This is a genomic window from Micromonospora acroterricola, from assembly GCF_003172955.1.
In the GTDB taxonomy this organism is placed as follows: domain Bacteria; phylum Actinomycetota; class Actinomycetes; order Mycobacteriales; family Micromonosporaceae; genus Micromonospora; species Micromonospora acroterricola.
This window is the reverse complement of the sequence record NZ_QGKR01000178.1, coordinates 1-57,671: the sequence shown is the minus strand read 5'-3', so window position 1 is coordinate 57,671 and position 57,671 is coordinate 1. Positions and strand designations below refer to the sequence as shown.

The following is a 57,671-nucleotide window of genomic DNA, read 5'->3' as shown; positions in this document are numbered from 1 at the left end:
CACCTCGGCGGCCGGCCCCGCGGCCGGGTCGCCGGCGGCCGGAGCCCGGGTGGTGACCGCCTCGGTGTTCGCCGCGTAGTTGCAGGCGGTGCAGCCGACGAAGGTGTCCTCGCCGACCGGAGTCGCGGCCAGGAACTCCTCCGACGCCGAGCCGCCCATCGCCCCGGACATCGCGTGCACCACCGCGTAGTCCAGACCCAGCCGGTCGAAGATCCGCCGGTACGCCGCCCGGTGCCGTCCGTACGCGTCGCGCAGCCCCGCGTCGTCCAGGTCGAAGGAGTACGCGTCCTTCATCAGGAACTCCCGGCCGCGCAGCAACCCCGCCCGGGGCCGGGCCTCGTCGCGGAACTTCGTCTGCACCTGGAACAGCGTCACGGGGAAGTCCCGGTACGAGCTGAACAGGTCCTTCACCAGCAGCGCCGCCAGCTCCTCGTGGGTGGGCGCCAACAGGTGCTCGGCGCCGCGCCGGTCGGCGAGGGTGAAGATGTCGTCGCCGTACTCCGTCCACCGGCCGCTGGTCCGGTAGGGCTCCGCCGGCAGCAGCGCCGGGAAGTGCACCTCCTGGTCGCCGATCGCGATCAGCTCGCCACGCACCACCTCGGTGATCCGGTCCAGCACCAGCTTGCCCAGCGGCAGCCAGGTGTAGCCGCCCGGTGCGGCGCGACGGATGTAGCCGGCGCGCAGCAGGAGCCGGTGGCTCGGCACCTCGGCGTCGGCCGGGTCCTCGCGCAGGGTCCGCAGCAACAGGGTCGACATGCGTAGCAGCATTCGCGCAGCCTATGACCCGTGCGATGGATGAGCGACCCAATTCGGACGTGATGTCGGGGTGTCCGGGTGGCAGGGATGCCCCGGATTCCGGGAACCCGGATGGATCAGCTTCGGTGCGGCGAGTCAGCGTCGCTTGGCAGAGATGACGAACGCTCGCCAGGAGTGCGGGTCGAAGGTGAGCACCGGACCGGCCGGGTCCTTGCTGTCCCGCACACCGACGACGCCGACGAGGTTGTCGGCCACCTCGACGCAGTCGCCCTGTGTGCCGCTGCGGGTGGACTTGCGCCAGGTAGCGCCGATCAGCTCCATGACGTCATCACTTCCTTCATCAGCTCGACCGACTGCCGCTGGGACAGTGCTTGACTGCGGACGCTCTCCCACCTGGCCAGCAGGATAGCCACATCCTCGTCCCTGTCGACCACCTCGCCGCCGAGCTGAGTCTCCAGATGGCCAACCCAGCCACCGTCGCCACCTCGCGCCAGAGCGAACGGGCCCACCAGTCCGACGTGCATCGGGATGTCGGACGGGATGATGTGGATGCTGATGTGCGGGCGGTCCGCACACTCGACAAGACGCGTCACCTGCTCCGCCATGAGCGCTTGGAAACTCTCGTCGGCACGGCGCAGAACGGTTTCCTCGACGACGGCGACGTACACGGGCGGGTCGGCCTGGCAGAGGAGAGTTTGCCGATCCATCCGGACCGCGAGACGCTTCTCCACCTCATCGCCGCTGATCGTGTTGTCGCTCCGAATCACTGCCCGGGCGTAATTCTCCGTCTGGAGCAATCCCGGAACGATGGTCGGCTGGTAACACCGCATCTGCTGGGCCTGGCGTTCGGCTTCCAGCCACGGTCGGAGCCAGCTCGGCTGCCCGTCGCGCTCGGCCAGCTTGAGCAGCGACATCAGCAGCCCGCCCGTGCCCAGCACCTCGTCCGCCCGCCGGAGGAAGAACCGGTCGAGCGGGCGCTGACCCAGCTCGACGGCGGACACCTGCGAGCCCGAGAAGTGGACGAGCTTCCCGAACTCCTCCTGACTCAGCTCGGCCCTGAGTCGAAGCCGCCGGAGCTGCGCCCGGATCAGCTCCGCGGTTGGTTCACCTTCCACACTTCCTCCACGCTCTTTCGGCGTTTTCCCCGGCCGGTCCGGACGAGCGCCGGGGACCAGCCCGGCCTCGCCCCGACCGCCGTCAATGCCTTCCGACAGTAGTGCCTCCATCAGCAGAGTGTCACGGAGCACCAGAAGGAGGTCGAGATGCGCAAGCGCCTGTCCGACGAACTGCCCGTACCCCGGCTCGGTCCGCACGCCGACCGGCCCCGGCCGTACCCGCCGGGCCACCGGCCGCACCTACCGATCCGTCCGCTGTGGCTGTGCCGGGCCTGCGGGCTGCCCTGGCCCTGCGCGGAGGCGCGGCTGCTGCTCAAGGTCGAGTACGACAATCACCACGTCGACCTGGCCATCTACCTCTCCGGGCTCTACCACGAGGCGACGCACGACCTGTTCCGGTTGAATCCGCACGACGGCCCGACCCCGCGCGAGCTGTTCGAGCGGTTCGTCGCGTGGGGGCCGTACCGCCGACCGATCGTCGAGCCGGACCGATGATCGTCGGCATCGGGGTGGCAACCATCGCTGCCCCGGCTCGCGTCTGGGGAGGCAGCACATCACCCCGCATCACTACCCGAAGGATCGGCCCGTGTGGACCCTCTGCTGAGTGAGTTCGACTCGTTCGTCCGTACCCGCACCCCCGCGCTGCTGCGCTCGGCGTACCTGCTGACCGGAGATCAGCACCTGGCCGAGGACCTCGTCCAGTCGGCCCTGGCGCGAACACACCGGTCATGGAACCGACTGCACCACAGCGGCAACGCCGAGGCGTACACCCGCAAGACCATGTACCACCTGCAGGTCTCCTGGTGGCGGCGGCGCCGGGTTCCCGAGTCGATGCCGGGCGACCTGCCCGAGCCACGCGGAGGCGACTCGGCCCCGGACCACGCCCACCAGACCAGTCTGCGGCTCACCCTACGGGCGGCGCTGGCGAAGCTCTCCCCGAAGCAACGTGCCGTGCTGGTGCTGCGGTTCTTCGAGGACCGCACCGAGGCGGAGGCGGCGGACCTGCTCGGCGTCACGGTCGGCACCGTGAAGAGCCAGACGGCCAAGTCACTGGCCAGGCTGCGCGCCGTCGCACCCGAACTCGCCGAGCTGTACGTCCTGGAAGGGAGCACCCGATGAACGACCAGCGCCTCCGGCTCGACCTGGCCGCCCTGGCCGACGAGGTCACCGCGGTCGACCTGAGGGACCGTACGCTGCGCACGTCCCGCCGGCTCGGCATCCAACGGGCGGTGGCCACGTCGGCCGCCGCGCTGGTGCTGATCGCCGCGGCGACCGGCACCGCCTTCGCCATCCGACCGGACCAGACCGCGCCTCCGCTGCCGGCTGACACCCCGTCGGTCACCGCGACCCCGACGCCAAATCAGTCGCCCACCCCGACGCCCTCCACCAGCGCCGACGATCCCTCCGGCGCCCCGCCCAGCGGCGGGTCGGGCACGAACACCCCGTCCGTGCAGTTCGGCAAGCTCTTCTATGGCCCCGCCGATGTGACCCGGGTGAAGACCGCGATCCTGCGGTCCTGGCGTCCCGGCGGCAGTACGGTACAGCTGCTGGCGCTGCCCGACATCGCGTTCAAGGGCAACATGAGCGTCTCGTCGGACGGCCACCGGGTGGCTTGGGTGGACAGCAACAACAACCTCGTCGTCGCCGACGCCGACGGCTCGGGCAAGCAACAGATCCGCTCGAATGTCGATCCGTATTGCGTCGGCGCGGCCTGGTCGCCGGACCGGCGGCAGTTGCTGTTCCGCGAGTTGGCAGAACCGGGCGGACCCGGTCGGTTCGGCATGCTGGACCTGCGCTCGGCAGAGATGACGGTGCGCTGGTGGGCCAGCGAACCTGCGGCTTGCAACGCCGTCTGGTCGGCGGACGGTAGGACCATCGCTCTGACCACCGACTACGGGGTCACGCTCTACGGTGCGGACGGCACGAAGAAACGAGTCGTCCCTGGCTTTTCCCGGGACGGTTGGAGCACCGACGACGTCGTCAGTCTCGCCCCGAACGGCTCCCGGGTCGCACTGCTGCGTCGCAACATGGGTGGGGGGGACGCCGGCGACGTCGCTCGCGATCTGCGGGTCAACGTGGTGCTGGACACCCGCACTGGCAAGCAGGTCACCTTGCCACTGGGTGGGCGCACCCTACGGCAGGTCTACTTCCAGACCGACGGCTCCATGGTCGTGCGAGTGCAGGCCGGCAGCGGGTACGCGGTGCTGCTGGTGGACGAGGACGGAAAGAAGATCTCCGAGACCGCCGAGCCGGCGAGCCTGAAGGACATGCAGATTCTGGCCGTCGTCGATTGACGATCAGCGCGAGGTGGGCGGGCCACCCTCGGGTGGCCCGCCCTTTCTGCGTCCGCGCACCGTCGACGGGACGGCGCTGATCACCGTCGGTGAACTGCGGAAAAGGTTGCCGGTGCGAGCGGATCCGACTGTCCGGTAGTGGCGCGCTGCGGCGGCAACTCGCCACGGCCAGGGGTCGTCTTGGGTGGTGTCAGGCACGGTAAGCCTCCACAGAGGATGGAAACGATGAGTCTCGGCCCGTTCACCCACACCACCCGTCCCGCCTCGGCCCGCCGTTCCGGCGCGCTCGCCGGTACGGCCGCCCTGCTGCTCCTGACGTTCGGTGCTGCTGCCTGCGGCACCGCCGACCCGAAGGCCACGCCTGCTCCGGCCGAAACGGCCACCGCCACCCCCGTTCCCGCGAGCGGTGACACCTCGGCCGCCGGCACGGGCGGCTCCGTGCCGGATGCGGCTTCGGCGGCGCCGGCCGTCGCGTCGGCCCGCCCGGCCGTCGGCTCGCCGCAGTGGCCGCAGCTGACCTGGTACACCGCCGAGGAGCACGGCCAGAAGCAGAACGACCCGGCCCGGATCTGGCGGCGTACCCCCGGTGGGAGCTGGCAGTTGGTACGCGAGGGCCGCCCCTACAACGGCAAGGCCATCATCAGCCCGCTCGCCATCTCGCCGGACGGCCGGCGGGCGACCTGGCTGGAAGAGTCCGCCGGTCGGCTGGTGATCAGCGGGTTCGACGGCACGAAGCGGCACGCCATCCCGACCCAGGGTCAGCAGGCCTGCGCGCCGAGCTGGCTCGACTCGGGTCGGGTGCTGTACGGCCTGGGCGGGGAGAAGGACATGACCCTCATCGCGGTCAACGCCGACGGGACCGGGCGGAAGGTGCTCGCCACCCACCAGGCGAAGTGCCCGACGGTGTCCGGCGGATGGATCGCCCAGTTCACCGATCGGACGGTGCGCATTCGCAACGAACGTGGCGACACCCGCTCGATCGGCCCGCGCATCCCTGCCGGCCTCGTCATCGGCGGGGTGGCTGCGATCTCCGGCAACGGCCGGACGCTGGTGATCAGCGCACACACGACCAGCCCGGGGGGATGCAGCTGCGGCTGGCGGTTCCGCAACTACCGACTCGACGCCGCCAGCGGGGCCGTCACCGAGTTGGCGCCGTTGGACCCGGCGTGGAAGCAGCCGACCGGGCACGGCCAAGCCACCGACGGGGTCGTCCTGGCCGACGGCGGCCTGGTGGTCCAGGTCAAGACGGGTACGCCGGCCGACGGCGCACCGGCGTACCGGCTGGTCAGGTACGCCGCCAACGGCCGGGTGCTGGCCGCCGCGTCGGTGCCCGCCGGCCAGCCGTGGGGCGCTCTGCTGGGCTGAGCCACCAGCGCACTGCCCCGGGTACGAGGGACCGACCACTCACGGGGGTGGCCGGTCCCTCGTCTGGTGCGCGGACGACTCGGACCCGACGGCACGGGTGGTGTGCCCCACACACCCCGGCCGGTGACCGGGCCGCACCGCCGGTGACAGACTGGTCGCCGCAGGCAACGGGTGGCGTGAGGGAGGCGCGGGTGCGCTGGCGCAGTTTTGTCGCGGTCGGGGACAGCTTCACCGAGGGTATGGACGACGCGTACCCGGACGGCACGTACCGGGGCTGGGCGGATCTGGTGGCGACCCGGCTCGCCGCCGAGGCGGGCCCCGATTTCCGCTACGCCAACCTGGCGATCCGGGGCCGGCTCTTCCCCGGCGTCGTCGCCGAGCAGGTGCCCGCCGCGGTGGCCATGAAGCCCGACCTGATCAGCTTCGCGGCCGGCGGCAACGACGTGTTGCGGCGTACCTTCGACCCGGACGCGCTGGTCGCCCGCTTCGACGAGGTCGTGCGGCAACTGCGCTCGGGCGGCGCGGACGTGCTCCTCTTCCGGTTCGCCGACGTGATGGCCCGACTGCCCGGCCAACGCCTCGTCGCCCCCCGGGTGCAGCTGCTCAACCAGGCGGTCGGTGAGACCGCCGAGCGGCACGGCGCCATCATGGTCGACCTGTACGCCGACGACACCTTCCTCAACCCGATGCTCTGGAGCACCGACCGGTTGCACCTCTCCCCGGCCGGCCACCGCCGGGTCGCCGGGCAGGTGTTGAACGCCCTCGGGGTTGGTTGCGACGAGGAGTGGCTGATGGTCCCGCCGCACCCGGCACCCTCGCCGTGGCTGGCCGCCCGCGCCGCCGACCTGCGTTGGGCCGGTCGGCACCTCGCTCCCTGGGTGAAGCGGCGGCTGACCGGCCGGTCGTCCGGCGACACGGTGACGGCGAAGCGGCCGTTGCTCGGGCCGATCGTCGACTGAGGGTGCGCACCCTGCACACCGCACCGCTGCTGCGGCTCACCGCCGACGGTGAGCCGATGCCGGATCACGCCGTACTGGTGAGCGCCGACCGCGTCGAGGCCATCGGCCCGCTCGCCGAGCTGAGCGGTGCGTACCCGGGGGTCCGCGTCCGCCGCTGGCCCGGCACGCTCGGGCCGGGCCTGCTGCACGACGGCCCGCTTCCGGTGGCACCCACCCCACGCGAGCGGGTGTACGCCCTGCTGCGGCGCGGGGTGACCGCGGTGCGGGCGGAGCACCTCGCCGACCCGGCACTGCGGGCCGCCGTCGACAAGAGCGACCTGCTGGCGCTGCCCGCCGCCGTGGCGCCGGCGCTGCTGCGCGGCGGGCGCGCCGACCTGGCGGTCCACGGCGTCGACGGCGCGTGCCTGGTGACCGTGGTCGCCGGTCGGATCGCCCACCGTCGCGCCTGAACACACGTGACCGCCGGCGACGGGGACGTCAATCGTCCTCTGTGGAGTCTGGTCGCCGGATAGGGATCGCCCGATGTCCGCCACTCCGGATAACATCCGCTGCCCCCGTTGATCGGAAGGCGGGGACATCGGGGAAAGGTGGATGAGGGATGGCCCTCATACCTGGCACGACGACATCCGGAAGATCGGGGCGAGTCCTGCTGTCCGCGGCGCTGTCCATGACGGTCGCCGCCGGGATGCTCACCCTCACCGCCACGCCGGCTTCGGCGTACGACGTGCGGTACGAGAGAAACACCTCCTGGGCCTACACGGACTCGCACCGGCCCACGAAGATCACCATCGACCCGGCCGGCGACGTGCCGGTCGGCTCCTGGACGGACGACCGGGGGCGCGCGCACACGGCCCGCGCCTACTTCACCTTCGACATCTCCCGCTACCGGGGAGCGGCGATCGAGTCGGCGACCTTCTCCGCCAAGGAGACCTCCGTCGTCGACTGCACGAAGCGTCCGGGTGTGGAGCTGTGGCGCACGGCGCCGTACACCGACAGGTCGAGCTGGGAGAAGCCACCGGCCGACCGGGCGAAGTTGTCCACGGCCACGTTGCCCGACATCGCCGGCTGCCCCGCGCCCTACGTGGAGTGGAACGCGGCCGAGGGGCTGCGGCAGGCGCTGGCCGAGGGCGCCTCGACGCTGACCCTCGCGCTTCGGCTGCCGGCGGGGGTGGACTCCGATCCGACGCTGGGCCGTCGCTACGCCAGCGCGGTCGGCATCTCCATCGACTACAACTACACCCCTGGCGTGCCGACCGAGCTGCAGACCTCCGGCAAGCCGTGCACGACGGCCGAGCCGTACCAGTTCCAGCGGAGCGACGACCTGGCGCTCTCGGCCGTCCTGCACGACCGGGACCGCAACGACACCGGCGGCACGGACATGCTGACCGCCACCTTCGCGCTCTGGCCGGTGGACGAGCCGACGGCTCGGCTGGAGCGGACCGGGAACGGCCGGGACGGCGAGCGGGCGAGTGGCCTCTTCTACCGCGACACCCTCACCCACGACCGCGTGTACGCCTGGCAGGTGCGGGCGGCGGACAGCCGGGCCACCGGCGAGTGGAGCGGCCTCTGCTACTTCCGCACCGACTTCCAGGGCCCGTCGGTCGCACCGGTCGTCTCCTCCACCGACTTCCCGGTCGAGGGCTGGCATCCGGCGCTGCCCGGCCAGTTCACCTTCGACGCCGGGTCGGCGACCGACGTGGTCAGCTTCCGTTACCAGCTCAACAGCACGGGGGAGCAGACGGTGGCGGCGGACCGGAACGGCGGCTCCGCCACGGTCACGCTCACCCCGGGGACCGGGCCGAACAGCCTCACCGTGTGGAGCGTGGACGCGGCCGGGAACCGGTCGCCCGAGGCGCGGTACGAGTTCCTGGCCAGTGACGTCGCACCGGTCATCACCGGCAGCCTGACCGAGATCGGGGCGCCGGCCACGTTCTCCGTCCAGCCGGGGATGGGCGGGGTAATCCGCTACCGCTTCCAGCTGGACGGCGACCCGGAGCAGACGGTCGAGGCGGCGGCAGACGGCTCCGCCGCGCTGACCGTCACCCCGACCCGGGGCGGCAACCGCACGCTCTCGGTGACCAGTGTCACCGCCGACGGTGTGACCGCCACCGCGGTGCGCACGTTCCGACTGACCACCGCGCCGAAGATCTCCGCGACGGTCTACGAGCAGGGCGCCACGAGCGGCGGCCAGGGCGTGCCCGGGGTCTTCACGTTCGCCCCGCGCCAGCCCGACGTGGTCAGCTACCGCTACCGCTTCGGCACGGTGACCAGCACCGTCGCCGCGGCGGCCGACGGCACCGCGTCGGTGACCTGGACGCCGACGAAGGCGGGCTTCACCTCGCTCACCGTCTGGAGCGTCGACCGGAACGGCGTCCAGTCGGAGTCGGCGAGCTTCGTCTTCTTCGTGCGTGACCTGCTGCCGGTCATCCAGGGAATGCTCTACGACCCCAGCTACCCCGCGGGTGGCCCCGGTCAGGCCGGCGACTTCTTGATCAGCTCGGAGGTGCCCGACACGACCGAGTTCCGGTACCGCTTCGACGACGGCCCCGAGCAGGGGGTCGGTGCGGACATCAACGGCAGCGCCATCGTCACCTGGACCCCGGAGCAGAGCGGCACGCACACCCTGACGGTCCGCAGCCTGTTCGCGGACGGTACGGCGTCCCAGGAGCGGACGTACACCTTCCTGGTCGCCGAAGCCCCGGCGGCGTAGTCCGAGCGAAGGCGTGGTGCGAGTCGCCCGTCACACGGACCGGCCCACCATCCCGTCTCGGGTTGGTGGGCCGGTCCCGTTACAGCGGTCGGGGGCGGCGATCCGGCGTACCTTGGGGATCATGTCTGTGCCGAACGATCCTGATCCCCGCCTCCAGTCGTACGCGGACCCGCAGCGGCTGGTCACCACCGACTGGCTGGCCGAGCACCTGGGTGACGAGGGCCTCGTCGTGGTCGAGTCCGACGAGGACGTCCTGCTCTACGAGTCCGGCCACATCCCGGGCGCAGTCAAGGTCGACTGGCACCTGGAGTTGAACGACCAGGTGACCCGGGACTATCTCGACGCCACGAGCTTCGCCGAGATGTGCGCCGCCAAGGGCATCGGCCGAGGGGACACCGTCGTCTTCTACGGCGACAACTTCAACTGGTGGGCGGCGTACGCCCTCTGGGTCTTCTCGCTCTTCGGCCACGCCGACGTGCGGCTGCTCGACGGCGGCCGGCAGAAGTGGATCGCCGAGGGGCGCGAGGTCACCCGCGACAAGACGAGCCGGCCGCGCGCCGACTACCCTGTGCCGCTGCGCGACGACACGCCGCTGCGGGCGTTCCGCGAGCAGGTGATGGCGCACGTCGCCTCGGGCCGTCCGCTGGTCGACGTCCGGTCCCCGGGCGAGTACACCGGCGAGATGCTGCACATGCCGGACTACCCGCAGGAGGGCGCGCTGCGGGGCGGGCACATCCCGGGCGCGGTGAACAAGCCGTGGAAGTCCGCCGCCAACGAGGACGGCACGTTCAAGTCATCGGACGAGCTCCGCGCGATCTACGCCGACCAGCTCGGGCTCAGCCCGGACGACGACGTGATCGCGTACTGCCGGATCGGTGAGCGGTCCAGCCACACCTGGTTCGTGCTGCGGCACCTGCTGGGCTACCCGCAGGTGCGCAACTACGACGGCTCGTGGACCGAGTGGGGCAACCTGGTCCGGGCACCTGTCGTGAAGGGCGACCAGCCCGGCGGCCTCGCCGCCTGAGGAGTTCGACGTCCCCGCGCGCCCGCGACGGCCGCGCGGGGGACGGTACTCAGCCAGCTGGTGATCCACGCCAGGAACGGACGTCGGGCCAGACGGCGTCAGGACCGGATCGGCGTGCTGACCGGTGCGGTCGGTGGCACCGACGTGGTCGGCCGCAGTGAACGCCACGCCGCGAAGGTGACCAGCGCGAACGTGCCGGCCGCCGCACCCGCCACCGGCACCGTGCCGTAGGCGGCGGCGACCAGCCCGGCGAGCGCCGCCCCGACCGGTGCGGTGAGCAGCCCGACCATCCGCTGGGCGGCACCCACCCGACCGAGCAGCCCGGCCGGCACCTGGTGCTGCCCGTACGACGCGCACAGGCTGTTCCACACCACGGTCCCGGCGGCGAAGACGGCCAGCGCCAACCCGCCCGCCACCGGATGCCGGGCCAGCGCGAACCCGGTCAGCGCGACGGTCTGCGCGGCGAGCACCGCGCGCAGGGCGGGCACCGTGCCGAGCCGGGCGGCGAGCCGACCCGCACCGAGCGCCCCGGCCAGGCCGCCGAGGATCGCACCCGCGGCGAACAGCCCGTACCCGGCCGGCGGCACCCGCAACACGTCCAGGGCGTAGAGCACCAGCACCGCCAGCAGCCCGCTGATCGCCAGGTTGCTGGCCGCGGCGAGCAGGGTGACGCGCCACAGTGTCCGGTGGGTACGCAGCCACCGCACACCCTCGACGATCTCGCCCCACACCGGACGGCGCCGCGCCACCATCCCCACGTCCGGCGCGGGCGACGGGGTGAGGGACAGGATGAGGACGGCGGCCACGGCGAAGGTGACGGCGTCGAGGGCGAACGGAACGGCGGGGGCCACGGCGAAGAGAACGCCGGCGGCGGGCGCGCCGAGGAAACCACCAGCCACCGCGGTACCCGCCTGGAGCCGGCCGTTCGCCCGGGGCAGCGCGGCCGGCGGCACCAACGCGGGGAGCAGCGCGAACGAGGCGGCGTCGAAGAGGGTGCCCAGCGTGGCGAGGAGGAACGCCGCCACCAGCAGCGCCAGGACGCCGGCCCGGTCGAGGGCGACCGCCACGGCCAGCGCCGCCACCACGGCTGCACGTACCCCGTCGACCAGGGCCATCGTCCGCCGGCGGTCCCAGCGGTCCGCGTACACGCCGCCGAGCAGCCCGAAGAGCAGCGGCGGTAGCTGGCCGGCCACGGTGACCGCCGCGATGATCCGGGGGTCGCGGGTCAACGTCGCGGCCAGCAGCGCCAGAGCCGGCGTCCGCAGCGCGTCTCCGAACCGGGAGGAGACCGTGGCGGACCAGAGCAACCGGAAGTCCGGCCCGAGAGCGGAGGAGGTCATGCCCACGACCGTGCGGGTTCGACCGGGTCGAGGGTCAAGCCGCGGGGCGAAAGGGGGACGCGCCCGCCGGTGATCATCGGTACGGTGGGCGCCGGCATCGGGACCGGCCGACTCGCGGCCGGTGCGCCAGACGGCCTGGCTGCTGGCCCGCGCGCTGGACCTGCTGGACCACGCCGAGGAGGCTGCCGCGCTGCGGGCGGAGCACGACCTCGACCCGGACGGCTGAGGTGTGTCCAACCGACCGGTAACCACCGCTCCACCGGGGGCGGCTGGCGGTCTACGCTTGCTCCGTGACGGTGGAGCAGCAGGCACGGGGCGCGGCGGCTACGGGCCGGCGCCGGTCCCGCAAGGACGAGATCCTGGAGATCGCGGTCGGTCTGTTCGCCGCCCGGGGCTACCACGGGGTGTCGATGGACGACATCGGCGCGGCCGCCGGGGTGACCGGTCCGGCGCTCTACCACCACTTCGCCGGCAAGGAGGCGATGCTGGCGGCAGCGCTGATCCCGGTGAGCGACGGGCTGCTGGCGGGCGGGCGGGAGCGCGCCGCGGGGCACCCGGACGACCCGCGCGGGGTACTGGAGTCGCTGATCGACTTTCACGTCGAGTTCGCGCTGGCCAACCCGGCGGTGATCGCGTTGCACCTGCACGAGCTGGACCGCCTGCCGGAGGAGCCGCGGCGGCGGATCCGTCGCCTGCAGCGGCTCTACGTCGAGGAGTGGGTGACCGTGCTCACCGCGCTGCACCCGGGCATGCCCGACGGTGAGGCGCGGGTGCTGGCGCACGCCGCGTTCGGCCTGATGAACTCGACGCCGTTCCTCGGCGGCGAGGTGGACCGCCGACGCCGCGCCGAACTGCTGCGCGACGCCACCCTGGCCGCGCTGCTCGCCTGAGCCGACTCGTCACTGGCGTACCGGACATGGTTTCCTGACTATCGTCCCACCATCCGGACGCCGGGAGGAAACATGATCGAGTCACTGCTGGTCGCCAATCGGGGCGAGATCGCCCGCCGGATCATCCGGACCGCCAAGCGGCTCGGCATCCGCGCGATCGCGGTGTACTCGGAGGCGGACGCCCACCTGCCGTTCGTCGCCGAGGCGGATGAGGCGGTCCTCATCGGTCCGCCGAACCCGGCGCAGAGCTACCGCAACACCGAGGCGATCCTCGCCGCCGCGAAGTCGACCGGCGCCCAGGCCATCCACCCCGGGTACGGCTTCCTGTCGGAGAACGCCGAGTTCGCCCGTACCGTCGAGTCGAGCGGCCTGGTCTGGGTCGGTCCCGGCGCGGATGCGATCACCGCGATGGGCGACAAGATCAACGCACGGAACCTGATGGCCGCTGCCGGCGTCCCGGTCGCACCGGGCACCACCGACCCGGCCGCCGACCTGGACGCGGCGGTGGCCGCCGCGGCCGAGATCGGTTACCCGGTGATGGTCAAGGCCGCCGCCGGTGGCGGTGGCATGGGCATGGGCGTCGCCGTCGACGAGGCCGCGCTGCGCACCGAGTACGACAAGGTCCGCGCGTTCGCCGAGCGGATGTTCGGCGACGGCTCGGTGCTGATCGAGCGGTACTTCCCCCGGGTGCGCCACGTCGAGGTGCAGATCCTCGGCCTGGCCGACGGCCGGGTGGTGGCGCTCGGCGAGCGCGAGTGCTCGGTGCAGCGGCGCAACCAGAAGCTCGTCGAGGAGTCGCCGTCCCCGGCGGTCTCGCCGGAGCTGCGCGAGCGTTTCCTGGCCGCGGCGGTGCGGGCCGGCGAGGCGGTCGGCTACCGCAACGCGGGCACGGTCGAGTGCCTGCTCGACCCGGCGTCCGATGAGTTCTTCTTCCTGGAGATGAACACGCGGCTCCAGGTGGAGCACCCGGTGACCGAGTACGTCTACGGCGTCGACCTCGTCGAGGAGCAGCTGCGGGTGGCCTCCGGGCTGGTGCCGACGTTCGATCCGGACGCGCTGGCACCGAGCGGGCACGCCATCGAGATGCGGATCAACGCCGAGGACCCGAAGCGTTTCCTGCCCGGCCCGGGCGTGGTCGGCACGTGGGTGGAGCCGACCGGTGAAGGCGTTCGGGTGGACTCCGGCTACACCCAGGGCAACACCGTCACCCCGTTCTACGACAGCCTGATGGCCAAGCTGATCGTCAGCGGCGACACCCGCGAGCAGGCGATCGAGCGGGCCCGGACGGCGGTGGCCGCCTTCCGGATCGAGGGCCCGAAGAACAACCTCCCCTTCTTCGCCGAGCTGCTGGAGAACGAGGAGTTCCTCTCCGGCGCCTACGACACCGGCATCGTCTCCCGCATGCGCTGACCCGTCTCGACCTGTTGATCAAGAGGTTCGCGTCAGGATTCCGGCTGAGGCTGACGCGAACCTCTTGATCAACGTCGCTGGTGCCGGGAGTGGCATGCTGGGGGAACCCCAGCACAGCGTGACGTCACAGCGAGGTGACCCCTTATGACGGACCTGCCAGATTCCGTGTCGATCCGTGAGGTCGGGCCGCGAGACGGGCTCCAGAACGAGGACCCGATCCCCACCGACGCGAAGGTGCGGCTGCTCGACGCGCTCTCCGCCACCGGCGTACGCCGGATCGAGGCGGTGTCGTTCGTGCACCCGAAGGCGATTCCGCAGATGGCCGACGCCGACGAGGTGTGGCGGCGGGCGGCGCGGGCCGACGGGGTGCGTTACTCGGCCCTGGTGCCGAACACGCGGGGCGCCCAGCGGGCCCTCGCCGCCGGGTTCACCGAGATCGAGGTGGTGGTCTCGGCCAGCGACACGCACAACCGGCGCAACGTCAACCGCTCCACGGACGAGTCGCTGGACGACATCGCCGGGCTGATCGACCTGCTGCACGGCGCCAGCGCGCGGGTCGAGGTGATCGTGGCGACCAGCTTCGGCTGCCCGTACGAGGGGGACGTCGACCCGGAACGGGTGGCCGGCATCGTGGACCGGGTGGTCCGCGACGGCGCGGACCGCGTCGCGTTCGGCGACACCACCGGCATGGGCACTCCACGCCGGGTCCGCGAGCTGCTGACCGCGGTACGCGACCGCAACGCGCACGTGCCGGTGCTGCTGCACTTCCACAACACCCGGGGCACCGCGCTGGCCAACCTGCTGACCGCGCTGGAGCTGGGGGTGACCGAGTTCGACGCCAGCGTCGGCGGGCTGGGCGGCTGCCCGTACGCCCCCGGCGCCAGCGGCAACCTCGCCACCGAGGAGGCCGTGCACATGCTGCACGACATGGGCATCGACACGGGCATCGACCTGGCGGCTCTGATCGAGGCGGCCGAGTTGGCCGAGCATCTGCTCGGCAAGAAGCTCCCGTCCGGCGTCCTCCGCGCGGGCCCCCGCACCCGGCTGACGTCGATGCCGAGCTGACCGCCCGGGAACGCGGGGAGGGGCCGGCACGAAGCCGGCCCCTCCGACGTACGCGGTCGGTCAGCCCACCGGAGTGAGCGTGCTCGGCCAGCTGTCGCGGAAGATCTCGGACCCGGCGCGGTCCGTGCTCCGCTCGGTGGCGATGCGGGTGCCGGCGAAGAGGTTGCTCACCCGGCTCGCCTCGGCGCTGCTCGGGTACGGGTTGGTGCAACTGGTGCCGGCGCTGCCGCCGGACATCAGCAGAGAGCAGTTCCCGTTGTAGTTGTCCGGCAGGCCGAGGATGTGCCCGATCTCGTGGGTCATGATCCGGAGCGGGCTGTACTGCGCGGCCTGCTGGGTGTCGATGTAGACCCGGCCGTTGCCGAGGCTGGTCCGGACGGCGTACGAGCCGCCGCCGGTGATCTGGTAGATCCGCAGGTTGGAGCCGCAGTTCGCGGAGAGCGTCAGGTTGACGGTGGCGTTGTTCCAGATCGAGGCCGCCTGGTTGGCGGTGCCGGCGAAGCTGCCGGCCTGGCTGGTGTTGTAGCAGATGGTCATGGCCGCGGACGCGGGCGCCGGGTTGGCGACCGTGACGGCGAGGGTGGCACCTGCCGTCGCCACCAACGCGACCGCGAGCCGACTGAGTCGTGAGGTCATCGCTGACTCCAATCTGGGAGGGGGTGCCAGGAGCCTAGCGATAGACATTCACAAATATCAATGTCTAGTTCAGGATTGCCTGGTCATCGACCTGTCCTCGCCCCGGGCCGGTGCCGATGGGCGGCCGCTACTGCGACCACCAGGTCGGCTGACGCGACCAGCGGTGCCGGCGCAGGGTCGCCAGCAGGTCCGGATCCAGCGGCTTCCCGTCGCTCACCCCGATGTTGCTCTCGACGTGCGCGATCCGCCGCATGCCCGGGATGGTGGTGCAGACCCGGGGGTCCGCCAGGATGAAGCGCAGCGCCGCCTCCGGCATCGGCATCCCGGGAGGCAGGTCCTCGCGCAGGGCCCGCGCCCTGGCCACGCTCTCGGCGAGGTTCTCCGGCACGAAGTACGAGTTTCTCCAGTCCCCCTCCGGCCAGGTCGAATCCAGGGTCAACGTGCCGGTCAGGGTGCCCTCGTCGAACGGGACCCGGGCGATGACCGCGACGTCGTGCGCCTCGGCCACCGGGAACAACTCGTCCTCGGGATCCTGGTCGAAGATGTTGTAGATGACCTGGACGGCGTCGATCAGCCCGGTCTCGATCGCCCGTACGCCGTTCCACGCCTCCCAGCGGTTGACCGAGATGCCGATCCCGCCGATCAGGCCACGGTCACGCAGCCCGGTGAGCGTCTCCTGCCAGCGCGGGTCGTCCGTCCAGGAGTCCTCCCAGACGTGCAGGTGCAGCAGGTCGATCGACTCCAGCCCCAGATTGTCGAGGCTCTTGTGGACGTACTCCTCGATGTGCTTCGGCGGGAAGACGTCATCGAGAGTCGATTCGCGGGTCGACGGCCACCGCATGTCCTTCGGCGGCACCTTCGTGGCCACATAGAGACGGGTGCCCGGGTTGGCCCGTACCAGGTCGCCGAGCACCTGCTCGCTGTGCCCGCGCCCGTACACCCAGGCCGTGTCGAAGAAGTTGCAGCCCAGGTCGACGGCCCGCTGGAGCGCGGCGAACTTCTCGTCGTCGTCGACGCCGGTCCACCCGTGGAGGCCGCCGCCGACACCCCACATGCCGTACGAGATCTCACTGATCTGCCAGGCCAACCGGCCGAACCTGCGGTACTGCATGGTCACCTCTCTGCTGGCGAGGGAGTGTCGGGGACGGGGCGCCCCAGATCTGCACCGCCTGCCGGTAGTCCGAACCGGCGACCGCGAAGGCCTGCGCGAGCTCCGCGGACACGTCCGCCGGCGGCCGGACCAGGCCCGCCGTCCACCGCGGCTCGGCACCGCGGGCACGCTTGGCGCCATAGGTGCCGGCGCCCAGGTGCACCGCGCTCAGCCCACGCACCGCCGCCAGATCGCGGGGGCGGTACATGGTCAGGTTGAAGTACGAGTACGGGGCTGCCAGCTTGTCGAACCCGGCTGCGCGGACGTACACCCCGTCGGGCCACAGGTAGTTGAGGCTGAACCCGACCACGGCGTCCCCGGCGTACTCCAGGAGCACGAGGCTGTACGCGTCCAGCGCCGGCACCTGGAAGGCGAAGTAGCGGTGCATGTCGGCGTCCGTGTCCGGCCCGCCGTACTTGCGCTGGGTCGCACCGAGCAGCGGCGCGATCACGTCCACACACTCGGACAGCCGCACCGTCTCCACCCGGTCCACCGTGTCGTCGTACCGTCGACGTTCCCGTCGCCACTCCCGCCGGTCCGCCGCCTCGGCGGCGCGGTCGGAGATGTCGCCGCCCGGTGCGGGCAACACCGCCTCCGCGGACAGCATCGCCGGCACCGGACCGCGACTTCCCGGGCCGATCGCCCGGTCCCAGGCCGCCTGGTACGTGGCGACGTTCTCCGCCGGGGTGTAGAGCAGGGCGACGCTGGCCGCACCGAGTCGCGCGGCGAGCGCCTCCACCTCGGTGAAGAGCGCGGTGAGCACGGCGTCCCGCCGGTCACCGGTCAGCTCGGCGGAGATGGCGACCGCGCCGTGGTAGCCGGCCCGTGAACCCACCAGCAACGCGGGCAGGAAGGCGTCGTGCTCCTCGGGCGACAGCGGCCGCTCGAGATTCTCCTCGGCGATGTGACTCGGGCTGTACGCCAGGTTCATCGACGGCACGCTCGCGCCGCCCCACAGATAGGTCGCCACCGCCGCCAGCGTTGCCCCCGTGGCGTCCCGGGCCACCAGGTACGTGGTGACGAACGACGGGTCGGTCTCGGCCCAGGCCATCCAGGGGTAACCGAGGTAGAAACCGTCACCCTCCGCGAGGCCGTTCCACACGTCCTCGCCGATCTCGCTGACCGATCGCAGGGCCGTGACCGACACGTCGCCGTTCATCAGTCGCCCTGGTCGCTGCCGTCGTCGAGCAGTTCCAGACCCACCAGGTCGGCGTATGTCTCCCGCCGCCGGATCAGCGAGACCTGGTCGCCGTGCACCAGCACCTCGGCGGGCCGCAACTGGCTGTTGTAGTTGCTGGTCATCGTCATGCCGTAGGCGCCTGCCGTGAAGATCGCGAAGTGCGCGCCGGCCTTCAGCACCGGCAACGAGCGGCCCCGGGCCAGATAGTCGCTGGACTCGCAGATCGGGCCCACGACGTCGTACGTCGTCAGGCCATCGAGGCCCGACACGTCGCGGGAGGACGGGATCGCCTCCGCGGGGGGCTGCACCGGCCACATGAAGTGGTAGCTGTCGTACATCGCCGCCCGGGCGATGTGCGTCATGCCCGCGTCGATCACCGCGAGCTGCTGATCGCCGGCCTGCTTCAGATAGCGGACGGTGCTGAGCAGAATCCCGGCATTGGCGGCGATGGTCCGGCCCGGCTCGAAGATCACCTGACCGCCCTGCCGGGTGAACCCGGTGAGCCGGTGCACGATCACCTCGGCGAAATCGTCCCAGCTCGGTGCGGTGCGGTCGATGTACTCGGCGGGAAAACCACCGCCCAGGTTGAGGGTCGTGATGCGGTGTCCGACCGCCTCCAGCCGTGCGACGAGGGCGAGCAGGCGGTCCATCGCGACGGCGTACACCTGCGGATCGAAGATCGGGCTGCCGAGGTGGATGTGGAAGCCCTCGATGCGCAGCGCCTCGTCGGCGGCGGCACGTTCGAACAGCGCCGCCGCGCGCTCGATGTCCACGCCGAACTTTCCGCCCCGGGTGCCGGTGGTCGTCCGGGCCGGGGTGCGCTGGTCCGGTGCGACATCGGGGTTGACCCGGATCGCCAGCCGGGGCCGTACGCCCTCCTCGCGGGCGATCCGGGACAGCAGCTCCACCTCGGCCTCGGACTCGACGTTGATGCAGCGGATGTTGCGGCGAACAGCCTCCCGAAGCTCGTCCGAGGATTTGCCCACCCCGGCCAGGACCGTCCGCTCGGGGTCGATACCCGCCACCATCGCCCGGTGCAGTTCACCGCCGCTCACCGCGTCGATGCCGGCGCCCTCCCGGCCGAGCAGCCTGAGCAGGTGAATGTTGCTCAGCGCCTTCGCCGAGAAACAGACCAATGGGCTGATCGAGTCGAAGGCCTTGGCGAATCGGCGGTAGTGATCGATCAGGGTGCTGGCGGAGTACACGTATGTGGGTGTGCCGTAGCGGTCGGCCACCGAGGTCAGCGGCACCCCTTCACACCAGAGAGAACCGTCGCGATAGGTGAACTCATCCATCAAATCCTCATTCGGGAGATCAGCGATCAGGATATCGCCCACTCAACGAAGATCTACCCCTTACCTGTACTCGTACAGGTCGTTCTGTTCGAGGGCACGGATCCGCTGGTAGTCCTCCTCCAACCGGCCCGGGTCGTCGGCGATCAGGTAGAGATGGCCGGGCGAGGTGAACAGGTCCACGGTCCGGTGCACCGGGGTGCCGGGCACCAGGTCCAACGCCGATCCGCAGAAGACCGAGGGAATGTCGGCCAGCCGTCCGGCCGCGCCCTCGGCGACCATGCCGTCGTACGGCGCGACCAGGCAGACGACCATCATGGCCCGCTGCCGCCGGTAGCCGGCGCCGATCCGTTGGGCGAAGCGGTCCGGGTCGGTGTACCGCTCGACGGTCAGCGACAACTGGCTCACCCCGGTCGCCTGCTCCGGGCCGGCCGGGGTGACGCCACCCTCCAGCCGGGCCCCGGACTCGATGAGCACCGGCCCCCGGTCGTCGACGAGAAGCTCGGTGTGTGCCGGCCCGGTACGCACACCGAGCGCGTCCAGCACCCCCTCGACGAACGCGCGCAGCACCTCCTGGATCTCGCCCGTCCCGTCGAGCAGGACCTGCCGGTCGTACACCGGCCGGCCGTCGACGAAGAACCGGTCGTCGCGCCAGATCTCGTGGACGTGGTGCCGGCCGTCGAGGCTCACGCTGTTGACGAAGTACTGCTGGCCGACGAGCTGCTCCTGTACGAGCAACGAGTCGTTGGGCTGGCCCATGGCGTTCGTCGCCCCGAGCAGCTTCGCGGTCGCCGCCCGGGCCTGGGTCTCGTCCGCGCAGAAGTACACGCCTTCGGAGCCGGCGCTGGCCGCGGGCTTGACCACCACCGGTAGCACCCCGGTGGCCGCCAGCCAGTCGTCGAGATCCTCCACGCTGCGCACCCGCGCGCCGAGCGGCACCCGCAACCCCGCGCGGGCGACCGCGGTCATCATCGCCGGCTTCTCACGCCGGGGACGGTCCGCCGAGTGGAGGTTGCCCGGCAGCTTCAACAGCTCCGCGAGGTCGTCGGCCACGTTGACGCCCCACTCACTGCCGGCGAGCACCTCGGTGGGTCGCAGGGGCGCGAGCAGGTCGGCCACGGCGCCGAGGGCCTGCGGGGATTCACCCCGCACGGTCAGCACGGTCAGGAAGTCGTCCCGGCGCAGGCCGGCGGCGTACCGCTCGTTGATGGTGCCGGTGAGGACCGCGACGCAGCGCCGGCCCTGCCGGGCGAAGGCGGGCGCCAGCAGCGCACCGGTCGAGAACGGGTCGACGATCACGACGACCTCGCCCGCCGGCGCCTCGGCGGCCGGGGGCGCGGCGATCGTCTCGGTCACGAAGGAAGCCCGGTACGGGCGCAGGTCGAGACCCTGCGCGGGGCTGAGCACGTCCAGCCGCATCGGCAGCGGATCCGCCCAGGTGGCCAGCCGGTCCGGCGGCCGGGCGTAGCAGAGGCTCAGCGCCGGCTCGCTGAGGCGTTCGGTGCTGAGCACCAGCTCCGCCTCGTCGCACCCGTCGTCGTCCGGATCGAGGTGGTGCAGCGGCACCGGGACGAAGCCGAGCCGGCTCTTGAAGGTGAACAGACCCGCCTGGGCGATGTGGCCGTACAGGGTGGGGTCGGTGCCGAGGGAGATCCAGGCAAAGTCGCGCCGGCGGGCCTCCTCGAACGCGGCCAGGTAGAGCGCCCGGCTGATCATCGCGTTGCGGGCCTGCGGTCGGGCGGCGGAGAACGCCACCCGCATCGCCTCGTCGGACGCGGCGACCCGGCAGACGACGCCGGCGGTCAGCTCGGCCCCCGATCGGGCCGAGACGAGGAAGAAGTCGGCGAGCCCAGCCTCGGTGGCGGTGACCGCGTGCGCCGCCGGCAGGCCGTGCGGCATGGTGGCGATCTGCGCGTCGTACACGGCGAGGAACTCGGCGAAGAGCTCCGGAGTCAACCGGGCGTGCACCTCGACGGTGAGCCCCTGCGCGTCGACGTACCGCTGCGCGTCCCGGAAGTTGCGCCGCTCGGCCTTGGAGAGCCCGGCCAGGAAATCCTCCTGCCGGGCCGGGGTACGCCGCCCCCAGGTCACCCACCGGGGCTTGATCCGGAAGCCCGCCGCCTCAAGGTCCGCCCAGTGTTCGCGGGGCGGATCGGTCACGACGACCACGTCCGTGTCGTCTGCCCACCGTCGGTCCAACGCTTCCCGCGCGGTCACCACCGACCTGCGCACGCCGTAGTAGTCCCTCGCGCCGTCTCCGGACACGTGTCCCCCCGCTTTTTTCTGATCCCACCCCGGGCGCTGTTCGACCGCGCTGTCCCGTCACGCTCCGCTGTCGGCAGTGGCCAATGAATCGACGTCGCTCAGCGTAGCCCGCATCGACAAGACGGCCGCGAACGCGATCAGGGCGGCTGCCGGAGACAGCAGCCGCGCCTCGGTGGGGCCGAGCCAGCCCAGGATCGCGCCCGCCGCCAGGGTCCCGACCGCGCTGCCCACCGCCATCATCGTCGCGGCCAGGGCGAACGACTCGTTGATCACCCTCTTGGGCACCAGGCTGCCGAGCAGCCCGAACTCCTCCGAGCTGAGCGCCGCCAGCGGCAGACCCGCGAGGAACAGACACACCGCGAGCACCGCGACCGAGGTGGCGAAGACCAGCGGGACCATGCACGCGAACGCCACCGCCAGCAGGCCGAGATAGCGGTTGACCGGCAGACGGGTGTGCTGCCGTGCGCCGTAGACCAGCCCGCCGATGACGCTGGCCGCCGGCGGCAGGGACAGCAGCGCCACGCCGGTCGCCGCCGCGTCGCCGTGTGCCGACACGGTCGCGGGCACGGTGACCTCGAGTACGGCGAACGCCGCGGCCGCCCCGCCGGCGGCCACCAGGATCGCCACGACACCGGGGATCCGCCACGGCCTCCGCTCGCGTCGATCGTGGCTTCCTCCGCCGGCCAGGGTGCCCGGCTCGGTCGGGTCGGTCTCCCGCCGCATCGTCGAGATCGCCGGTGCGCTGCCGTACAGCAGGGAGCCGACCACGAGCATGCCGCCGGCCAGCAGCGTCGTGGTGAGCGCGCTGAAGACGCCGGTCAGCAGGCCGGTCAGGGCGGGGCCGATCACGAAGAAGACCTCGACCAGCACCGCCTCCAGGGCGTTGGCGGTGTTCAACGCCGGCCCGGGCGGGAGGATCAGCGCCCACGCGGCGCGGACGGTCGAGCCGACCGGCGCCATGGTGAGCGCGACGGGCGCCACCGAGGCCACCAGCAGCCAGGCCGGGCCGCTGCTCGCGAAGACGAACACGGCCAGCGCCGCCGAGTGCAGCACCGCCAGCGTCAGCAGCACGACACGCAACCCGCGCCGGTCGATGAGCCGGCCGTGCAGCGGCCAGGCGACGGCCAGCGCCGCGGAGAACACGCCGAGGGCCGTCGCGCCGGCCGTGTACGAGCCGGTCTCGGCGCTGATGTGCAGGAAGATCGCGAGTGGTTCGATGGCCACCGGCAGCCGGGCGAGCATCGCCGGCAACATCACCCGGGGAACGCCGGGCGTACGCCAGAGTGCGGCGTAGCGCCCGACGGCCTCACCCAGCGACATCAGTCACCAGTTCAGACAACGGGGACGGACTCCTTCTGCACGCGCGGCCGGTAGATGCCGTCGTACTGGTCGATCAGCGAGCCGTTCAGCGCCTCGGTCAGTCGAAGGCGTTGCTCGAACAGCTCGTAGTAGGAGAGGTGGCTCGAGGGCATGGGTGAGAGGTAGACGCTGATCACTTCCGGCGTCTCCTCGATGTTGAACGATAGTCGATCCGACTTCTTCCGGAAGTCCGCGGTACCCGGGAGCAGAGTCCGGTTGAAGACATTGAAGTAGCTCGTCGCCTCGGTGCTGGCCTCGTTGAGCCGGGCCTTCAGTTGCAGGCACCGGTCCAGGTACATGTCGATCATCGGCATGTCGTCGTCGTCATGCCCGATCAGCATGTTGAAGGTCAGGTACCGGACGCCGAGATCCAGCATCGACGTGACGATCTGCAGCTGCTCCTGGAACGGCCGCAGCTTGTTGAACTTCTTCGTGGGCTCGTCACCGAGGTACTCCAGCGGGATCTGCACCCGGTAACAGCCGACCCAACGGTCTCCGCTGGTGTCGTTCCAGAACAGGGTCTCCATCAACTCCCGGTCGACCTCACCCAGGTCGAGGAACTTGCCGAACTCCAGCCCGTTGGCGAACTCCCAGGAGAAGCCCATCTCGCGGGCCATCCGGAAGATTGCCAGGGTGTCCTCCCGCCCGCTGTCGTGCAGCAGCGTCCCCCGCCCGGAGCGCTGGATGCGGGACAGGGTGTTGTCCTCCTGGAAGAGGATGTTCGAGATACCCATCGACTTCAGGTACTCGAAGTGCCGCCGGACCACGTCCGGCTTCATGTAGCGGTAGTGCCCCCGCATCGGGGTCGCGCAGAACGAGCAGGTGCGGTAGCAGCCGCGCGAGGTCTCGAAGCAGGTGAAGGGTGCCCGCACGGTCATCGGCGGCTGCCCCTCGCCGGTGTCGTCGTACACCGAGAGGTCGTCGATCAGGTCCAGCGCCATCGGCGGCAACTCGGCCAGGTTGAGCTGGGCGCCACCCATGATGACGAGGCCGTCGCCGACCCGTCGGGTCATCACCATCCCCTCGATGGGCTGGCCGGTCGCCCGGGACTGGATCAGCCGGGCGAAGGTCAGCTCACCCTCGAGCTGGATCACCACGTCGAAGCCGTTGGCGAGGTACCACTCCGGCCGGGCGGTGACGTCCATCCCGCCACCGACGATCAGCGCGTCCGGGTTGACCTGCTTCAGGAACTTGGCGAAGTCGGCCACCACCCGGGCGGAGTTGGTGAAGTTGTTGGAGATCCCGATGATGTCGGCGGAGCGCGCCTCGTCGGCGTACGCCTCGAACGGGCCGCCGTAGCGGTGACAGTCGATCGTTCGCGGCCCGTACTGGAACGAGGCGTAGTGCTCCGGTTCGCCGTCGTCGACCTGGGTGTCGACGATTTTGAACTCCGCGTCGACTCCCCATTCCCGCAGGTAGGCCCGAGCGCCGGCGGCCAGGGTGACGAGGGCGCTCTTGGGGTTGCGGACGCGCACCGGACTGATGGTGGTGTCCTCGTCGCGGAACGACTGCCCGGGGTACGGGGCGTACAACAGGGTGACGCGCATTGCCGAAACCTCCTCGTCAGCCCGCGAAGATGCCGTCGTAGAGACGGTGCATCTCGCGATCGTTGAGCATGGTCGTCATCTCGAGACGCTTCTGGTAGATGTCCCAGTAGGTGAAGTGCTCGGTGTTGATGGCCGACAGGAAGATCCCGATCACCTCCGGGTTCTCGTCGATGTCGAACTGGAGCAGGGAGTGCAGGGTCGTCCAGTCCCGGGCGCCCGGCAGCAGCGAGAGGTTGAACACGTTGAAGTAGGGCTTGTAGCGGCCCTGCCCGACCGCTGTCAGCTCCTCCTTCAGCCGCAGGCAGTAGTCGGTGAACATGTCGATGCCCTCGCGGTCGTGCTCGGGGTAGCCGATGAACAGGTCGTACGTCTGGTGGCCGACGCCGTGGTCGGTGAGCATCGTCGCCAGGACGTCCACCTGCTCGTCGAAGCCGAGCAGCTTGGGGAACCGGCGCTTCTTGACGTTCATGTTGTCCAGCGGGATCTGCACCCGGTAGCAACCGACCCACCGGCCGTCGACCATCTTGCTGCCGAGCAGGGCATCGGCGAGCTCGTGGTCGAATCTGCCGTTCTGCATGAACTTGCCGAACTCGATGCCGTTGGCGAACTCCCAGGCGAAGCCGTAGTCCCGGAACATGTGGAACATGGCGAGCACCTCTTCGCGCCCGGAGTCGTACAGGTAACGGCCGGCGCCGTTCTGCTGGATCCGGGAGAGCGGGTTGTCCTCCTGCCAGACGATCGTCTTGATGCCGTACTCCTGGAAGGTCTTCAGGTGCTTCTCCATGGTCGGCAGGCTCATGTACCGGTAACCGCCGCGCGACGGGGCCGTACAGAACGAGCACCGCCACGCGCAGCCCCGCGACGTCTCCCAGCAGATGAAGCTGCCCTGCACACCCTCCGGCGGCGGTCCCTCGGCCGTGTCGGTGTAGACCGAGAGGTCGGGGATCAGGTCCAGGGCCATCGGCTCGATCGAGTCCATCGGAACGGTCTCGGACGTGTCCACCTTGGTCGGGATCAGCCGGCCGGGCAGGGAGATGTTCGGAACCGTTCCCAGGTCCTGCTTGCGGTTGAGCGCGTCGACGACCCGCGCGAACGTCAGCTCGCCCTCGCCGCGCACCACCACGTCCGCGCCCCGGGCCAGGTAGTACTGCGGGCGGGCGGTGCAGTCGACCCCGCCGACCACGACGAGAGCCTTCGGGTTGACCCTCTTGATGTGCTGCGCGAGGTCACTGACGATGTGCGCGCTGTTGGTGAAGTTGCAGGTGATGCCGTGCACGTCGGCCGAGCGGATCTTCTCGTCAGCCTCCTCGAACGGGGTGCCGTACCGGTAACAGTCCATGATCCGAGGGCCGTAGGGCAGCGACTTGTACTTCACCCGCTGGCCACCGAGCTGAAGATCGATGATCTCGATGTCGCAGGAGTAGCCGAAGTGCGGTGCGTACGCCCGCAGGCCGGCAGCGATGGTGGTCAGCGCGCTCTTCGGGTTGAGTGGCCGCTCAGTGTTGATCGGCTCGCTCTCGCCCTGGAAGATCTGCGAGGGGAACGGGGCGTAGTACAGGTTCACCTTCATGGCGTCTCCTGGGCCGGTCGGTCGCGGTTCACTGGACTGTCGCGGTGGACAGGTGCGGACGATTCACCGACAGGGAAGTCCTCGTGAGACGGTCGATCATCGTGTCGATCTCCCGGTCCCGGCTCGTGCCCCAGCCGAGGCCGAGGTCCCGGGCCATCCGGGCGGCACGGATCGTGTCGGTGCCGACCAGGGCGTCGTGGCACACCCCGGCCAGTGCGTCGGTCGCCGCGGCGCTGCGGGGCCGAAGAACAGCGAGACAGCGAGCTGTCTCGTCATCGCCGACCAGGTCGGCGGCCCGGTCGAGGAACCGGTCGTACGGGATCTCCGGCAGCGCGCCCGCATCGGCGCGGAGCCGGGACAGCAGATCGGTCACGGGCACCGACGCGGGCGCCACCACGTTCAGGACGGTGCCCGGCGGTACCGGGTGGCGCGGTTCGGTGAGCGCGGCCACCATCCGGGCGACCACGTCGACCGGCGTCCAGTCGACGTGCAGGCGGGTCGGCGGCCGTACCCCGAGCCGTAGGCAGAGCCGCAGGATCATGGTCACCGACGACCGCGGGTTGGCGTGGCCGGTGCGCGAGTGGGCGGCGACCTCACCGAGCCGGACGACGGCGGTGGGGACACCCTGCTCGGCGGCCGCCCTCAGCAGCTGCTCACCGACCCACTTGGACTGGCTGTAGCCGTCGGCCGGCAACGTCGACCAGGGCGCCAGGAACGATTCGGCGAGTGGCGTGCCGTGGACGTCGCGCACCGTGGTGGTCGACAGCGAGATGATCCGCTTACGGACGTGGGCGCCGGCGAGGTGGATGAGGGTGCGCAGGCCGTGGACGTTGGTCGTCCGTAGGTCCGCGTAGTCGCGGAGGGTGTCGACGCGTCCGCCGGCGTCGACGATCGTGCCGACCTGCCGGCAGAGCCGCCGCCAGTCGGCGGCCATCAGCCCGAGGTGTGGCTGGTCCAGGTCACCGGCCAGAGCGGACCACCCGATCAGCTCCGCCGGGCCGTAGCCGGCGGCGGTCAGCGCGGCCGTCACCCGGTGCCGAGCGGCCTCGTGGTCGGTGGCGCGGACCAGGCAGACGACCGGTCGGTCACCCTGCGCCGAGAGGGCGGCCAGCACGTGCGTACCGATGAACCCGGTCGCGCCGACCAGCAGGATCGCGCCCGGGTCGTCGGGCCGCCGCACCCGCACCCGGCCCAGCTCACCGAGGCGCAGGTCGCTCGCCAGCTCGTGCGGCGCGACGTCGGGCGGCGGCAGCGGACGGCCCCGGCGCACCAGCTCGGCCTGCGCCGGGATGGTGGCCGCCCGGATCAGGTCGCGCACGTCCAGCCGTATCCCGAAGGTGCGTTCGAACTCCACCGCGAGTCGGGCGGCGCCGAGCGACGTCCCGCCGAGGCAGTAGAAGTCGTCGTCGTACGCGCTGAAGCCCAGCACCCGCGTCCAGATCTGGGCGATCCGCGCCTCGACGCTCTCCGGCGGGTACGCCGCCTCGGTGTCGGCGGCCCTGGGTGCGGCGCCCGCCAGCCGGCGACGCAGTCGCTCCTGGTCGACCTTGCCGTTGGAGAGCAGCGGCAGGGTGGCGAGTCGGACGAACCTGCCGGGCACCAGCGCGGCGGGCAGGGCGGCCCGGGCGTGCTCGCGCAGTGCCTCCTCGGTCACGCCGCGCTCCGCCGAGTAGAAGCAGACGAGCATCGCCGTGGCGCCGGCCTCGTCGACGACCACCTTCACCTGCTGAACGCCGGGCAGCGTGGTGAGCGCGTACTCGATCTCACCGAGGTCCACGCGTACCCCGGTGATCTGGACCTGGGCGTCCCGGCGGCCGCTGAACATCAACAGGCCGTCCTCGCGGACCCAGCCGAAGTCCCCGGTGCGGTAGAGCAGGTCGCCGGGAACCTCGTCGTACGGGTTCGGCACGAAGACCTGACGGGTCCGCTCGGCGTCGCCGTGGTAGCCGGCGCCGAGGCAGACGCCGGCAAGATGGATCTCCCCGATCTCGCCGCGGGGGGTCGGGTCACCGTGCTCGTCGAGGATCAGCACCGACGTGTTGGGCAGGGGCAGGCCGAGGGGGATGACCTGCCGGTCGTCCTCGCTGACGGCGTGGAAGACCGAGCCGATCGACGCCTCCGTCGGACCGTAGGTGTTGGTCACGCGGACCTGGGCGAACATCCGTCGAAAGGCCTGCACGGCGTGGGGTTTCGCGGCCTCCCCGCCGATGAAGACCTGGCGCATCGACGCCAGCAGGTGCCGGTCCTGTGGACGGTTCTGGAGGCGCTCGACCAGCAGGTCGAAGATGCTGGGCACGAAGTCGGTCATGGTGACGCCGTGCCGGTGGATCTGGGCCAGCGTCGCGTCGAAGTCGAGGATCCCGGTGCGGTCCGGGATGACCACGGTGCCGCCGCGGGTCAGCGGCCACAGCAACTGCCAGATCGACGAGTCGAAGGTGTGCGCGGAGTTCTGCAGGACCACGCCGCCGTCGGCGGCGAACCGTTCCGTCATGGACAGGAAGCGGTTGACCAGACCGTGGTGCAGGTTGACCGCGCACTTCGGCAGGCCGGTGGAGCCACTGGTGAAGAACGCGTAGATCGGGTCCTCCGGCCGGGGCCGGTCGGCGGCGGGCGAGGTCACCCGCACCGTGGCCGGATCCGTCCGCACGCCGATCACCGGCACGGCGGGTGCTCCGTCCGGCGGGTGCGACCCGACGGCGGCGACCGGGCTGAGCCCGTCGAGCATCCGTACCTGTCGCAGGGCGGGCCAGGCGCGGTCGAACGGCACGAACGCCGCGCCCGACCGCATGGTGCCGAGCATGGCGACGAGGAGCCCGACCCGGTCGTCGAGCAGGAGTGCGACGAAGTCGCCCCGCCCGGCACCCACGGCGAGCAGATCGGCGGTGACCGCGCCGGCCAGCCGGTCCACGTCCCGGTAGGTCAGCGTGCCGGCGGGATGGATGATCGCGACGGCGTCAGGGTGGGTGCGGATCGTGTCGTCGATGAGGTCGACGACGGTCTCGTCGATCGGACGTGGCCGGACCGGTCCTGTGAGGAGAGCGCCGACCTCGGCAGGGCTGCGGCGGGCTCGTCCCGTCCTGGCGACGGTCAAGGTGTTTCTGAGGACACCACGGAGGCACCTCTCCCAAGCAGTTCTCAATATGCCGTAGCGGCAGTGCCGTAGGCAGGATTTGGTAGTCCCCGTTGACTGCATCGCATCGTAACGACGAACTTTTGCAACTGTCTACGCATCGACTCCGGTGATTTACCATCGAGAAAAGGGCATAGAGCTGATATCGCCCTACATCGAACCGGTGCACGCTGAGTGAGGATGGGGCTGTGACGTGGCCTGATGCCGTCGGAGCAGGAGGCGGAAGGTCGTGAGCAGCGAAACCCCTGCGCTGGCAACGATTCTCAGCAGTCGGGACCTGCGGTGGCGCGGTGCCGAGACTCGGCCGAACCGGACACACCACTGAGGACTTTCGGATCTAGGTGAGGCCTCCGTAATCAGGTACGGTCCCCCCTGTCGTAACCCTGGCTTCCCGTCCATGCGGTGGAAACGAACGGACATAACCGTGAATATTTATAACCCGGGCCGAACTGCCGGTCTTGTTGTTACAATCGCCGCACTCGTCCTGAGCGCCGGATGCGCCAAGAAGGATGAGAGCGAGGTCCAGGCGGGCGGAGTCAAGCTCGTCAAGGCGGGCACGTTGACCGTCTGCACGCACCTGCCGTACCCGCCGTTCCAGTCGAAGGACGCCAGCGGCAAGGTGGTCGGGTTCGACGTCGACGTGATGGAGCTGGTCGCCAAGGAACTGGGTGTCGAGCAGGCGATCGTCGACACGCCGTTCGAGGGGATCAAGTCCGGTCAGGACCTGAACACGGGCAAGTGTGACGCTGCCGCGGCGGGCATGACGATCACGGAGGAGCGGCAGAAGGTGATGGACTTCTCCGATCCGTACTTCGACGCGACGCAGGCGATGCTGGTCAAGACCGGCAAGCCGTACAAGTCGCTGGACGATCTTCGAGGCATGAAGGTCGCGGTGCAGGCGGCGACCACCGGGCGTGACTACGCCCGGCGGTTCGAGAAGGAGAAGGCTCTCCAGCTCGTCGAGTTCGAGGATCTCGCTGCCGAGCAGCAGGCTCTGGCCAACGGTCAGGTCGAGGCCGCCATCAACGACCTGCCGGTCTGGGCCGAGTACATCAAGGAGAATCCGGGCGGGTTCGAGGTGGCTGCCGAGTTCGACACCGGCGAGCAGTACGGGATCTCCGTGCGGAAGGACAGCAACCCGGAGCTGCTCAAGAAGATCAACGAGATGTTGGCCAAGGCGAAGCAGGACGGCACGTACGACACGCTCTACGAGAAGTGGATCGGCAAGCGGCCGAGCGCCTGACGGTGCCCGGGGGCGGCGTGCCGGTCGCGCAGAGGCCGCCGCCCCAGGTGCTCGCTGTGCCGCGTTCCTCGCCGACCCCGCTGACGCCGCAGGGCTCAGGACACCCGACCCGGCTCCCCTGGCCCGCGGCGGTCATCCACCCCTGCCGACCCGTCGGCAGTTGGGTCGCCGCAGCGCGCCCGGATACGTTAGCCTAACGATCGTTCAGGTCAGTCGGCGCGCTCGTGAGGTGGCCGGCGTGGGGTGGCGGCAATAGGGAGTCGGCGTGACGCTCGACGGTGAGGCGCTGGAGCAGCTGCGCAAGCGGGCCCGGTCCGGCGGCGCGGACAAGTACCACGCGGCGAACGCGGCCAAGGGCAAGCTCTTCGCACGGGAGCGGGTCGCGCTCCTGGTCGACGAGGGCTCGTTCGTCGAGGACGGCCTCTACGCCAACACGCTGGCCGAAGGGCTGCCCGCCGACGGCGTGGTCACCGGCACCGCCACCATCGACGGCCGGCAGGTCTGCCTGATGGCCAACGACTCCACCGTCAAGGCCGGCAGCTGGGGCGCCCGCACCGTCGAGAAGATCATCCGGATCATCGAGCGGGCGTACGGTGCCGGCGTGCCGATGGTCTACCTGGTCGACTCGGCCGGCGCCCGGATCACCGACCAGGTCGACCTCTTCCCCGGCCGGCGCGGCGCCGGAAAGATCTTCTGGAACCAGGTGCGCGCCTCGGGCTCGATCCCGCAGGTGTGCGCGCTGTTCGGCCCGAGCGCCGCCGGTGGGGCGTACATCCCGGCGTTCTGCGACGTGGTGGCCATGGTCGACGGCAACGCCAGCATGTACCTGGGGTCCGACCGGATGGTCGAGATGGTCACCGGCGAGAAGACGACCCTGGAGGCGATGGGCGGGGCCAAGGTGCACACCGCCGAGTCCGGCGTCGGGCACTTCCTCTGCAAGACCGAGGCCGACGCGCTCGACGTGGTGCGCCGCTACCTGTCGTACCTGCCGGCGAACTGGACCCAGACGCCGCCGGCCGCCGAGGCGGTCGCCGCGCCGGAGAAGGCCGACCTGGCAGCGCTGGTGCCGGCCAGCGAGCGGCAGGCGTTCGACATGCGGCGGTACGTCAAGGGCCTGCTCGACGAGGGTTCCTTCTTCGAGATCCAGGCGCTCTGGGCCAAGGAGCTGACCATCGGCTTCGGTCGCCTGAACGGCGAGGTCGTCGGCGTGGTCGGCAACAACTCGATGTTCAAGGGCGGCGTGCTCTTCGTCGACTCGGCCGACAAGGCGACCCGGTTCGTGCAGCTCTGCGACGCGTTCAACGTGCCGCTGCTCTTCCTCAGCGACGTGCCCGGCTTCATGGTCGGCAGCGCGGTCGAGAAGCAGGGCATCATCCGGCACGGCGCGAAGATGATCACCGCGATCTCCGAGGCGACGGTGCCGAAGATCTGCGTGGTCGTCCGCAAGGCGTACGGCGCCGGCCTCTACGCCATGGCCGGCCCCGGGTTCGAGCCGGACGCCACCATCGCGCTGCCCACCGCGAAGATCGCGGTGATGGGGGCCGAGGCCGCGGTGAACGCGGTCTACGCCAACAAGATCGCCGCCATCCCGGACGAGGACGAGCGGGCGGCCTTCGTCGCCGCCAAGCGAGCCGAGTACGAGCGGGACATCGACGTCGTCCGGCTCGCCAGCGAGCTGGTGGTGGACGCGATCGTCGAGCCGCACGACCTGCGTACCGAGCTGGTCCGCCGGTTCGCCGCGGCGCGCACCAAGGATCGGCACTTCTCCCGGCGCCGGCACGGCGTCACCCCGGTCTGACCCCTCGATCGGCCCGGCACAGCGAACCGCTCCGGCGTCACGAGCGCCCGGCGGCCGTCCCCACAGGAGGATGAGATGGACTTCCGGCTCACCGACGAACAATCGGCGCTGCGGGAGAGCGTGCGGGACTTCGCGCGCGAGGTGGTCGCCCCGGTCATCGCCGAGCACTACGAGCAGCACACCTTCCCGTACGAGGTGATCCGGCAGATGGGCAAGATGGGCCTGTTCGGCCTGCCCTTCGCTGAGGAGCACGGCGGCATGGGCGGCGACTACTTCGCGCTCTGCCTGGCCCTCGAGGAGTTGGCCCGGGTCGACTCCAGCGTGGCGATCACGCTGGAGGCGGCGGTGTCGCTCGGCGCGATGCCGATCTACCGGTTCGGCACCGACGAGCAGCGGGCGACCTGGCTGCCGAAGCTGCTCAGCGGCGAGGCGCTGGCCGCCTTTGGGCTCACCGAGCCGGGCACCGGTTCGGACGCCGCCGGCACCCAGACGCGGGCGGTGCTCGACGGCGACGAGTGGGTGATCAACGGCTCGAAGGCGTTCATCACCAACTCGGGCACCGACATCACCGCGCTGGTGACCGTCACCGCGGTGACCGGTACGAAGCCGGACGGCTCGAAGGAGCTGTCGACCATCATCGTGCCCAGCGGCACGCCGGGGTTCACCGTGGCGCCGGGCTACTCCAAGGTCGGCTGGACCGCCTCGGACACCCACGAGCTGACCTTCGACGACTGCCGGGTGCCGGCGGCCAACCTGCTCGGCGAGCGGGGGCGGGGGTTCGCCCAGTTCCTCCAGATCCTCGACGAGGGCCGGATCGCCATCGCGGCGCTGGCCGTCGGCCTCGCCCAGGGCTGCGTCGACGAGTCGATCAAGTACGCGAAGGAGCGGCAGGCCTTCGGCCGGCCGATCGGCGCCAACCAGGCGATCCAGTTCAAGATCGCCGACATGGAGCTGAAGGCGCACACCGCCCGGCTGGCCTACTACGACGCCGCGGCCCGGATGCTGGCTGGCGAGCCGTTCAAGCGGCAGGCGGCCATCGCCAAGCTGCACGCCAGCACGATCGCGGTGGACAACGCCCGCGAGGCCACCCAGATCCACGGCGGCTACGGCTTCATGAACGAGTACCCGGTGGCCCGGTTCTGGCGCGACTCCAAGATCCTGGAGATCGGCGAGGGCACCAGCGAGGTGCAGCGCATGATCATCGCGCGCGACCTGGGGCTCTGACCGGTCGGAGTCGGCCGACGCCCGGTCGTCGGCCGCCTCCGGCAGGGCTGTCCGGCCGACCTGTCGGATATCGGCGAGCGGGCGTCGGCAGCCCGACGTTCGACTGCCGATGGTCGGAGTCGATCCGTACTCTTCGTGCCCATGACTCCGGATCATGATCGGTCACGGAGCTCGGCCGGTCGTACCCGGCTGCCGGAGCTGCTCCGCGGGCACCGGCGTGCCGCCGGCCTGACCCAGGCCGAGCTGGCGTCGCGGTCCGGTGTGGGCGTGCGGACGGTGCGTGACCTGGAGCGCGGTCGGTCGATTCGGCCGCAGCGCACGACCGTCGAGCTGCTCGCCGAAGCGTTGGAGCTGACCGGTGCCGCCAGGGCGGGTTTCCTCGCCGCGGCACGCAGCCCGGCCGGCGGTGAGCCGGCCCGGTCGGACGTCACCCCCGCGGCGCTCCCGGTCACCGGCGCCGCCGCGTCGACAGCAGGGCCAGCCGGGTCGGACCCGCCCGTCGCCCTCCCACCGCCGGTCGCCCTGATCGGCCGGGACGGGGACGTCACCGAGCTGACCGGAATGCTGACCGCGGAGCAGGGCCCCCGACTCGTGAGCCTGGTCGGGCTGGCCGGGGTCGGCAAGACCGCGCTGGCGCTGTCTGTCGCGCACGCCTCCGCCGACGCCCACCCGGCCGGCGTGGCCGGGGTGCTGATCGGAGAGGGCGCGGACGGCCCGGACGTGCTGGCCGCCTCGATGGCCGTGCTCGGCGCCGCCCGGCTGCCGGAACTTTCCGCCCGGCTCGCCGGCCGCCCGGCGTTGCTGGTGATGGACGCCGTGGAGCGTGCCCCCGGGCCGGTGGCCGAGACACTGCACCGGTTGACCGGCGCGCTGCCCTCGCTGCGCGTGCTGGTCACCGGGCGGCACCCGGTCGGGCTGCCCGGCGAGCGGGTCTGGCCGGTCGCGCCGCTCGACGTGCCGCCGCCGGACGCCGAGCGGTCCGGGCCGGCGACGCTCGCGGCGTGGCCGGCGGTCGCGCTGTTCACCGCCCGGCTCGCCCAGGTCCGTCGCGAGCCGCCCACCACCGACGAGTTGCCGGCGCTGGCCGCGCTGGTCCGCCGGCTGGGTGGGCTGCCACTGGCCATCGAGCTGATGGCCGCCCGCGGCCGGCTCCTCGACCTCACCGAGCTGCTCGACCGGTACGGGGACCGGGTGCTCGATCTGACCACCCCGGCCGACCCGGCGGTCCACCCCGGCTGGGACGGACCGGACGCGGCCACCCGCCGCTCGCCCGGCAGTGCCGTCGAGCGGGGCACCGCGGCGGTGACCCTGCGGGACGCGGTGGCGGCAAGCTACCGGCTGCTCGCGCCGGACGAGCGGGACGCGCTGCGGCGACTGGCCATGTTCGGCAACCGTTGGTCGGTGGAGCTGGCCGAGGAGATGCTCGCCGACGAGGCAGACCGGGACGGCACGGTGGTGATCGACCCGCTTCCGCTGCTGGACCGGTTCGTCGAACTCGGCCTGCTGAGCGTGCTCGGCGCCGGGCCGTTCCGGTTCCGGCTGCTCGACGCGGTCCGCGACTTCGCCATCGAACAGGCGGCCGGCGAGGGCGAGCTGTCCGCCGTCCGGCGCCGCCACGCGGAGGTGATCGCGCGTCTGGTGGCGCGGACCGCCAACGACCTGGCCGGTCCCCGGCTGTCCGACGCGGTGCGTCGGCTGGACGAGGTGAGCAGTGACATCAGCTCGGCCCTGGCCCACGCGGCCACCGACGACCCACTGACCGCGCTCCGCCTGGCGGCCTGCCTGCCCCGCTGGTGGCGGTTCCGGGGGCGCGACGTCGCCGGCCGGCAGTGGCTGCGGCGGTTGCTGGCCGACCCACGGACCGCCGACGCTGATCTCGTCCTCCGTGGCTGGGCCACCCTCGGGGTGGCCCGTCTCGCCGCCGAGCACGGCGCCGGCGCCGAGGAACTGCCGACGGCGCGGGCCGCCCTGGAACTGTTCCGGCAGGCCGGTGACGTCACCGGTGAGCTGGAGACGCGGAGCGTGCTCGCCGCGCTGCTGATCACCGTCGGCGGCCACGACGAGGCCCGGGAGCAGGCCGAGGCGGTGCTCCGACTGGCGGCCCGCAACGGGCGGACCCGGGACCTGGCGGTTGCCCAGAACAGCCTCGCCTGGCACGACATCCGGGTCGGTGACCTCGCGGCCGCGCGTCGGAGGCTGGCCGCGGTGGACCGGCTCGCCGCCGAGGGCGGGGAGCAGCGGTTGCGGGTGCTGGCCTGGGCCAACCGGGCCGAGGTGGCCCGCCTGGAGGGCCGGTACGCCGACGCCGTGGACCAGGGCCGGCGGGCGGCGGCCGCGCTGTCGGAGCTGGGTGATCCGGGGCATCGGCGCCGGGTGCTCGGCACGGTCGGGTTGGCACTCGCCCAGGACGGTCGCGCTCCGGAGGCGGCCGAGGTGCTCACCGAGCTGCGGGCGGAGGGCGCCGAGGTGTCGGTGACGGCGCGACCGGGAGAGGAGAGTGCCGTGCCGGAGCGACCTGACCCGGAGGACGCGGTGCTGTCCCGGGGCGGGCCGGAGGCGGGGATCTGCGCGTTGATCGAGGGGAACCTGGCGCTGCACCGGGGCGACCGGGAGCTGGCGGCCGAGTGGTTCGCCGCCGCCGCCGATGCCGGCGAGGATCGGCGGGACGTGGTGGAGGCGCTGGTGGGGCTGGCCGCGAGCACCGCGGACCCGGCGGTCCTGGACCGGCTCGACCGGGTGTGCGAGGAGAGTGGCATCCGGCTGCTGCCGCAGGAGTCGGGGCTGCTCTACGCGCTGACCGCGGCCCGTGGCGGGCCGGCCGCCCGGTAGGGTGGGCGCGGAGTGGCGCGGACGAAAAGCCCCCTTGGTGCTACCCCTCGCTGTTCGCCCGCGCCGTCACCCCCCGGTGAATCCCCGGTGCACGAAGCCTGCCACCGTTGTGCGACCGGAAAGACCAAGCTGAGCGGTTCGTCCCTTTACCAAGGTCAGTTCTGCCGGTCTTTCTGCCGGTGGCGCCGCCACCCGCTGAGCCGGCCCATCCACCGCCTGCGACCGTCCGAACCGGGGCCGGTTTCGGCCGTCAGGATCGGGTGGCGCCGTCGGCGGCGGGAGTCTCGTGCTCTGCGTCGTCGGTGCTGCCGGCGGTCGCACAGGGATGAACGGCGTCCCGTACCCGGCGCAGGCCGTCGAGCAGCGCGGCCAGGGCATCGGGGTCGAGCTGGCCCGTGAACCACTGCTCGATGATCCGCAGGTGCCCGGGCAGCGTCTCGTTGAGCCGCTGCATGCCAGCCGCCGTCACCACGGCGAACGAACTGCGCCGGTCGGACGGGCAGGCGCGGCGGGTGAGCAGCCCGTCGCGTTCCATCCGGTCCACCACGCGCGTGACGCCGCTGGTGGAGAGGGAGGTCTGCGCGGCGAGGTCGGTCATCCGCAGTTGGTTGCCCGGCGAGCGGGCCAGGCGGGTCAGCACCTCGAACTCGACCACGGAGAGGCCCTGCTCGTCGAGTTGGGCTGCGAACCGGGCCGACAGCCCGGCATGCACCTCATAGAGCAGGCCGACGGCGGTGATCCGGGGATCGTCGAACACGTTGGTCACTCGTTCATCCTACCAGTACTTGACACGGGGAATATTGCTACGGCTATAGTTGCTCAGGCAGTCGTTGGGCTACTAAACATTCTTCCTGGAGGACAGCAGCATGACCAGCAGCATCGATGCGGTTACCCGCGACTGGGACGGCCTCACCATCCCGGCGGCCGGCACCTACGCGCTGGACGCCGCGCACAAGCGCGTCGGCTTCGTCGCCCGGCACATGATGGTGAGCAAGGTCCGCGGTGAGTTCAACGAGGCCGCCGCCACCATCACCATCGCCGAGGACCCGCTGCAGTCGTCGGTCGTCGCGACCATCCAGGCCGCCAGCATCGACACCACCCAGGACGACCGGGACGCCCACCTGCGCAGCCCCGAGTTCCTGGAGGTCGAGAAGTACCCGACGCTGGAGTTCCGCAGCACCGGGGTCAAGTCCCGCCGTGGCAACGAGTTCGTGCTCACCGGTGAGCTCACCATCAAGGACGTCACCCGTCCGGTCGAGCTGGAGGTGGAGTTCGAGGGTGTCGGCCGCAGCCCGTTCGGCCAGGACATCTTCGGCTTCTCCGCGAGCACCGAGATCGACCGCGAGGAGTTCGGCCTGACCTGGAACGTCGCGCTGGAGACCGGCGGCGTGCTGGTCGGCAAGAAGATCAAGATCGAGATCGAGGGCGAGGCCGTCCGCCAGGCCTGATCCCTTCGGATCGCCGGTACGCCGGGCCCGCGCCGCAGTTCGGCGCGGGCCCGGCGCCGTCCGCGTCGCCCACGGCCGGCGCCGTGTGAATTGTCACGAGTTGTTCGCACCGCCAACCGGTCCGACCCGGCACCGGCGGGGTACAGATGGCGCCACGAGCGCGTCTGCTCCGTCGGTCCCGGATCGCGGGTACCGGCCTCTGGCCCCGGCCAGGCGGGCGCTCTTAACGTGGATGGTTCACAATGCGCTTTCCGGGACGGCAGAATCCCGACCGCGCCGGCCGCCGGGAGGACACATGGGCAGGGACGTCGCGCAGGGCGCCTTCACCCGGGAGGACCGCGTCCGCTACCGGCAGAAGGTCCGGCGGTGCCTGGACGTCTTCGCCCTGATGCTGGACGACTTCGGCTTCGACGCCGACCGGCCGATGACCGGCCTCGAGATCGAGCTCAACCTGGTCGACTCGGCGGCCGAGCCGGCGATGCGCAACGAGGAGATCCTGGTCGACATCGCCGACCCGCTCTTCCAGACCGAGCTGGGGCAGTTCAACCTGGAGCTGAACGCCGAGCCCCGGTTGATCGGGGGCACCGGCTTCGCCGACTACGAGCACGACCTGCGGAGCAGCCTCTCCCGTGCCGACGAGCGGGCGGCCAAGTCCGACGCGAAGATCGTCCTGGTCGGCATCCTGCCCACCCTCACCGAGGGGCACCTGGTCGAGGACAATCTCTCCACCAACGAGCGCTACCGGGTGCTCAACGACCAGATCGTCGGTGCCCGGGGCGAGGACATCGAGCTCGACATCCGTGGTGTCGAGCAGTTGCGGACGCACACCGACTCGATCGCCCCCGAGGCCGCCTGCACCAGTCTCCAGTTCCACCTCCAGGTCGCGCCGGACAGCTTCGCCGACTACTGGAACGCGTCCCAGGCCATCGCCGGGGTGCAGGTGGCGATCGGGGCGAACTCGCCCTTCCTGTACGGCCGTCAGCTCTGGGCCGAGACGCGGATCGCCCTGTTCGAGCAGGCCACCGACACCCGCCCCGACGAACTCAAGGCCCAGGGCGTACGCCCCCGGGTGTGGTTCGGCGAGCGGTGGATCACCTCGATCTTCGACCTGTTCGAGGAGAACGTCCGGTACTTCCCGCCGCTGCTGCCGATCTGCGAGGACGAGGACCCGGTGGAGGTGCTGCACGCTGGCGGTGTGCCCCAGCTCGGGGAGCTGCGGCTGCACAACGGCACCGTCTACCGGTGGAACCGCCCGGTCTACGACATCATGAACGGCCGCCCGCACCTGCGGGTGGAGAACCGGGTGCTGCCGGCCGGTCCGACGGTGGTGGACATGCTGGCCAACGCGGCCTTCTACTTCGGGCTGGCCCGGGGCCTGGCCGAGGCGGACCGGCCGATCTGGAGCCAGCTCACCTTCAGCTCCGCCGAGGAGAACTTCCACGCGGCCGCCCGCCGCGGCCTGGACGCCGTGCTGCACTGGCCCCGGGTCGGCGACGTGCCCGTCACCACGCTGGTGCTGGAGCAGTTGCTGCCCACCGCCGCGGCGGGCCTGGACCGCTTCGGTGTCGCACCAGCGGAGCGGGACCGGCTGCTCGGCATCATCGAGCAGCGCTGCCGGACCGGCCGCAACGGCGCGGTGTGGCAGACCGAGGCGGTCTGGGCGGCGGAACGGCACCGGGGCATGGACCGGGCCGCCGCGCTGCACCACATGGTCCAGCGGTACGCGGAACTCCAGCGCGGCAACGAGCCGGTCCACACCTGGCCCGTCGACTGACCCCGGACCCCGTGCAGGATCAGTCGGTGGCGGGGCGGGGTGGACGGCGGCGCCGGCTGCCTGCCGCTGGCTCGCCACCGGCGGGTTCAGCCGGACCGGAGAGGTCCGGGTCGGTGCGCGGTGCCGGCACCCGGGGAACGGCGGCCGCGTCACGCGTCGGGGGTGCGGCGTCGGTGTCGCGCGTCCGGGATCGTGCCCGGCTCGTCGACGGGGCGGCGTCGGCCGTGCCGCGCCGCGCAGCGGTCCCGCCCGGGGAGTCGGCCGTCAACGCCTCGGCTCGTGGCTCGACGTCCGACGTCGCCCCGGAGCCGGCAGCCGGGGCCGCGCCGGGGTCGACGGCCGAGGTCACCCCGGCCCGGGGTGGCAGGGTCGCCGCCACACCGGGGACGGCCTCCCCTGGGTTGGCGGTCCGGTTCCGGGCGACCCGCTCGGCGAGGACGGCGGCCAGCACGGAGCCGCCGATGCCGGCGATCACCGCGTACGGCGCGATCAGTTGGGTGGACAGTTGCGCGGGGCCCAGCGCCGACCAGCGCGGCACGGTCGTGAGGTAGGCGAGCGCGACGAGCAGCGGGCCGGCCGCGCCGGAGGCCGCCGCGCCGACCAGATGCCCCGTCGACCGGGCGGCTCGCCGGGCGGCCAGCGCGCCGATCAGCAGCGCGGGAACGAGCGCCAGCAGCGCGCCGGGCCAGTAGAGCTGGTCACCGATCCAGTACCGCGCGTGGTCCGGGTCGAGCTGCCAGGTGCCGAGCTGGGCGCCGGTCAGTCCGCGCCCGACGCGTACCCCGTCGACGACCGAGACCACCGCGAGCAGCCACAGCCAGGCGGCCGTCGCGGTCACGTTCACCGCGGCGGCGCGGGAACGCAGCGCCCAGAGCGCGACGAGCACGCCGATCAGGATGCCCAGCGCCGCGTGGACGGCGGCCACCCGCTGCGGCGCGGCGGTGTCGGCGCCCGCCGCGACCCGCGCGGGTACGGCGACCAGCAGCACGGTGACCAGCCCGCCGATCGCGGCGCCGAGCGCCAGGGACACCCGCCGCAGCAGGCCCTCACGCTCGACCGGTGGGGTGATCCGCGCCGAGGGGCCGTCCGTCGCGCTCGCCGGGCCGCTGCCCTCGACCGCGGTACGCGATTCCGCCCCGGGCACTGGCACCTGCTGCGGCCCGTCCGCCGGGTCCGGCACGGCGGGAGGCGTCGCATCCGGGACGGTCGGCCTCGGCTCGGCCGATGACGGCGCGGCCCGCTGGTGCAGCCGCTGCGCGCAGACCGCGCCCAGCACCGTGGAGCTGGCGGCGAGCCACGCGGCCCACGCCAGCCCATCCGCCCAGGCCGTGTCGGTTGCCGCCGCATCGGTGGGCGTCCAGGTGATGACGCCGAGCCCGTAGCCGAAGCCCAGTTGTGCGGCGCCAGCGCCGGCCGCGACCCCGACCGCCGTCGCGATCGATACTCCCCAGCCCCGTCTGGCCATGCCGGGCAGCGTAACGTCCCGTCGTCGGCGCGGCGAGTGGCAACTACCCGCCGGAACGGGCCGCAGACGCAACGGGTTGGGCGACGACCGGTACGGTCGCCGGTGATGAGGCGGTGGGCGCAATGACGGACGCGAACACGGGTCGGCAGGATGCCGTCGCCGGCCGGGACGGCGGCGGTCCGGGCCGGGGCAGCATGCTGCTCGGCGGTGGGCTGGTCGCCGTGCTCCTCGCCGCGGTCGGTGCCACGGGCGGCTGGCTGCTGGCGGGCGGGGACGAGGCGCCCCCGACGGATCCGCTCGCGGTGGCGACCGCGACCGACACACCGACCGGCCGGGCCACCGCGCCCCGGCCGAGCAGCGGCCGGACCACGCCGTCGGCCCCCCGCACCTCCGCCACCGCGACCAAGGGCACCGGGCTGACCGTGCCACCGGTGGTCGGCAGCGACTTCGAGGAGGCCCGGGACGCGCTGCGCGAGCAGCGGCTGGGCTGGCGGTTGGTCTTCGGCACCGGCACCGGTCGTACGGTCGAGAGCACCTCGCCCGCCGTGGGCACCCCGGTGACCCGGGGCACCACGGTGCAGTTGCGGGTTGCCGGCCCGCCGCCCGCCGCCGAGGTGCCGGACGTGGTGGGCGACGACTGCGCCAGCGCTGCGGACGACCTGGTCGACGAGGGCCTCTACCCGCGCTACCGCAGCGGACGCAGTGGGAAGGTCAGCCGGCAGGAACCGGCCGAGGACGGCTCGGCCCGCTGGAACGACGAGGTCAGCATCTGGTGCGGGGCGGCGCCCCCAAGCCAGCCGACCACGAATCCCACCTCCTGATCTCCGGCCCGCGAACCGGTCGGCCGCTCCGGCCCGTACGGGTCTGGTAGGTCATCCCGCACGGCCGGGGTCCGCCGGTGTGCCGTCCCGAGCCGGGCGGTTCGCGCCGCGGATCCCCGCTGATCACCGTGTGGGCGGTTAGGTTGGCCGTCGAGGGCCATGGCGCCCGCCCGGGAAAGGACGTGCGATGAGCGACGACCGCCAGGAGCCGCCCACCGGGGACCACGACGACGACCGGACGCGCCCTCTGCCGCCCGCCGCCGACCGGCCCGAGCCGACCCCGCCGACCTCGCCTGGCACCCGGTCACCCGACGAGACCGCGCCGATCGACCGGGCCGCGTTGCCGGACGCGACCGCGCCGATCGACCGGCCCGCGTCGCCCGATGCGACCGCTCCCATCGACCGCGCCGAGTTGCCGGATGCCACCGCGCCCATCGACCGGGCCGCGTCGCCGGATGCGACCGCCTCCATCGACCGGGCCGCGTCGGCCGGCCCGGCTGGTTCGCCCGACCGGACCATGCCGATCGACCGCTCTGGGCTGACGCGGCCGGGCACGCCGGTCGACCGGACCGCGCGGATGCCTGCCGAGCGGACGACCCCGGCGCCGTGGTCCGGGCGGGCGGAGGTGCGAGCGCCCCAACCGGCCGAGCCCGCCGGCGAGTGGTACGCCGAGGAGCAGGGTGGCCGACGCTGGTGGCTGCCGATCCTCTGGGGTGTGCTCGCGCTCCTGCTCGCAGGCCTGCTCGGGGCCGCGCTCTGGGTGGTGCTCGCCGCGCAGGACGACGACCCCGATGACCCGGGACCCACACCGTCGCCTCCGCCGGCCAGTGCCACCAGCGCCGCACCGACCAGCGCGGCGCCCACCTCGGCGGCGCCGAGCAGTGAGTCGCCGAGCAGCCCGCCGGTCACCACCGCGCCGGCGGAGGTGCCGGTGCCGCCGCTCGCCGGCCTGCCGCAGGCCACCGCGGAAGGGCTGCTGGACCGGCTCGGCCTGAGCTACCGGGTGGTGTACCGCCCGTCCGAGCTGCCACCGGGCACGGTGGTGGGAACCGAGCCGGAGGCCGGCGCGACGGTGCCGACCGACGAGGAGGTGCTGCTGGTCATTTCCCAGGCCCGGCCCTCGACCGGGACGGGCACCGGCCCGGTCCGGCCCAGCCCGACGGTGACGGCCACGCGCTGACCGACGCTCACCACATCCGGCGGCGGGTGCCGACGAGGCCGAGACCGGCCAGCGAGATGGTGAGGCCGAAGATCCCGGACCAGAACAGCGAGCGGCGGACGTCCGTCGCGGTATGCCGGGCCGGAGCGGCCTCGGTGATCTCCTGCCGGCCGTCGGACTGGCCGCCGCCGGAACCGGAGTCGGCCGCCGGGCCGGCAGGGTCGATCGCGTCGAGGCGGTCGCGCGCGGGGTCCGTGGCGTGCCAGCCGGGTTCGTCCGTCGGTGGGTCGGGGTCGACCACGGTGATCTCCGGTGCCGGCACCGGAGTGACCAGCCGGGTGGACGACAGCGCCGGGTCGCGGACCAGGACCACGAGGGTGGTCACTGCCCCGAGCAGGGCGAGGAGTCCAAAGGCGTAGGCGATACGGGAGCGGTGGTGCCGCCGCGGGGCGGGCTGATTGACCATGACCATCCCAGGATCAGGGCCCTGGACGTGCGGGTGGAACGGTGCCGGGGTGGGCGTACCGATTCTATGGCGACGGCACGCCCACCGGCGGCGGATCGCGTCGGTCAGCCCACCCTGACCGGCGTACGGACGACCGGTCGCCGGCTCCGCACGGTGTGCGGGCGGGGCTCCGGCGCGGCGTGCACCTGTTGCAGCCCTTCCCGCTGGACGAAGATCGACCGACGGGTGACCGCGTCGCCCGCGGCGTTCAACTCGTAGCCGTCGAGCCAGAGCCAACCGTCGTAGGTCGGCCAGTCGAGCACCCGGATCACCCGGAACTTGATGGGCCTGAGGAACTGGACACTCGCCGCGCGAGTCACGTTCAGTACGTCACCGGAGCGGGGAAGCACATGGGCTCCTGGGGAGGTCGGCCGGCGGTGTGCCGGCGGTGACTGATCGGGGGAACGTCTCGGCCCGGTGACGGGGTCGCGCCTCGTGGACCGGTGGTGCGGGTGGTGGTGGTCGGGCCGTACCCCGCTGGTGGCGTGCCGCCACCCGACCATCACCCGGCTGCTTCCGGGAACCGCGCCCGCCGCCACAGTCGGCTGACGTGCAGCGGCGGGGTCATCACCCCGGGGCAGCTCTCGGTGTCGCGGGCCGGACCCGCGCCGCGGCCGGCTTCCCCGGGTCGGTGGGATCACCACACCGGGGGACCGGACGGAGACGCTGAGTGATCCGTGCCATACGGACAGAGTGCATCAGCGACGTGCTTCATGCAAGTTGCACGTCGACTTTTGCCGATACGTGAGTCGCCCCCGCAAAGCGGCGCTTGAAGCCATCCGCGTCCGGACGGCACACTGAGGACCGGTTACGCCCGTCGCGGCCGGCCGATGACCGGCACCATCCCCTCGCCGCGAACGTCCGCCGGTCGACGGTCGCGCCCCCGGCGGGCGGCAGCCAGTGGCGCGTCGACCGGAGGTAGCCCGAGTGGGGTCGAGCAGCCAGCGGTGGGACCAGTGACCGGGGGGCGCCATGAGTGAGCGGCGCAGTCCCACCATCCGGAGACGGCGGCTCGGTGCCGAGCTGCGCCGCCAGCGGGAGTCCGCCGGGATCACCATCGAAGTCGTGGCCGAGCAGTTGGAGTGCTCCGCGTCGAAGGTCTCCCGGATCGAGACCGGGCACACCACGGCCACCCCGCGCGACGTGCGGGACATGTTGCGGATCTACGGCGTGGTCGGTGCCGAGAGCGACGAACTCGTGCAGATCGCCCGGGAGGCCCGGCAGAAGGGCTGGTGGCACCCGTACAGCACCGTGCTCGTCGGGGCGTACGTCGGGCTGGAGGCCGCGGCGAGTTCGATCCGGGCGTACGAGCAGCAGGTGGTGCCCGGTCTGTTGGAGACCGAGGAGTACGCGGGGGCGATGATCCGCGCCGCCCGGCCGGACTTCACCGCCGATCAGGTTCATCAGCGGGTGCGTGTCCGTCTGGGCCGTCAGTCGTTGTTGACCCAGGACGATCCGGTCGATCTGTGGGTGGTGCTCGATGAGGCGGTGGTAAGCAGGCCGGTGGGTGGGGACGAGGTGATGCGTGGCCAGCTCAAGCGGCTGGTCGAGGTTGCCGAGCTGCCGAACGTGACGCTCCAGATCCTTCCTTTCGAGGTGGGTGCGCACGCCGGCATGGACGGCACCTTCACGATCCTCAGCTTTCCCGAGCCCGGTGATCCGGATGTCGTGTACGCGGAGAACGCCACGGGTGGGCTCTTCCTGGAGAAGAGTGACGAACTACAGAAGTACAGCTTCATCTTCGATCACATCCGCGCCGCGGCCATTCGTCCGGAGGAGTCCGTCGCACACATCGCAAAACTGGCAGAGGAGCCGTTGTGGAAATGGCGACCAAGGGGTTCCCCGTGGACCTGACGCAGGCAACGTGGTTCAAGAGCTCGAAGAGCGGGCCGAACTGTGACAACTGCGTGGAGGTGGCGTACGTGACCGGGGCGGTCGGAGTGCGGGACTCGAAGGACAAGGCCGGCCCGGCCCTGGTCTTCGCCCCGGGTGACTGGCACGCCTTCGTCGCCGGCACCAGAGGCGGTGCGTTCGGCTCGGCCTGACCGAGTGGTCACGTGAGGTCCCCGTCCGGTCTCGACCGGGCGGGGGCTTTCCCGTGTCCGGATCGCCACGCTCTTCGGCACCGCGCGGTGGCGGCCGGCGAGGTTCCGCCGGGATTCCCGTCGCTACAGCGGGCCCGTCTCGTTGAACCCGTCGGTACGGCGCTGGTCGACGACCCGCCGCACTATCCGCAACCGAGCGAGGTAGGCGAGACGGATGACGACGATCGGGTCTGACAACCTCACCAACGGTCCGGGTAAGCCGGAGCGGTTCGGTGGCAAGTACCGCGGGGCACGTCGGGACACCGTCCTCACCGAGGTGGTCTCGACCGACCAGGAGATGAGCGGACGGGACGCGTCGGCGGCCGAGGCGAGCGATACGCCGCTCTCCCTGCCCTCACTGGACCCGAACCCACTGGTCGAGCCGTCCTTCCCGCCCAGCGGCTGGCCGATGGAGCCCACCGGGGCGCTGGCTGACCACCCGTTGCTGCGCGGCCTGCTGATGGAGCTGCCGCCGAAGGGCAGCGTGCCGCCGCCGGGCTGGCTGGACCGCTGGTTCGAGGCGACCCGGGCGATCCTGGAGCTCCTATACGTGCAGGGGCCCGGGCGCTCGCGCTGACCGCTGTGCGTCCGGCCGGGCCCGCTCGGCGAGCCTGCTGTGCCGGAGCGCGTGCCGGACGCCGACGGCCAGGATCCCGAGCGCGCCGACGGTGATCGCTGGACCGGTGACGCCCGGTGCGGCGAGCAGGTCGGTGCCGCTCGCCGCGACCACCGCGGGCACCGTCAGCACACCCGTGACCTGGACCGGTAACCCGATCAGCGGGTGCGCCGCGGCGGCCCGAAGGCCGTGCGGCGCGGGCGTCTCCGGCGCTGCGGCGAACGCTCCCGCGCCGGCCCGGAGCCGGCGCACCCGGCGTACGGTGCAGACCGCCACCACGAGTGTGGGGAGCCCGGCGAGGTTGAGGGCGGTGGCGGCCCGATCGGCCGGGGTGTTGCCGGCGGTGAACAACCCGGCCGCAAGCACCGCCGCCGTGAGCGTCAGGCCCACGAGGGTCAGGATGAGCAGGTGTCCGGCGCGTCGGCGCAGCGCGCGGGCGCGGTCCAGCCGGGGCAGGCCGTCCGCGACCACGCCAGCGGCCAGCCACAGGACGGCGATCGGCAGCACGGCGGCGAGGGGGCTCTCCATGCTGGTCAGCCTCTCCGATCGCGGCCGTCCGCGACTCCGGGCGCAGCCCTCGTTCGTCCCGGAACGCCGTCCCGTAGGGGGCATCCTCTCCGCGTTATGAACGATGCGACATGTTTATCTTCATCACTGCACTGACCTACCCTCGGGAAAGATCGGCCGTCATGGATCTGAGCGGGACCCGCGTCGGGCGGCTGCCGGTCGGAGGGAGGTAAGAGATGCGTCTTGCCCACAGGTCCGTACTCGTCGGGGTGGCCGCACTGACCCTGTTGGCCGCCGCCACGCCCGCCCTGGCCGCCGAACCCACCGGAGCCATCCGGGCGGCGGGTGGGGACACGGCCGTCGCGGACAGCTACATCGTCGTCTTCAAGGACACCGCCGTCAGCCGGGGCACGGTCGGCGACAACGCGGACCGGCTGGTCGGCCGGCACGGCGGCACCGTGGCCCGCACCTACGGCGCTGCGCTGCGCGGCTTCGAGATCCGGGTTGGCGCGAAGGCCGCCGCACGGATCGCCGCCGACCCGGCGGTGGCGTACGTCGAGCAGAACCACACCGTCTCGATCGCCGGCACCCAGACCAACCCGCCATCCTGGGGCCTGGACCGGATCGACCAGCGGAACCTGCCCCTGAACAGCTCGTACACCTACCCGAACACGGCGTCGAACGTCCGCGCCTACATCATCGACACCGGCGTGCTGTACGGGCACAACGACTTCGGCGGGCGGGCCGTCTCCGGCTTCGACGCGGTGGACGGCGGCTCCGCCGACGACTGCAACGGCCACGGCACGCACGTGGCGGGCACGGTGGGTGGCTCGGCGTACGGGGTGGCCAAGGGCGTCCAGATCGTCGGCGTCCGAGTGCTCAACTGCCAGGGCAGCGGTACCAACGCCCAGGTGGTGGCCGGTATCGACTGGGTGACCGCGAACGCGGTCAAGCCGGCGGTGGCGAACATGAGCCTCGGTGGTGGCGCCAACAGTTCGATCGACACGGCCGTCACCAACTCGATCAACTCCGGTGTCACGTACGCGGTCGCCGCCGGCAACGGCAACACCCTCGGCGTCCGGCAGAACGCCTGCAACTACTCCCCGGCCCGGGTCGCCTCCGCGATCACCGTGGGTGCGACGCAGAACAACGACGCCGCGGCGAGCTTCTCCAACTTCGGCACCTGCGTCGACATCCTGGCGCCGGGCGTCAACATCACCTCGGCCTGGTACACCGGCAGCAGCGCGACGAACACCATCAGCGGCACCTCGATGGCGTCGCCGCACGTCGCCGGCGCGGCGGCGCTGACGCTCTCGGCGAACCCGTCCTGGAGCCCGCAGCAGGTCCGGGACAACCTGGTCAGCAACTCCACCCCGAACGTGGTGACCAACGTCGGCACCGGCACCCCGAACCAGCTGCTCTACGTCGTGAACGGCACCCCGCCGGCCAACGACTTCTCGGTATCGGTGTCGCCGACCTCCGGCTCCACCGCGCCCGGCGGCTCGGTGACGGCCACCGTCGGCACGGCCACCACCGCCGGCTCCGCCCAGTCGGTCAGCCTCTCCGCCAGCGGCCTGCCGGCCGGCGCGACCGCGTCGTTCAGCCCGTCGACGGTGACCTCGGGCGGCTCGTCCACCCTCACCATCGCCACCTCGGCGAGCACCCCCGCCGGCAGCTACCCGGTCACGATCACCGGCAGCGGCGCGGCCGGCACCCGCACGGCCACCTACACGTTGACCGTGACCGGTTCGGGTGGCGGCGGCTGCTCCGGCAGCAACGGCACCGACGTCGCGATCCCGGACACCGGCGTCACGGCGTCCAGCTCGATCACGATCGCCGGCTGCGGCCGCAACGCCTCGTCGGCCTCGACCATCGCGGTGAACATCGTGCACACCTACCGCGGTGACCTGGTGATCGACCTGGTCGCTCCGGACGGCTCGGCGTACCGGCTGAAGAACAGCAGCTACTTCGACAGCGCCGACAACGTGAACACGACCTACACCGCCAACGTCTCCAGTGAGGCGGCGAACGGCACCTGGCGGCTGCAGGTGCGGGACGTCTACTCCGGAGACACCGGCTACGTCAACACCTGGACCCTGACCGTCTGACCTGGTTCCCACGGCCGAGGCCCCACCCGGAACGCCGGGTGGGGCCTCGTGCCGTACGGAGGAGGGTCAGACCGCGAAGGTGGCCGGGCGCTCGGTGGCCGGCGCCGGCGGGCGGGCCTTCCACAGGCCGGTCTTCTGCCCGGCGAGCCGGGTCAGGTAGGCCGGGTTGAGGATCACGTAGCGGCGCCAGAGCCGCTTCGGCTCCAGACCGAGCCGCCAGAACCACTCGAGGCCGGCGCGCTGCATCCACGAAGGGGGCTGGCGCAGCAGCCCGGCGTGGTAGTCGAAGGCCGCGCCGACCGCCATCAGCGGCATGTCGAGCAGCGGCCGCATGGCGTACGTGAAGACCTCCTGGCGCGGGCAGCCGAGCCCCACCAGGACGAGCCGGGCGCCACTGGACCGGATGCGGTCCGCGATCTCGGCGTCCTCGCCCGGCTGGACCGCGCGGAACTTCGACGGCTCCACCCCGGCGATCTTCAGCGCGGGGAACATCCGCTCCAGCGCCGGGATCAGCTTGGCCAGCGTCTCCTCGGTGGAGCCGTACAGGTAGACCGGCAGCCCCTCGTCGGCGAAGCGGGAGAGCACGTGCAGGGTCAGCGTCGGCCCGTAGACCCGGTCGGAGAGCCCGGCGTGGTGCAGCAGGTTGAGCGCCCAGCGCACCGGCTGCCCGTCCGGGGTGACCACGTCGAAGGAGTTGAGCCGGGCGTTGTGCGCCGGGTCCAGCACACCGGTCATCACGCCGTGCACGGCCAGCGCGGTCAGCGCGAGCGGGCGCCGCTCGTGCGCCGCGGTCACCACGGCGTCGGTCGCCGCGGCGTAGTCGGTGGCGTCGACCAGGACGCCGAGCACGTTGCGCTTGGTCTGTGCGGTCATGCCTGGGGCACCCACTTGTCCACGTTGGCCTCGTAGATCTCCCGCAGGATCATCGGGACGTCATAGGTAATCTTCCACTCCGGGTACTGCTCCTCGAACCGGGCCATGCTGCTGACGTACCACTGGTGGTCGCCGGTCCGGTTCTGCTCGACGTAGTTGATCTGCGCCTCGCGGCCGGTGATCTCCTCGGCGATGCGGAACGCCTCGATGTGCGAGGTGTTGGAGTGCCGGCCACCGCCGAGGTTGTAGACCTCCGCCGAGCGCGGTGCCCGGAAGAACGCCTCGAACGCGGTCAGCACGTCGTGGGAGTGGATCGCGTCGCGGACCATCTTGCCCTTGTAGCCGAACAGGTTGTACGTCCTGCCCTCCATGACGCAGCGCATGAGGTAGGCCAGGAACCCGTGCAGCTCGGCCGCCGAGTGCGCCGGGCCGGTCAGCGTGCCACCCCGGAAGCAGGCGGTCTTCATGTCGAAGTAGCGCCCGTACTCCTGGACCATCACGTCGGCGGCGACCTTCGAGGCGCCGAAGACCGAGTGCAGGGAGTTGTCGATCGACATCTCCTCGGTGATGCCCTGGTACCAGCGGTGGTCCTCGGGCAGCTCGTACCGGGTCTCCAGCTCGATCAGCGGCAGGCTGTTGGGCCGGTCGCCGTAGACCTTGTTGGTCGAGCAGTGGATGAACGGCGCGTCGATCGCGTGCCGCCGGGTGTTCTCCAGGATGTTGAGCGTGCCGCCGGCGTTCACGTCGAAGTCCGTGTACGGCTCCTTGGCCGCCCAGTCGTGACTCGGCTGCGCGGCGCTGTGGATCACCACGGCGATGTCCGAGCCGTACTTCTTGAACACCTGCTCCAGGCCGTCCCGGTCCCGGATGTCCACCGCGGCGTGGGTGTACGCGTTACCCAGGTCACGGCTGAGTCGCTCGAGGCTCCACGAGGTGGAGCCGTCCTCGCCGAAGAAGTACCGGCGCATGTCGTTGTCGATGCCGACGACGTCCAGACCGAGGCCGGCGAAGTGCCGGACCGCCTCGGAGCCGATCAGACCACCCGACCCGGTCACCAACGCGACACTCACACGCCACTCCTGGTCCATCGGAGGCAGAGAACCATCGGAGCATAGCGTGACGTCCGGCACGCCCCGATATGACGGAAGGGCCCCGCATCTGCGGAGCCCTCGTCGGTGGGTGGGGATGGGGGGAGTTGAACCCCCACGCCCTTTCGGGCACACGGACCTGAACCGTGCGCGTCTGCCATTCCGCCACATCCCCGTGGCACGACCCGGAACACTTTAGCCGCCCCGGTGCCGCTGTCTCCAGCGGGCCCCGGAGATACTACGCTGTCCCCGGCGCTCGCCACGAGCGGTTACCGTTCGTGGCGGACGAAAGAGTAGCACGGTAGTCCCGGCCCATCCGAACAGGCCGGTAGCAGGCGGCCGAGCGGCGTGTGAGCTGCGCGCGCGCCGGCCGGATACCATCATGTCCTCGGGACCCGAGGAGGAGCCGGTGAGCGTGCTGCAACGCTTCGAGAAGCGTCTGGAAGGCCTGGTCGAGGGGGCCTTCGCCAAGGTCTTCAAAGGGGTGGTCCACCCCGTGGAGATCCTCAACGCCATGCAGCGGGAGGCCGAGGCGCACAAGGCGATCCTGGCCGGTGGGCGCACGTTGGTGCCCAACCGCTACGTGATCGATCTCTCGCCGTTCGACCACAGTCGGCTGGCGCCGTACGCCGCCGCGCTGGCCCAGGAGCTGGCCCAGTCGCAGGCGGAGTTCATCGGCGAGCAGGCCTGGACGGTCTATGGCGACGTGATCGTCGAGATCGAACGGGGGGAGGGCCTGGACACGGGGATGTTCCGGGTCACCGCCGAGGTCTACACCGGCGGCGAGGTCGCCCCGGTGTCGGCGCCCGGCTACGACGCCGGCCCGCCCGCCTACCCCGCGTACGACCAGGGTGGCGGCTACGGCCCGCCGCCCGGGCACGGCGGCGGCCGCAACGTGCGGCTGGTCTCGGGCGACGGGCGCACCTATCCGCTCCAGATGGGGTCGACGGTGATCGGTCGCGGCGACCAGGCCAACCTGCGCCTGCCCGACGTCGGCATCTCCCGGCGACACGCCCGGCTGGACTTCGACGGCGGACAGGTCGTGCTGACCGATCTGGGGTCGACCAACGGCACCATGGTCAACGGCCAGCGGGTCTCCGCCGTCGCCCTCAACCCGGGTGACATGGTCCAGCTCGGCACCACGACGCTGACCTTCCGCGTGGACGGCTGACCCGCCTTGCCGGAACTGGTCATCACCGTCGCCCGGTTCGGGTTCCTGATCCTGCTGTGGATCTTCGTGTTCACGGTGGTCGGCGTGATCCGCCGGGACCTCTTCGCGGGTGCCCGGTCCGGTCGTCTGGTGGCGGCGCCGCGCGCGGTGGGCGCCTCGACGGGGCAGGCGGCCAAGCCAGCGAAGGTGAAACGGGGCAGGGCGGCACACCAGCTGGTGGTGACCGCCGGTCAGCTGGCCGGCACCCGGATCACTCTCGGTGAAGCGCAGATCACCATCGGTCGGGCCGAGGACTCCACCCTGGTCATCACCGACGACTACGCCTCCGCGCGGCACGCCCGGCTCGTGCCGCGCGACGGGCAGTGGTTCGTCGAGGACCTCGGCTCGACTAACGGCACGTACCTCGATCGCGCTAAGGTCACCGGACCAACCCCCGTCCCCCTCGGCGTGCCGATCCGGATCGGCCGCACTTCCCTCGAATTACGGCCATGACTCTGACCCTGCGCTATGCGGCCCACAGCGACCGCGGTCTGATCCGAGACGGCAATCAAGACTCCGTCTACGCCGGGCCGCGGCTACTCGCCGTTGCCGACGGCATGGGCGGCATGGCCGCCGGTGACGTCGCCAGCAACATCGTCATCGGTGCCATGGCGCCGCTCGACGAGGACGTCCCGGGGGACGCTCTCGTCGACGCGTTGCGTTCAGCCGTGGGCACCGCCAACCAACAACTCCGCGACACGGTGGACGCCAACCCGCAGCTGGAGGGGATGGGCACCACGCTGACCGCGACCCTCTTCTCCGGCAGCAAGCTCGGGATGGTCCACATCGGCGACTCGCGGGCCTATCTGCTGCGCAACGGCGAGTTCGCGCAGATCACCAAGGACGACACGTACGTCCAGATGCTCGTCGACGAGGGCCGGATCAGCGCCGAGGAGGCGAGCAGCCACCCACAGCGGTCGCTGTTGACCCGTGCCCTGGACGGCCGGGACATCGACCCGGAGTACTCGGTGCGCCAGGTGCTCCCCGGTGACCGGTACCTGATCTGCAGCGACGGCCTCTCGGGCGTGGTCAGCGCCGAGACCATCGGCGAGACCCTGCGGGAGTACACCGACCCGCAGCAGTGCGTCGAGCGGCTGGTGCAGCTCGCGCTGCGCGGCGGCGGCCCGGACAACATCACGGTGATCATCGCCGACGCCACCGACCAGGACATCGTCGAGGCGACCCCGATCGTGGGCGGCGCCGCCGCACGGGACCGGGGCATGGCCACCTCCGCCGACGACTCCACCCCGGCCGCCCGGGCCTCGGCGCTCTCCGCGCCGCGCCCCGCCGCGCCCGAGGAGCCGGCGGCGTCGGACGACGAACAGGATCGGCCGAAGCGCCGGCCCGTGCGGGCGACCGCCATGGCGCTGGCCCTGCTGGTGATCCTCGGCGGCGCGGCCTTCGCCGGCTGGACGTACACCCAGCGGCAGTACTACGTGGGCGCCACCGAGGAGGGCCAGGTGGCCGTCTTCCGTGGCATCCAGGGTCAGATCGCCGGGATGGACCTCTCCACGGTGCACCGCACCAGCGGCACCCGGCTGGACGACCTCACCGTGGCAGCGCAGGACACCGTCAAGGTCGGCATCCGGGCCAAGAGCGAGCCGGACGCCGAGCGCCAGCTCGCCGAGCTGACCAGCGACACCCCGAGCAACCCCAACCTGAAGCCGATCTGCCCGGCCGACCCGAGCACGGAGGGCAACGCGTCGACCCCGACGCCGACCCCGGTCGGGACGACCCCCGCGCCGAACGGCAGCCCCAGCGCGCCGGCGACCCCCAACGGGACCGTCGGCGCGAGCCCGACCACCGGTGCGACCGCCGCTGTCGGCGTGACCGGCCCCACGACCACACCCGACGCGACGCCCTCCGACTCGACCACGCCAGGGCTGGACCCGGCCGGTTGCCGGTCTCCCGAGTGAGCGTCAGCTGAGATCCCGAGGACTCCACCCGTGACCGTAGCGGCCACACCGGCACCCTCGCCCGTCACCACGGGCGGGGAGTCCGGCGTACGCCTGGCCCGGTCCCGGCGCAACGCCGAGCTGTCCCTGCTGCTGCTCGCCATGGTGCTGGTGGCCGCGTACGGGGCGACCGTCGAGGCGAACCTGCTGGACACGGTCACCCCGGACTTCTGGATGCCCGCCGCCGCGCTCGGCGCGGTCTTCCTCGGCCTGCACCTGGTCATCCGGTTTCTCGCCCCGTTCGCCGACCCGGCCCTGCTGCCGGCGGTGGCCCTGCTCAACGGCCTCGGGGTGGGCTTCCTACGCCGCATCGACCTGGGCGAGGCCGCCCCGGTCGACCGGGAGAGCCTGGCCATCTTCGCCGGCATCGGCGGGCGCCAACTGGCCTGGACGCTCGCCTCGGTGATCCTCGCCGCCGGTCTGCTCGCCATCATGCGCGACCACCGTTCGGTCTCCCGCTACGCGTACACCCTGGGGCTGGCCGGCATCGTGCTGGTGATGCTCCCGGCGGTGCTGCCGCGCAGCATCTCCGAGATCAACGGGGCCAAGCTGTGGATCCGGGTCGGCTCGTTCTCCATCCAGCCCGGTGAGTTCGCCAAGCTCGCGCTGCTGGTCTTCTTCGCCTACTACCTGGTGCGCAAGCGCGAGGTGCTGTCGCTGGCGAGCCGGCGTTTCCTCGGCATCGACTTCCCGCGTGGGCGAGACCTCGGCCCGGTGGTCGTGGTCTGGCTGATCAGCCTCCTGGTGCTGGTCTTCGAGAAGGACCTGGGCACCTCGCTGCTCTACTTCGGCATGTTCGTGGTGACGCTGTACATCGCCACCGAACGCGTCAGTTGGCTGCTCATCGGTCTGATTCTCTTCTTCGGCGGCGCCTACCTCGCCTACGTCCTCGGCGAGATGGTGGGCGGCCCCTTCGCCAACTTCTACCTGCGCGCCGAGATCTGGCTGGACCCGTTCGCCGACCCGACCGACAAGGGCTACCAGCTCGTCCAGGGGCTGCTCGCCCTGGGCACGGGCGGGCTCTTCGGCGCCGGGCCGGGCGGCGGTCAGCCGGAGATCCTGCCCGAGGTGCAGAACGACTTCATCTTCGCCGGCATCGGCGAGGAGATCGGCCTCTTCGGGCTCTCCGCGCTGCTGGTCGTCTACCTGCTGATCGTGGAGCGGGGGCTGCGTGCCGCCCTCGCCGTGCGGGACTCGTTCGGCAAGCTGCTCGCCGGTGGTCTCGCGTTCACCCTCGGTCTCCAGGTCTTCGTGATCGTCGGCGGCATCAGCAAGCTCATCCCGCTGACCGGTCAGACCACCCCGTTCCTGTCCGCCGGCGGTTCGTCACTGATGGCGAACTGGCTGCTCATCGCGGTGCTGCTGCGGGTCTCCGACGGAGCCCGTCGACCGGTGAGCGGCAGCGCCGGCAAGGCGGCCCGGCCCACCGGCGGCCCGCCCGAGCAGCTGCACGGTGCTCCCACGGAGGTGATCAAGCCGTGAACGCACCCCTGCGCCGCGTCGGCGTCGTCGTCATCGTCCTGTTCGGTCTGCTCTTCGCGAACCTCAACTGGATTCAGGCCTACAAGGCGGATGAATACCGCACCAGCGACTACAACGGTCGGGTCCAGGTCGCCGAGTACGACCGCAAGCGCGGCAACATCGAGGCCGGCGGCACGGCGGTGGCCACCAGCCGGGAGACCACCGGCAAGCTGAAGTTCCAGCGCACCTACCCGGGCGGCGCGAAGTACGCGCAGGTGCTCGGCTACAAGCCGGTCAACCTGGCGGACACCGGCATCGAGCGGGTGGAGAACGACTTCCTCGCCGGCACCAGTGACCAGCTGATCGGCGACCGGTTCAAGGACATGTTCACCGGCGACCAGACCGGCGGCGGCAACGTGCTGCTCACGCTCTCCAAGCGGGCCCAGGACGTCGCCTACGACCAGCTGCGCAACAACCAGCAGGGGGTGAAGAAGGGCGCGGCCATCGCCATCGACCCGCGGACCGGGGCCGTGCAGGCGCTCGTCTCGATGCCCAGCTTCGACCCGAACCCGCTGGCCAGCCACGACACCGCCGAGGCCGCGGCCGCGTACAACAAGCTCGAGCAGGACCCGGACGGCCCGCTGAAGAACCGCGCGCTGTCCGAGACGCTGCCGCCGGGCTCCACCTTCAAGATCGTGGTGGCCGCTGCGGCCCTGGAGAACGGCGTCACCAAGAGCACCCCGATCCCGGCCGGCTCCAGCTGGACCCCGCCCACCTCCGGCGAACCGATCCGCAACGCCGCACCGTCGATCTGCCCCGAGCCTCAGGTCACCCTGCTGGAAGCGGTCACCGAGTCGTGCAACACCGGCTTCGCGCAGCTCGGTGTGCGGCTCGGCGCCGACACCCTCAAGGAGAAGGCCCGGCAGTTCGGCTTCGAGCAGGACGACCTCACCGTCGGCCAGCTCGGTGAGGACGGCCTGCGCACGGCGGCCAGCCGGACCGGGGATATGCAGAACCCGGATGGCAGCACCGACCCGGCCGCGCTGGCCCAGTCCTCGATCGGCCAGAACAACGTCCGGATGACCCCCCTTGAGGGCGCCATGATCGCCGGTGCGGTCGCCAACGGCGGCAGCCAGATGCGGCCGTACCTGGTCCGGCAGCTGCTCGCGCCGGACCGGACCACCAGCTACTACACGGCCAAGCCGCGGGAGTTGCGCCAGCCGGTCACCGGGCAGGTAGCCGGGGACCTGCGCGAGATGATGGTCAGCGTGGTGCAGAAGGGCACCGGCCAGAAGGCCGCGATCAGCGGCTACACGGTCGGCGGCAAGACCGGCACCGCGCAGTCCGCCCCGGACCGGCCCGACCACGGCTGGTTCATCGGGTTCGCCCTGGACAAGAACGGCAACCCGGTCTCCGCGGTCTGCGTCGTGCTGGAGCAGGCCGGCAGCGGCGGCAGCGCCGAGGCGGCGCGGATCGGCGGTCAGATCATGCGGGCCGCCATCGCCGATCCCGGGGGCCGCTGACATGCTCAGCCCCGGCGTCCAGCTCGGCAACCGCTACCGTCTCGACGAGCGGATCGCCAGCGGCGGCATGGGCGATGTCTGGCGCGGCACCGACCAGGTGCTCGGCCGGACGGTCGCGGTCAAGAGCCTGCTCCCCGCGCTCCTCGACGACCCGGACTTCGCCGAGCGGTTCCGCGGCGAGGCCCGCACCATGGCCACCATCAACCATCCCGGCGTGGTGGACGTCTACGACTTCGGCAACGACCAGCAGATCGCGTTCCTGGTCATGGAGTACGTCGAGGGCGACGCCCTGTCGTCCACGCTGAGCCGGGTCGGCCGGCTCACCCCGGCCCGGACGATGGCCCTGGTGGCGCAGGCCGCGGACGCCCTGCACGCCGCGCACGAGAAGGGCATCGTGCACCGCGACGTGAAGCCGGGCAACCTGCTGGTCCGGCCGAACGGCACGCTGGTGCTGACCGACTTCGGCATCGCCCGCTCCGACCTGGTCGGCCAGCTCACCGCCGCCGGCTCGGTGCTCGGCACCGCCTCGTACATCTCGCCCGAGCAGGCCACCGGTGGCGTGGCCACACCGGCGTCCGACGTGTACGCGCTCGGCGTGGTCGCGTACCAGTGCCTCGCCGGCCGGCGCCCCTTCGAGGGTGACAACCCGCTCGACATCGCCATGCGACACGTCCGGGAGACCCCCCGCCCCCTGCCCGCGGACATCCCACCGCAGGTTCGTGCGGTGGTGGAACGGGCGTTGGCCAAGGACCCAGCGGCCCGTTGGCCCAGCGCCGCCGCCCTCGCCGGGGTCGCCCGCCAGCTCAAGGCCGCGCTCTCCCAGCAGGCCAGGGCCAGTGGCCACACCGGGCCGGTCTCCGCGGCGCCCGCGTCGCCCGCCGCGGAGACCGGCCCGGTGTGGCCACTGGCCCTGGCCTTCTGGG

General features: G+C 71.6%; 48 protein-coding genes, 1 tRNA gene and 2 pseudogenes (1 of these 51 running past the window's edge). 30 read left to right on the top strand and 21 right to left on the bottom strand.

What is annotated here, in order from left to right:
- The 3 genes from DKT68_RS12085 to DKT68_RS12075 all read right to left on the bottom strand — a co-directional run.
- A protein-coding gene (locus DKT68_RS12085) for a proline--tRNA ligase (RefSeq protein ID WP_109817511.1) crosses the window boundary here: on the bottom strand, positions 1-768 show its 5' portion. It extends 1,002 nt beyond the left edge of the window; the window shows 768 of its 1,770 coding nt (coding positions 1-768); its start codon is at positions 766-768; the stop codon falls past the left edge of the window.
- A gap of 123 nt (positions 769-891) precedes the next feature.
- The gene (locus DKT68_RS12080; RefSeq protein ID WP_109817510.1) at positions 892-1,077 is read right to left on the bottom strand and encodes a DUF397 domain-containing protein; all 186 of its coding nucleotides are present in this window, start codon (positions 1,075-1,077) and stop codon (positions 892-894) included.
- Complete coding sequence (locus tag DKT68_RS12075) at positions 1,068-1,871, bottom strand: DUF5753 domain-containing protein (RefSeq protein WP_109817509.1); 804 nt, start codon at positions 1,869-1,871, stop codon at positions 1,068-1,070. Before DKT68_RS12075 ends, DKT68_RS12080 begins: the two co-directional genes overlap by 10 nt.
- A gap of 147 nt (positions 1,872-2,018) precedes the next feature.
- On the opposite strand from DKT68_RS12075, the gene DKT68_RS12070 reads away from it, so the two are divergent.
- From DKT68_RS12070 to DKT68_RS12035, 8 genes are all read left to right on the top strand, one after another.
- Positions 2,019-2,366, top strand: coding sequence for a hypothetical protein (locus DKT68_RS12070; protein ID WP_109817508.1), 348 nt, complete (start codon positions 2,019-2,021; stop codon positions 2,364-2,366).
- Between the two features lie 93 nt (positions 2,367-2,459).
- Positions 2,460-2,990 (top strand): SigE family RNA polymerase sigma factor, encoded by a 531-nt coding sequence (locus DKT68_RS12065; protein WP_109817507.1) that lies wholly within the window; start codon positions 2,460-2,462, stop codon positions 2,988-2,990.
- On the top strand, positions 2,987-4,165 hold the full coding sequence (locus DKT68_RS12060) for a hypothetical protein (protein ID WP_109817506.1): 1,179 nt from the start codon (positions 2,987-2,989) through the stop codon (positions 4,163-4,165). The genes DKT68_RS12065 and DKT68_RS12060 overlap by 4 nt, the downstream gene beginning before the upstream one ends.
- Positions 4,166-4,390: 225 nt before the next feature.
- Positions 4,391-5,530: a hypothetical protein gene (locus DKT68_RS12055; protein WP_109817505.1), complete on the top strand. Its 1,140-nt coding sequence runs from the start codon at positions 4,391-4,393 to the stop codon at positions 5,528-5,530.
- Positions 5,531-5,721: 191 nt separating this feature from the next.
- Positions 5,722-6,489 (top strand): SGNH/GDSL hydrolase family protein, encoded by a 768-nt coding sequence (locus DKT68_RS12050; RefSeq protein ID WP_109817504.1) that lies wholly within the window; start codon positions 5,722-5,724, stop codon positions 6,487-6,489.
- 2 nt (positions 6,490-6,491) lie between these two features.
- Complete coding sequence (locus DKT68_RS12045; RefSeq protein ID WP_109817503.1) at positions 6,492-6,938, top strand: imidazolonepropionase-like domain-containing protein; 447 nt, start codon at positions 6,492-6,494, stop codon at positions 6,936-6,938.
- Positions 6,939-7,156: 218 nt separating this feature from the next.
- Positions 7,157-9,199 (top strand): hypothetical protein, encoded by a 2,043-nt coding sequence (locus tag DKT68_RS12040; RefSeq protein ID WP_109817502.1) that lies wholly within the window; start codon positions 7,157-7,159, stop codon positions 9,197-9,199.
- Between the two features lie 121 nt (positions 9,200-9,320).
- Complete coding sequence (locus DKT68_RS12035) at positions 9,321-10,223, top strand: sulfurtransferase (protein WP_109817501.1); 903 nt, start codon at positions 9,321-9,323, stop codon at positions 10,221-10,223.
- 98 nt (positions 10,224-10,321) lie between these two features.
- Here DKT68_RS12035 and DKT68_RS12030 read toward each other — a convergent pair whose 3' ends face one another.
- Complete coding sequence (locus DKT68_RS12030) at positions 10,322-11,563, bottom strand: MFS transporter (RefSeq protein ID WP_109817500.1); 1,242 nt, start codon at positions 11,561-11,563, stop codon at positions 10,322-10,324.
- Between the two features lie 290 nt (positions 11,564-11,853).
- Between DKT68_RS12030 and DKT68_RS12025 the strand changes: the two genes are divergently transcribed.
- From DKT68_RS12025 to DKT68_RS12015, 3 genes are all read left to right on the top strand, one after another.
- The gene (locus DKT68_RS12025; protein WP_109817499.1) at positions 11,854-12,453 is read left to right on the top strand and encodes a TetR/AcrR family transcriptional regulator; all 600 of its coding nucleotides are present in this window, start codon (positions 11,854-11,856) and stop codon (positions 12,451-12,453) included.
- A 72-nt stretch (positions 12,454-12,525) separates the two neighbouring features.
- Entirely contained in the window at positions 12,526-13,863 is a 1,338-nt protein-coding gene (locus DKT68_RS12020; RefSeq protein ID WP_109817498.1) for an acetyl-CoA carboxylase biotin carboxylase subunit, read from the top strand.
- A gap of 144 nt (positions 13,864-14,007) precedes the next feature.
- Positions 14,008-14,928: a hydroxymethylglutaryl-CoA lyase gene (locus DKT68_RS12015; RefSeq protein WP_109817497.1), complete on the top strand. Its 921-nt coding sequence runs from the start codon at positions 14,008-14,010 to the stop codon at positions 14,926-14,928.
- A gap of 60 nt (positions 14,929-14,988) precedes the next feature.
- Here DKT68_RS12015 and DKT68_RS12010 read toward each other — a convergent pair whose 3' ends face one another.
- The 9 genes from DKT68_RS12010 to DKT68_RS11970 all read right to left on the bottom strand — a co-directional run bounded on the left by DKT68_RS12010 (position 14,989) and on the right by DKT68_RS11970 (position 29,018).
- Positions 14,989-15,564 carry a snapalysin family zinc-dependent metalloprotease gene (locus tag DKT68_RS12010; RefSeq protein ID WP_109817496.1) on the bottom strand — a complete coding sequence of 192 codons (576 nt, stop codon included), beginning with the start codon at positions 15,562-15,564 and terminating at the stop codon, positions 14,989-14,991.
- Positions 15,565-15,691: 127 nt separating this feature from the next.
- Positions 15,692-16,675 (bottom strand): aldo/keto reductase, encoded by a 984-nt coding sequence (locus DKT68_RS12005; protein ID WP_109817495.1) that lies wholly within the window; start codon positions 16,673-16,675, stop codon positions 15,692-15,694.
- The gene (locus tag DKT68_RS12000; protein WP_109817494.1) at positions 16,632-17,873 is read right to left on the bottom strand and encodes a GNAT family N-acetyltransferase; all 1,242 of its coding nucleotides are present in this window, start codon (positions 17,871-17,873) and stop codon (positions 16,632-16,634) included. Before DKT68_RS12000 ends, DKT68_RS12005 begins: the two co-directional genes overlap by 44 nt.
- The gene (lysA, locus tag DKT68_RS11995; protein WP_109817493.1) at positions 17,873-19,189 is read right to left on the bottom strand and encodes a diaminopimelate decarboxylase; all 1,317 of its coding nucleotides are present in this window, start codon (positions 19,187-19,189) and stop codon (positions 17,873-17,875) included. The genes DKT68_RS12000 and lysA overlap by 1 nt, the downstream gene beginning before the upstream one ends.
- Positions 19,190-19,249: 60 nt before the next feature.
- Positions 19,250-21,346, bottom strand: coding sequence for an ATP-grasp domain-containing protein (locus DKT68_RS11990; RefSeq protein ID WP_146218342.1), 2,097 nt, complete (start codon positions 21,344-21,346; stop codon positions 19,250-19,252).
- A gap of 162 nt (positions 21,347-21,508) precedes the next feature.
- The gene (locus DKT68_RS11985) at positions 21,509-22,771 is read right to left on the bottom strand and encodes an MFS transporter (RefSeq protein WP_109817491.1); all 1,263 of its coding nucleotides are present in this window, start codon (positions 22,769-22,771) and stop codon (positions 21,509-21,511) included.
- Between the two features lie 11 nt (positions 22,772-22,782).
- A complete protein-coding gene (locus DKT68_RS11980) occupies positions 22,783-24,357 on the bottom strand; it encodes a B12-binding domain-containing radical SAM protein (protein WP_109817490.1) in 1,575 nt (524 codons plus the stop codon).
- A gap of 16 nt (positions 24,358-24,373) precedes the next feature.
- Entirely contained in the window at positions 24,374-25,927 is a 1,554-nt protein-coding gene (locus DKT68_RS11975; protein WP_109817489.1) for a B12-binding domain-containing radical SAM protein, read from the bottom strand.
- A 28-nt stretch (positions 25,928-25,955) separates the two neighbouring features.
- Positions 25,956-29,018, bottom strand: a complete 3,063-nt coding sequence (locus DKT68_RS11970; protein ID WP_161556650.1) for a non-ribosomal peptide synthetase — start codon at positions 29,016-29,018, stop codon at positions 25,956-25,958.
- Positions 29,019-29,481: 463 nt separating this feature from the next.
- Between DKT68_RS11970 and DKT68_RS11965 the strand changes: the two genes are divergently transcribed.
- The 5 genes and pseudogenes from DKT68_RS11965 to DKT68_RS32645 form a co-directional block, all read left to right on the top strand.
- Positions 29,482-30,300, top strand: a complete 819-nt coding sequence (locus DKT68_RS11965; RefSeq protein WP_236646850.1) for a basic amino acid ABC transporter substrate-binding protein — start codon at positions 29,482-29,484, stop codon at positions 30,298-30,300.
- A gap of 265 nt (positions 30,301-30,565) precedes the next feature.
- A complete protein-coding gene (locus DKT68_RS11960; protein ID WP_109817486.1) occupies positions 30,566-32,098 on the top strand; it encodes an acyl-CoA carboxylase subunit beta in 1,533 nt (510 codons plus the stop codon).
- 75 nt (positions 32,099-32,173) lie between these two features.
- The gene (locus DKT68_RS11955; protein ID WP_109817485.1) at positions 32,174-33,322 is read left to right on the top strand and encodes an acyl-CoA dehydrogenase family protein; all 1,149 of its coding nucleotides are present in this window, start codon (positions 32,174-32,176) and stop codon (positions 33,320-33,322) included.
- A gap of 141 nt (positions 33,323-33,463) precedes the next feature.
- A pseudogene (locus tag DKT68_RS11950) lies at positions 33,464-35,777 on the top strand (ATP-binding protein); the annotation flags it as partial.
- A gap of 104 nt (positions 35,778-35,881) precedes the next feature.
- A pseudogene (locus tag DKT68_RS32645) lies at positions 35,882-36,151 on the top strand (hypothetical protein); the annotation flags it as partial.
- 250 nt (positions 36,152-36,401) lie between these two features.
- Here the strand turns inward: DKT68_RS32645 and DKT68_RS11945 are convergent.
- Positions 36,402-36,917: a MarR family winged helix-turn-helix transcriptional regulator gene (locus DKT68_RS11945; protein WP_109817483.1), complete on the bottom strand. Its 516-nt coding sequence runs from the start codon at positions 36,915-36,917 to the stop codon at positions 36,402-36,404.
- Between the two features lie 100 nt (positions 36,918-37,017).
- Between DKT68_RS11945 and DKT68_RS11940 the strand changes: the two genes are divergently transcribed.
- The gene (locus tag DKT68_RS11940; RefSeq protein ID WP_109817482.1) at positions 37,018-37,599 is read left to right on the top strand and encodes a YceI family protein; all 582 of its coding nucleotides are present in this window, start codon (positions 37,018-37,020) and stop codon (positions 37,597-37,599) included.
- A 295-nt stretch (positions 37,600-37,894) separates the two neighbouring features.
- Positions 37,895-39,373, top strand: a complete 1,479-nt coding sequence (locus tag DKT68_RS11935) for a glutamate--cysteine ligase family protein (RefSeq protein ID WP_109817481.1) — start codon at positions 37,895-37,897, stop codon at positions 39,371-39,373.
- Positions 39,374-39,392: 19 nt separating this feature from the next.
- Here DKT68_RS11935 and DKT68_RS11930 read toward each other — a convergent pair whose 3' ends face one another.
- Entirely contained in the window at positions 39,393-40,838 is a 1,446-nt protein-coding gene (locus tag DKT68_RS11930; RefSeq protein ID WP_201749002.1) for a hypothetical protein, read from the bottom strand.
- Positions 40,839-40,960: 122 nt separating this feature from the next.
- Here DKT68_RS11930 and DKT68_RS11925 point away from each other — a divergent pair, with 122 nt between their 5' ends.
- Positions 40,961-41,659: a PASTA domain-containing protein gene (locus DKT68_RS11925; RefSeq protein ID WP_109817480.1), complete on the top strand. Its 699-nt coding sequence runs from the start codon at positions 40,961-40,963 to the stop codon at positions 41,657-41,659.
- A 187-nt stretch (positions 41,660-41,846) separates the two neighbouring features.
- Entirely contained in the window at positions 41,847-42,839 is a 993-nt protein-coding gene (locus DKT68_RS11920) for a PASTA domain-containing protein (RefSeq protein ID WP_109817479.1), read from the top strand.
- Positions 42,840-42,846: 7 nt separating this feature from the next.
- Here DKT68_RS11920 and DKT68_RS11915 read toward each other — a convergent pair whose 3' ends face one another.
- Positions 42,847-43,290 carry a hypothetical protein gene (locus DKT68_RS11915; RefSeq protein ID WP_201749001.1) on the bottom strand — a complete coding sequence of 148 codons (444 nt, stop codon included), beginning with the start codon at positions 43,288-43,290 and terminating at the stop codon, positions 42,847-42,849.
- A gap of 98 nt (positions 43,291-43,388) precedes the next feature.
- The gene (locus DKT68_RS11910; protein ID WP_109817478.1) at positions 43,389-43,673 is read right to left on the bottom strand and encodes a hypothetical protein; all 285 of its coding nucleotides are present in this window, start codon (positions 43,671-43,673) and stop codon (positions 43,389-43,391) included.
- 622 nt (positions 43,674-44,295) lie between these two features.
- Here DKT68_RS11910 and DKT68_RS11905 point away from each other — a divergent pair.
- The 3 genes from DKT68_RS11905 to DKT68_RS11895 all read left to right on the top strand — a co-directional run bounded on the left by DKT68_RS11905 (position 44,296) and on the right by DKT68_RS11895 (position 45,984).
- A complete protein-coding gene (locus DKT68_RS11905; protein WP_030487606.1) occupies positions 44,296-45,177 on the top strand; it encodes a helix-turn-helix domain-containing protein in 882 nt (293 codons plus the stop codon).
- Positions 45,147-45,368, top strand: a complete 222-nt coding sequence (locus tag DKT68_RS11900; protein ID WP_074315665.1) for a DUF397 domain-containing protein — start codon at positions 45,147-45,149, stop codon at positions 45,366-45,368. The genes DKT68_RS11905 and DKT68_RS11900 overlap by 31 nt, the downstream gene beginning before the upstream one ends.
- Before the next feature lie 214 nt (positions 45,369-45,582).
- Positions 45,583-45,984: a hypothetical protein gene (locus DKT68_RS11895; protein WP_109817477.1), complete on the top strand. Its 402-nt coding sequence runs from the start codon at positions 45,583-45,585 to the stop codon at positions 45,982-45,984.
- Here the strand turns inward: DKT68_RS11895 and DKT68_RS11890 are convergent.
- Positions 45,952-46,551, bottom strand: a complete 600-nt coding sequence (locus DKT68_RS11890) for a hypothetical protein (protein ID WP_109817476.1) — start codon at positions 46,549-46,551, stop codon at positions 45,952-45,954. The genes DKT68_RS11895 and DKT68_RS11890 overlap by 33 nt on opposite strands.
- Before the next feature lie 215 nt (positions 46,552-46,766).
- On the opposite strand from DKT68_RS11890, the gene DKT68_RS11885 reads away from it, so the two are divergent.
- A complete protein-coding gene (locus DKT68_RS11885) occupies positions 46,767-48,638 on the top strand; it encodes a S8 family peptidase (protein ID WP_109817475.1) in 1,872 nt (623 codons plus the stop codon).
- Between the two features lie 66 nt (positions 48,639-48,704).
- On the opposite strand, the gene DKT68_RS11880 is transcribed toward DKT68_RS11885, so the two are convergent.
- The 3 genes from DKT68_RS11880 to DKT68_RS11870 all read right to left on the bottom strand — a co-directional run bounded on the left by DKT68_RS11880 (position 48,705) and on the right by DKT68_RS11870 (position 50,774).
- Complete coding sequence (locus tag DKT68_RS11880) at positions 48,705-49,511, bottom strand: WecB/TagA/CpsF family glycosyltransferase (protein WP_109817474.1); 807 nt, start codon at positions 49,509-49,511, stop codon at positions 48,705-48,707.
- Positions 49,508-50,599, bottom strand: coding sequence for an NAD-dependent epimerase/dehydratase family protein (locus DKT68_RS11875; RefSeq protein ID WP_201749000.1), 1,092 nt, complete (start codon positions 50,597-50,599; stop codon positions 49,508-49,510). The genes DKT68_RS11880 and DKT68_RS11875 overlap by 4 nt, the downstream gene beginning before the upstream one ends.
- A 92-nt stretch (positions 50,600-50,691) precedes the next feature.
- Positions 50,692-50,774 (bottom strand) — tRNA-Leu (locus tag DKT68_RS11870).
- 207 nt (positions 50,775-50,981) lie between these two features.
- On the opposite strand from DKT68_RS11870, the gene DKT68_RS11865 reads away from it, so the two are divergent.
- From DKT68_RS11865 to DKT68_RS11840, 6 genes are all read left to right on the top strand, one after another.
- Positions 50,982-51,770: an FhaA domain-containing protein gene (locus DKT68_RS11865; protein WP_007454122.1), complete on the top strand. Its 789-nt coding sequence runs from the start codon at positions 50,982-50,984 to the stop codon at positions 51,768-51,770.
- Between the two features lie 6 nt (positions 51,771-51,776).
- Positions 51,777-52,262 carry an FHA domain-containing protein FhaB/FipA gene (locus DKT68_RS11860; protein WP_074315675.1) on the top strand — a complete coding sequence of 162 codons (486 nt, stop codon included), beginning with the start codon at positions 51,777-51,779 and terminating at the stop codon, positions 52,260-52,262.
- The gene (locus DKT68_RS11855) at positions 52,259-53,725 is read left to right on the top strand and encodes a PP2C family protein-serine/threonine phosphatase (protein ID WP_109817473.1); all 1,467 of its coding nucleotides are present in this window, start codon (positions 52,259-52,261) and stop codon (positions 53,723-53,725) included. The genes DKT68_RS11860 and DKT68_RS11855 overlap by 4 nt, the downstream gene beginning before the upstream one ends.
- 30 nt (positions 53,726-53,755) lie before the next feature.
- Positions 53,756-55,246 (top strand): FtsW/RodA/SpoVE family cell cycle protein, encoded by a 1,491-nt coding sequence (locus DKT68_RS11850; RefSeq protein WP_109817472.1) that lies wholly within the window; start codon positions 53,756-53,758, stop codon positions 55,244-55,246.
- A complete protein-coding gene (locus tag DKT68_RS11845; protein WP_109817471.1) occupies positions 55,243-56,748 on the top strand; it encodes a peptidoglycan D,D-transpeptidase FtsI family protein in 1,506 nt (501 codons plus the stop codon). The genes DKT68_RS11850 and DKT68_RS11845 overlap by 4 nt, the downstream gene beginning before the upstream one ends.
- A 1-nt stretch (position 56,749) precedes the next feature.
- A partial coding sequence (locus DKT68_RS11840; protein ID WP_146218341.1) for a serine/threonine-protein kinase occupies positions 56,750-57,671 on the top strand: 922 nt, incomplete at its 3' end.

Excerpts from the sequence above, each read along its gene's own strand:
- DKT68_RS12080 (WP_109817510.1), bottom strand. The coding sequence starts at position 1,077 with ATGGAGCTGATCGGCGCTACCTGGCGCAAGTCCACCCGCAGCGGCACA.
- DKT68_RS12070 (WP_109817508.1), top strand. The coding sequence starts at position 2,019 with ATGCGCAAGCGCCTGTCCGACGAACTGCCCGTACCCCGGCTCGGTCCG.
- DKT68_RS12060 (WP_109817506.1), top strand. The coding sequence starts at position 2,987 with ATGAACGACCAGCGCCTCCGGCTCGACCTGGCCGCCCTGGCCGACGAG.
- DKT68_RS12055 (WP_109817505.1), top strand. The coding sequence starts at position 4,391 with ATGAGTCTCGGCCCGTTCACCCACACCACCCGTCCCGCCTCGGCCCGC.
- DKT68_RS12040 (WP_109817502.1), top strand. The coding sequence starts at position 7,157 with ATGACGGTCGCCGCCGGGATGCTCACCCTCACCGCCACGCCGGCTTCG.
- DKT68_RS12035 (WP_109817501.1), top strand. The coding sequence starts at position 9,321 with ATGTCTGTGCCGAACGATCCTGATCCCCGCCTCCAGTCGTACGCGGAC.
- DKT68_RS12030 (WP_109817500.1), bottom strand. The coding sequence starts at position 11,563 with ATGACCTCCTCCGCTCTCGGGCCGGACTTCCGGTTGCTCTGGTCCGCC.
- DKT68_RS12020 (WP_109817498.1), top strand. The coding sequence starts at position 12,526 with ATGATCGAGTCACTGCTGGTCGCCAATCGGGGCGAGATCGCCCGCCGG.
- DKT68_RS12015 (WP_109817497.1), top strand. The coding sequence starts at position 14,008 with ATGACGGACCTGCCAGATTCCGTGTCGATCCGTGAGGTCGGGCCGCGA.
- DKT68_RS12010 (WP_109817496.1), bottom strand. The coding sequence starts at position 15,564 with ATGACCTCACGACTCAGTCGGCTCGCGGTCGCGTTGGTGGCGACGGCA.
- DKT68_RS12005 (WP_109817495.1), bottom strand. The coding sequence starts at position 16,675 with ATGCAGTACCGCAGGTTCGGCCGGTTGGCCTGGCAGATCAGTGAGATC.
- DKT68_RS12000 (WP_109817494.1), bottom strand. The coding sequence starts at position 17,873 with ATGAACGGCGACGTGTCGGTCACGGCCCTGCGATCGGTCAGCGAGATC.
- lysA (WP_109817493.1), bottom strand. The coding sequence starts at position 19,189 with ATGGATGAGTTCACCTATCGCGACGGTTCTCTCTGGTGTGAAGGGGTG.
- DKT68_RS11985 (WP_109817491.1), bottom strand. The coding sequence starts at position 22,771 with ATGTCGCTGGGTGAGGCCGTCGGGCGCTACGCCGCACTCTGGCGTACG.
- DKT68_RS11980 (WP_109817490.1), bottom strand. The coding sequence starts at position 24,357 with ATGCGCGTCACCCTGTTGTACGCCCCGTACCCCGGGCAGTCGTTCCGC.
- DKT68_RS11975 (WP_109817489.1), bottom strand. The coding sequence starts at position 25,927 with ATGAAGGTGAACCTGTACTACGCCCCGTTCCCCTCGCAGATCTTCCAG.
- DKT68_RS11955 (WP_109817485.1), top strand. The coding sequence starts at position 32,174 with ATGGACTTCCGGCTCACCGACGAACAATCGGCGCTGCGGGAGAGCGTG.
- DKT68_RS11940 (WP_109817482.1), top strand. The coding sequence starts at position 37,018 with ATGACCAGCAGCATCGATGCGGTTACCCGCGACTGGGACGGCCTCACC.
- DKT68_RS11935 (WP_109817481.1), top strand. The coding sequence starts at position 37,895 with ATGGGCAGGGACGTCGCGCAGGGCGCCTTCACCCGGGAGGACCGCGTC.
- DKT68_RS11930 (WP_201749002.1), bottom strand. The coding sequence starts at position 40,838 with ATGGCCAGACGGGGCTGGGGAGTATCGATCGCGACGGCGGTCGGGGTC.
- DKT68_RS11925 (WP_109817480.1), top strand. The coding sequence starts at position 40,961 with ATGACGGACGCGAACACGGGTCGGCAGGATGCCGTCGCCGGCCGGGAC.
- DKT68_RS11920 (WP_109817479.1), top strand. The coding sequence starts at position 41,847 with ATGAGCGACGACCGCCAGGAGCCGCCCACCGGGGACCACGACGACGAC.
- DKT68_RS11915 (WP_201749001.1), bottom strand. The coding sequence starts at position 43,290 with ATGGTCATGGTCAATCAGCCCGCCCCGCGGCGGCACCACCGCTCCCGT.
- DKT68_RS11905 (WP_030487606.1), top strand. The coding sequence starts at position 44,296 with ATGAGTGAGCGGCGCAGTCCCACCATCCGGAGACGGCGGCTCGGTGCC.
- DKT68_RS11900 (WP_074315665.1), top strand. The coding sequence starts at position 45,147 with ATGGCGACCAAGGGGTTCCCCGTGGACCTGACGCAGGCAACGTGGTTC.
- DKT68_RS11895 (WP_109817477.1), top strand. The coding sequence starts at position 45,583 with ATGACGACGATCGGGTCTGACAACCTCACCAACGGTCCGGGTAAGCCG.
- DKT68_RS11890 (WP_109817476.1), bottom strand. The coding sequence starts at position 46,551 with ATGGAGAGCCCCCTCGCCGCCGTGCTGCCGATCGCCGTCCTGTGGCTG.
- DKT68_RS11885 (WP_109817475.1), top strand. The coding sequence starts at position 46,767 with ATGCGTCTTGCCCACAGGTCCGTACTCGTCGGGGTGGCCGCACTGACC.
- DKT68_RS11880 (WP_109817474.1), bottom strand. The coding sequence starts at position 49,511 with ATGACCGCACAGACCAAGCGCAACGTGCTCGGCGTCCTGGTCGACGCC.
- DKT68_RS11875 (WP_201749000.1), bottom strand. The coding sequence starts at position 50,599 with ATGGACCAGGAGTGGCGTGTGAGTGTCGCGTTGGTGACCGGGTCGGGT.
- DKT68_RS11865 (WP_007454122.1), top strand. The coding sequence starts at position 50,982 with ATGTCCTCGGGACCCGAGGAGGAGCCGGTGAGCGTGCTGCAACGCTTC.
- DKT68_RS11855 (WP_109817473.1), top strand. The coding sequence starts at position 52,259 with ATGACTCTGACCCTGCGCTATGCGGCCCACAGCGACCGCGGTCTGATC.